Origin of the sequence: Bacillus cereus group sp. BfR-BA-01380 (assembly GCF_022663535.1) — a bacterium.
GTDB lineage: Bacteria > Bacillota > Bacilli > Bacillales > Bacillaceae_G > Bacillus_A > Bacillus_A cereus_BB.
The window spans coordinates 57,672-115,342 of sequence record NZ_JAKUFS010000003.1 but is presented as its reverse complement, the minus strand read 5'-3'; the positions used below and the strand labels follow the sequence as shown (position 1 = coordinate 115,342).

The window sequence follows — 57,671 nt, the reverse complement described above, 5'->3', positions numbered from 1 at the left end:
TCAATTATTGCATTACAATGGAAGATTTTATTGATAAAGAATTAGCTCACGTCTTTTTATATGAAATGAAAGGCACAATGGACGATTATACACTGCAAGTAGAAGAAGTGTCAGGTATTGTCAAAATTGACTTTAATCATTTTTCTGAACTTTGGTTAGGAGAAAGAAATGAAGTTACAGTAGAAGGATTCGAAGTGAATGAAGCGGGAGAAAAAGTTTCTATTCATAAAACGATAGATAAAAGTCATTTTGTGCCGCATGAACTTTCGTATTATGAGAGCATTATCATGTTAATGAGAGAGAATATGGAAGCATAAAAAAGAAAGTACCACTTATGTTGTTTGAGTCACATAAGTGGTACTGCATATATCATCCTTATTTTCATACATGTTTATCTCTTCGTAGAATCTAAAGCATCAATCCCATAATAAGAGTATTATAATACACACCATTTATATACGTATCTTGTTCTAATAATCCCTCTTCTTTAAAGCCAACCTTCTTATAAAGCTCTATTGCTCGATCATTGTCTTCTCGAGTGACAAGATGTATTTTCTTAGTTGCGCCATTTCTTCTTGCCCATTCAATAAGTTCTTCCATCAATTCTTTGCCTAAACCAAATCCGCAGTGCTCTTCTGCAATTACGATTCCGAGCGTTCCTACATGTTTCGTTCGCATTTTTTGACTAGAGGTAATAGATGCGATACTGATGATCTCATCATCCATTGTTGCTAACAATATAATTGAATTATTATCTGTTCTAGTAGACTCTATGAAGTTTTCGTAATCATGCAGCGGCATCCCGAACTCATTTTTTCCGAACGAAAGAAAATCAGTTTCTCCGCCGACTATATTATAAAAGTTGATCATAGACTGAGCGTCTTCTTGCACAGCTTCTCTTATCATCACTTCTTTTCCATTTTTTAAACATATTTTTTTCATGTTTTTCAACTTCTTTCAATGTTAATTTTTTGATATATATTGGCGGCTATGCAGAATACAGCATGACCCGTACTCGTATTCTCCTTTTGTCTTTAATCTTGCATGTGGCAGGAAAAGGTTCTGACCGCTTCTATGCGCGGCCAGATGCTCTCGTCGTCCCTAAAAAGAAAAGGGCTTTTAACTTATATATAGTTACGTTCATCATAATATTAATGGTTGCAATTTTATAGTTTTAATTTTTTAAAATGGTCAGTGAATGATAATAACAGTAATTTTAAATACTGTCCAAATTAACAAAGAAGGGAGATTAGAACGATACAAAAAAGCGAAGAATCATAAAGATTCTTCGCTTTTTTGTAATTGAATACTAGGGTATCTTGCTATATATGAGGTATTTCACCTTTTCATTATTATAACATTGTAAATTATTAGTATTTTATGCAATAATGCATATCGTAATATTTTAATTTTATTCTTTTGGAATGTATTATTTTGTTATTTACATTAAGAAACACACATAAAGTTTCTAATTTGTGAATATCGATAGCTGACTTTGCGGCGGCGACCTGCTTGCCATGTATATCCTACTACTCCGTGTGTTCTTATTTCAGTAGGATAAAACCAAAAATCTCTTCCAAATGGTCCTTGGCCTCTTAAGCCGATAAATCCCCATCTTCCTAAACAATGACACAATGATGATCGTATGCTCCCCATTTGTGCAGGAGAAGAAAATGCTGCTTGTGCTGCTGGTGCTTGTGCTGGTGGTGCTGATGTTGGAGCATCTTCAGCATCATCGGGACGATATACGTCATCGTCGATTTCTCTTATGTCCTCAAATGATTGATAACCTGGAGTTTGCATAGGGTAATACTGTGGTTGATTATAATTTGCATACGGAAAATACATTGGTTGATTATTCATGAAAACATCACCTCATCTTTTTTTATCCACATTTACAATATTAGTATGTTGTGTGCTCCTTATGTGAAGCTTATTCATAGCCTAAAAATGTCTTTATTTTCTTTATATATATTAACTTTTCGGCATGTAAGTCGCTGCTATGCAGAATCCAACATGACCGCTACTTGCTTTCTCCTTTTGTTTTAAACATTGTATGTGGTAGGAAAAGGGCCTGACCGTTTCTATGTGCGGCCAGATGCTCTCGTCCCCCCTAAAAGGAAAGGGGCTTTTGTGTCATTTCATATATAGATAATTCATAAATCGTTTAAAAACTATTAAAAAGTAATATGAAATCTTGCATATTTAATTCACTTCATTTAGATAGTATGTTATTTTGTTTCAGTTATATATTGATCTGGAGGGAAATTATGAAAAAGAAAATGAATAAAATTATGCTTGGAGTTAGTACAATGGCATTGTCGTTAGGGGCATTGCAAGCTGAAGTATCTGCGGAAGAAAAAGTACCTTACAATGTACTGCAAATGAAACCAGCAGGGATAGAAACGCCAAAAGAGGAAATTTCGCATTCCTCAAAAAATGATGAAACATTATCGTTAAAAGTTGAAGATTCTTCAAAGAAGCCAGCTCCCGCTAAAAAAAATGCGAAAGCGGAGCAGTCGCAACAAAGCTATACGTTAGATGAGCTGAATAAAATGAGCGATGAGGAGTTAATTGATACACTAGCAAATATTAAAAGTGGACAAATTAAAGGTTTATTTCAGTTTAACGAAGAAACAAAAGCTTTCTATGGAAATAAAGAGCGTTTGCAAGTAATTATGAATGGATTAGAGAAACGAGGAAGTACGTTTACAAAAAATGATGCGAAAGGAATTGATACATTTACTGAAGTGCTCCGCTCTGCTTTCTATGTCGGAGCTGATAATGAGGAATTAAGTTATTTAAAAGAGAGAAGCTTCATGGATAAATGTTTACCTGCATTAAAAGCAATTGCAAAGAATCCAAACTTTAAACTCGGTACAGCTGAGCAAGATTTAGTTGTAAATGCTTACGGAGATTTAATGAGGAATGCTTCTAGTGACGTTGAAACGGTGCAGTATGCAGCAAAAATTTTAAAACAGTATAATAATAACCTTTCTACCTATGGAAGTGACCGTGCGAAAGGAAACGCTGTACACACTTTGCTGGGAGCTGTTGATAACGATATACAGACTTATTGGCACACTTCGGGTAAAGAGCCAAATGAGACAATGTGGTATGGGAAGATTGATAGTTATATAAATGAAGTAAATAAAATGGCACTTATAGGTAATGTGACGGATAAAACTGGTTGGCTTATTAATGATGGTATTTACTATGCAGGACGTTTAGGGAAATTTCATAGTGATTCGAAGAAAGAGCTAAACGTTGTTACAAAAGCGTTACAGATGTATCCGTATTTGGGAGAACAATATTTCTGGGCGGCAGAAGAGATTACTAGAAATTACGGCGGAGTAGACGCGAACGGAAAAACAGTAAATTTAGATCAAATTAAAGAAGAGGGTAAGAAGAAATTTCTACCAAAAACGTATACATTTGATGACGGAGCAATTGTCTTTAAAACGGGAGATAAAGTGTCAGAGGAAAAAATCCAAAGAATGTACTGGGCTGCGAAAGAAGTAAAAGCACAATATCACCGTGTAATCGGAAATGATAAAGCATTAGAACAAGGGCATGCGGATGATGTATTAACAGTCGTGATTTATAATACGCCAGATGAATATAAAAATAACCAGCAATTGTACGGATATGATACAAATAATGGTGGTATTTATATTGAAAATGTTGGAACGTTCTTTACATATGAACGTACGCGGGAGCAGAGTATTTTTAGTTTGGAAGAATTGTTCCGCCATGAATTTACACACTATTTGCAAGGAAGATATGAAGTGCCTGGATTATGGGGGCAAGGAGATTTTTATAAAGATGAACGTTTGACATGGTTTGAAGAAGGAAATGCGGAATTCTTTGCAGGATCGACGCGTACGAATAATGTAGTGCCGCGTAAGAGTGTTATAAGAGGTTTATCAAACGAACCAGCAAACCGCTATACAACAGAGCAAACATTACATGCAAAATACGGAACGTGGGATTTTTATAACTATTCCTTTGCATTGCAGTCTTATCTGTATAATCACAAATTTGATACATTCGATAAAATACAAGATTTAATTCGTGCAAATGATGTACAAGGTTATGATGCATACCGAGAGGAATTAAGTAAAGATGCACAATTGAATAAAGAATATCAAACATATATGCAGCAATTAATTGATAATCAAGGGAAATTTAATGTGCCGCAAGCATCAGATGATTATTTAGTAAGTCATGCACAGAAAGCACTAGCTGAAGTGAAGCAGGAAATTGTGGATGTGGCGAATGTAAAAGATGCAAAGATTACAAAGCATAAGTCTCAATTCTTTAATACATTTACAGTTGAAGGTACGTACACAGGCAATGCAACAAAAGGTGAATCTGAAGACTGGAAAACGATGAGTAAACAAGTGAACGAAGCATTAGAGAAGCTGTCACAAAAAGGATGGAGCGGTTATAAAACAGTAACAGCGTACTTTGTAAATTATCGTGTAAATAATGAAAATCAATTCGAATATGATATTGTTTTCCACGGCATTGCAACAGATGAAGGCGCAAGTCAAGGAATGATTGTAAAGAGAAAAGATTCATATTCCGGGGAAGCAAATAACGCAATTCAGTTTAAGAGCGATAGTGCAAAAGCTGAAGATCGAAAAATCGTTTCTTACCTTTGGGACTTTGGAGATGGTAACACAAGCACAGAAGAAAATCCTACTTATGCATATGAAAAAGAAGGAACGTATACGGCAACCGTAACAATGAAAGATGATAAAGGAAAAGAAAGTAAAGAACTAATGACAGTTACTGTAGAGCGACAAAGAGAAACATATTCCGGGGAAGAAAATAGCGCAATTCAGTTTAAGAGTGAGAGTTCAAAAGCTGAAGATCGAAAAATTGTTTCTTACCTTTGGGACTTTGGAGATGGTAACACAAGCACAGAAGAAAATCCTACTCATGCATATGAAAAAGAAGGAACGTATACGGCAACCGTAACAATGAAAGATGATAAAGGAAAAGAAAGTAAAGAACTAATGACAGTTGATGTAGATCGAATAGGAGCAACTGAAACAGAACCAAATGATCGTCCTGAACAAGCAAATGTAATTCCGTTTAATACGCTTCTCAAAGGTTCATTTAAGGATGGAGATAATAAAGATACTTATACGTTTAATGTGTCATCGCCAAAAGAAATGAACATTTCTGTCATAAACGAATGTAAAATCAACATGGCATGGGTGCTTTTTCATGAATCAGATATGAAAAAATACGTTGCAGGCGGACAATCTAATGAAAATATACTTAAAGGAAAGTTTACTGCAAAACCAGGGAAGTATTATTTATATGTGTATACAACTAATGCGGAAAATGGGACATATGCTGTTAAAGTAAAATAAAGATAGAAATAGAGTTACTTCTTCATAGGAAGAAGTGTCTCTACATACTGTTGAAAAACGATTTTTTCAACAAAGTGAGAAGAAAGCAGATTATATTTGCTTTCTTCTTTTTTGCTATTTGTAAATGAGAAAAGTAGGGATTTCACAAGTAAGAAGGAGTTACAGCACATGTCTCGAAACTTAATGAAGTAAAGTATCAGATATAGCGGGGGAAATATATGAAAAGATGGGGAATTGAATTACTGCTGTTATGTGTCGTTATCATATGGGGAATTAATTATACAATCGGAAAATACGGCCTTGTAGAATTAACCGCAATCCAATTTACAGCCATTCGCATGGTTACTGCGGCGCCGCTGTTATTGTTGCTGACGTTTTACATAGAGAAATCGCTTTATATTGCATGGAAAGATATGATAAGACTTATTTTTGTTAGCATGGTTGGAATTACGCTGTATCAAACGTTATTTATGGAGACGATTCAATATACGTCTGCAACCAATGCATCGTTATTAATCTCGATTTCTCCCATTTTTACGACGATGTTTGCGGTGTTTTTGAAAGAAGAGCAGTTTTCATCACGTAAACTTGTTGGATCAGTTATTGCGTGTATCGGAGCTGCACTTGTATTACTTGTAGGACATTCTCTTGTGCAATCTTTTTATGGGAATGCAATTGGGCTCATTACTTCGATTTGCTGGGGATTGTATCCTGTTTTAGCAACGCCGCTTATGAAAAGGTATTCTGCTTTGCGTGTAACGGCCTGGGCTTCAGCAATTGGTGCGGTGCCGCTTGTATTATTAAGCGGTTGGCAAATTGTTCAGTTACCTTCTGCAATCGAGCACGGCAGTACATGGTTTTCGTTACTCTATTCCATTTTTCTTGTTACTGTATTTGGGCTTGTAATGTGGTACGTTGGGATTCAAAAAATTGGTGCATCTCATACGATGGTGTATATGTACATTACACCGTTTGTAGCGGTTTTATTTGCAGCAATATGGGCAAGAGAGCAATTATCTTTACAACAATTGATTGGCGGACTCGTTATTTTTATGGGTTTATGGTTTGTAAAGTCAGAGAAACAGTTACTTGTAAAAGAAAATATATCAAAATAAGAAGGCAGAGTAGATCTGCTTTTTTATTTTGATGCTGTTGAAAAACAAATCCGTCAAGTTAGTTGCTAATAGATTTTCACAGCTACTGTTTGCCTCTAAGATTGTATATAAATCCATTTTAATTTTTTAGCATCTTTGTCGAGCTCTACCTCCTAAGCCCTCATGTCTAAGAACCTTCCACACGAGAAGGTAAAAAAACACCTTCTGTGTAAAAGAACCTTAGCCAACGGGCCTAAACAGTCGGCTCCGTTTTTCTTTATGATCCAGCTTCAGCGGCTAGAATCTCCGGTCGTTTCGCCCCCTCGGACGAGGTAAAAAAGCACCTCTCTGTCGGGGGCGTGGGCGGCCTGCGATTCTGAACGAGCCGCTTCCGCCTTTCTTTATGATCCAGCTCCAGCGGCTAGAACAGTTGGTGGCTTCGCGTCTTCCACCGAGGCAAAAAGCGCCTCTATGTCAGAAGCTCCATCCCCCTCTTGTTCTGAGCGAGCCTTTATAAGTCGCTGTTATGAAGAACAAAACATGACCGCTACTTGCTTTCTCCCTTTGTTTTAACACGTGCATGTGGCAGGAAAAGGCCCTGACCGCTTCTATGCATGGCCAGATGCTCTCGTCCGCCTAAAAGAAAAGGGGTTTATGTCAGGTTTTTAATTTGGATTTATATATAAACAAATAGAAGATTGATTATGCTTAACAAAATCATACAACTTAAGTAAATATTATTTGTTTCTTGAATGGCCTTGGATTTGATATTTCAAAGAAAGAATCTGCAAATTGTAAGTCTTCTCTACCAAACTCCATGTCTTCACCAATAATAAATGTTAAAGGCAACATGTTATCTGCTAAAGCACGACCATAGTTTTGTAATGTTTGTCTTAACGTATGCTTGTCCGTTGTAGTCTCCCTTTCACTTATTTACTCTTACTATTTCTAGTATCGTATATAGACTTACATACGAATACTAGAAACATACTTATAATACTTAGTAATGGTCTATCTACAATAAAGAAGAACGCCCCTACTGTTAACATAATTATTAATTGTAACATCGTCTTATTGCATGTCATTGATTGCAATGAATCCGAAATAGAAAAATCCGAATATTAATAACCCTAATCCCATTTGAAGGATAATCGGTTTCCAACTGAAATCGTCTCCCTTTTCTGCTTTCTGTCTCTTAATATAAAATCCGAATATAATAGCTGAAATGATAATTAATAACATTTTTCCTGTCTCCTTTTTAATGTTTTGGGTCTGTTGCTCCAATGTAAGCTAGACATATCATCATTAAGATGAAACCGATATAAACAATGACTAAGTCTTTACCCGTCATGTTTTTACGTGTTTTGTATACTGCCATGATAATTGTTCCGATTGCTCCTAAGCAAAACATGAATATTTTCATAGACACCTACGTTCCTTTACTTGTTTTTCGTTTCTATTTCTTCTTTTTGTAGATTAATATGATTATTTATTTTCTTTTTCTTACCGTTTCTTGCCTTTAATATAAGTATGAAAATTATACCGCATAGGTTTATCCCGCTATTCGCGGGCAGTAATACTCCCGCCTCAAAATTCAGCAAAAGCATTGTCCAGTTCCAGTGGCTAGAATGTTCGGTGGCTTCGCTTCTTCCTACGAGGTAAAAAACACCTCTACGTCAGAAGCTCCATTCCCCTCACATTCTGGGCGAGCCGCTTCCGCTTTTCTTAAGAAGTTAGGTGGGAGATAAACTGCCCGTAAAAGCCCGATTGGTGAGGGCTGATGGAAGTTTCACTTTATAGCTTAATATACATTAAAATGGAAATAGTTACCAAAACTATAGGCGTATGAAAAGGATTTTGCTTGACTTTGAATTTCATGCATATCCACCTCGGTATCTTTGGTACATAAAATTATTATAATACAATAATTACCATTTAGATATGCATAATTGCATATTTTATCTTTTCGTTAATAATGTAAAATTTTTAATGTATTCTCATTTTTTTCTATAAAATAAATGGAAAGAAAGGTCTTGATCACATGTTAGGAATCAAAGTTACAAAAACAGACGAAGAATTAATGATTGAATGGCAACTAGCAAAAGTTTGTATTCCGCTAAAGGAAATTATTGAGGTCACTGAAGATGATACTTATGGTGGAGAAGAAGCGAGTGCGATTCGAATCGGAACGCCATATGGGACAACAGATCGAATTTTAATTAGGACTACAAAACAGAAGTATTTGTTGTTTACTACAAATAAAACTTCAATTTTGAATGCGATACATTCAGCTTAAGATATCTGCTGAAATTCGAAATCGAACAATATCAAAAATAGTTTATTTTAAAAGCCCTTGGAAAGCGTCCCAAGGGCTATAGTTTATTTTAGGTTCATCACCAAAAGACGGGGGTGACATATAGATAGATGTACACTCCACTCCACTCCGAGTGGACGCTTTCCGCGGGCGAGAGCGAGCCTCCTCGGCAAGCCTGCCGGGTCTCACTTCCCTCGCTATTCCCGCAGGAGTCGCCACTCTCCGTTCCGTGTATGAAAAATGATTCATTTTCAAAAAATCAACCCCATGTTACGATGATGAACCTTATTTTATATAAAAAGTGGAATGAATTGATAATAAGAAATAATGCCGGCTATTGATCCGAGACACATGCCAACGAGTACATCAGATGGATAGTGCAGGCCGAGATAAATACGTGAAATGCCCACGCTAATTGCAACTGGAAGTAGCAAGAATGTTAAGTTTGGTTCATATAATAGAAAAGGGATGATAACAGAAAAGATAGCCGTCGTGTGTCCAGATGGAAAAGAATGGTCCATTAATGGATTCGCCGGATATTTTGCATTATGAATCGTTAAATAAGGACGTTTGCGCGGATAAAACTTTTTTAAAATTTGTACAGGAATATGACTAATCGCAAGGGAAATAGCGCTTGCAATTGTTGCGCTTTGTAAAGATCCGTTTGTGAGAACAAGTAAGAATGCAATAAGAGAGATTGTAAAGGTAGCGCCGCCCATGTGTGTAATGGTGCGAAAAAAGATGTTTAATGTTTTACGCTCGAAATAGCGATTAATTCCTTTGAAGATGTAGCACTCTATTTTATATAAGGAGCTGATGGGTTTAGTTTTCATCAAATTTCTCCCCCCTACTAAGGTTTCATTTTTATTTTAATAAGATTTCATTGAGGGAATACTAAGGTTTTGTAAAGAAAATGTAGAGTTTTACGAAGAAAAAGCTGCCATTTGAGGTGGCAGCTAAAAATTTTATTTCGTTTGTAAACTTTTATAATATTGTCCTTTTTCGACGTATTGACGACGAATGCGAGCCATATCTTCACGGTCTTCGTCTGTTAGTTCACGGATTACTTTGGCCGGGCGACCGAATGCAAGTGTATTTGGCGGGATTTTCTTGCCTTGCGGTACTAAACTGCCGGCACCGATAAATGCACCTTCACCAATTTCAGCTCCGTCTAAAATAATGGATCCCATGCCAATTAATGCATCTTTTTTCACTGTACAGCTATGTAAAATGACTTGATGTCCAATTGTGACATCATCCTCTAAAATAAGCGGGTACTTTGGACTTTGATGAAGTGTACATTGATCTTGTATATTGGTTCGGTCCCCGATAATCGTTGGAGAAACATCTCCGCGGATGACAGTGTTAAACCAAATGCTTGATTCTTCACCAATTGTAACATCACCTGTAATTGTGACATAGTCAGCGATAAATGTGCTATTGGCAATTTTTGGATTTTTGTCTTTGTAAGGATAAATCATATAAGTAACCTTCCTCTCCTAGAAACTAATATTAGTGTAGCAAATTATGAAATAGAGTGAAACGGAGGAATTTTATGTGGAATTATGAAGCGGAAGAGGCAAAAGGTGTTATAGTTATGGTACATGGTGCAATGGAGCATCATGGACGTTACGAGGCACTTGCAGACATGTGGCGCTATCTTGGCTTTCATGTTGTGATGGGAGATTTACCAGCGCACGGAACAACTTCAAGAAATAGAGGACATATTACATCATTTGATGAATACATAGAAGAAGTAAAGACATGGATTAAAGAAGCGAAAAAATATTACTTGCCCCTTTTTCTATATGGACATAGTATGGGGGGATTAATAGTTATTCGCGTGCTGCAAGAAACGAAAATGGATGTGCAAGGAGTAATCTTGACTTCGCCGTGTTTAGGGGTGTTATCATCGCCGAAACTACCGCTTCGTACCATTGCGAAAGTGCTAAATGTTGTGGCGCCGAAAATGCAATTTAATTCGAATATTACAGTCGAAATGGCAACGCGTAATCATGAAATTCGCGATGCGATGGAAAATGATTCATTGTTCTTGCGCAAAGTATCAGTTCGTTGGTATAGTGAGTTAATTAAAGCGATAGAAATTGCACAGGAAAAACGAAATGAATTTCCAGACGTACCGCTCTTGCTAATGCAGGCGTGTGAAGATAAACTTGTAGATAAAACACGTGTATGCAGCTGGTTTGATAGTCTGAAAATTAGTGACAAAGCATACAAGGAATGGCCAAACTGTTATCATGAGCTGTTTAATGAGTATGAAAAAGATGACGTTTTTGCATATGCAAAATCATTTGTGGAAACTCATTTAATTTAGAAAATAGAAATAAATAATTGAACAGTATATATTTTAAAAGTATTTGACCATATTCATTTAGAGGAGATGAAGAAAGAAGTGAAAGTACCGAGTAACCCCATAACGCTCATGGCGAAAGTATACCGAGATGTGTTTCCGGTCGTACACCATGAGCTCGCAATGTGGAAAGAACGCGCCTACCATATTCCGAATGATGAACTTCATAATCAAGCGTTAGCGAGCATTGAGCATAAAACATTTCACTGTGAAGGCGGCAGCATTTTAGCGTTGCTTGCTGATGAACATCGCGAGGAATGTATTCGATTTATTGTAGCGTACCAAACGATTAGTGATTATTTGGATAATTTATGCGACCGTAGTACATCACTTGATCCAAATGATTTTGCAGCGCTCCATGAGTCAATGCTTGCAGCGCTAACACCAGGAAGCGAAGGAAGCAACTATTATCGTTACCGTGATGATCAAGATGATGGTGGTTATTTAGATGAACTTGTAATAACTTGTCAAGAAGTGCTTGCGAAGACGAAGCATTATAATAAGATTGCACCGATTCTTCATGAATTTGCTTGTTATTACTGTGATTTGCAAATTCATAAACATGTAAAGCAAGAAGAGAGAGAAGAGCGCTTGAAAACGTGGTTTGCAGCGCATCGTGAAAAAGTTCCGCCAATGAGCTGGTTTGAGTTTTCAGCTTGTGCAGGTTCTACGCTCGGTATTTTCTGTCTTGTAGCGTATGCATTCCATGATGAATTAACAGATGATGATATTATGAAAATTAAACAAGGATATTTTCCTTATGTACAAGGATTACATATTTTACTTGATTATTTCATTGACCAAGAAGAAGACCGTATTGGCGGAGATTTAAATTTTTGTAGTTACTATGAAAATAAAGAAGCAACTCTTGAGAGATTGAAACATTTTGTAATAGAAGCAGAAAGAAGCTTGGAACAACTGCCGCATATGAAATTTCATCGCCTCATAAGCCGTGGGTTGCTTGGAATTTATTTATCAGACGAGAAAGTGTCGCAGCAAAAAGAAATGCAATACATGGCACGGCGCATTGTGAAATACGGGGGCCTTACTTCACGCTTTTTCTATTGGAATGGAAAGCTATATCGGAAGAAGATGGCACAGTGATGAAAACGAGCTGTATTCTACAGAGGGTAGGATGCAGCTCGTTTTTTATCCCGCTATTCTTGGGCAGTAATACTCCCGCCTCAAAATTCAGCGGAAGCAAAGAAGTTAGGTGGGAGATAAACTGCCCGTAAAAGCCCGATTGGTGAGGGCTGATAATCAGTGGGGGATGAAGAAAACCCCCACTGATTAAAGTTTCACTTTATGTTAATGCATAAAAGAATCATTCCGATGCTGATCATCTCTTCCTAGTTCCTCATGAATGGTTTGGTTATCTGATTTATTTGGAGCTTCGGATTTATATTTTCGCTGTAAGAAAAACCCTACACTAATAAGCAAAATGCAAATGGACCAAAATATGATACCGAAGATTGTCATGTATTCACCTCCTTTTTCTATTATATGGTAAAATATAAATACGGAGGTGCTCAGATGAAAAAATTCTTTAAAAAGTTATATGATCATATCGAAGTTTCATTATTCGTGTGCCTTTCTATTTCATTTGTACTTGGCATTTATAATATGCTGATAAAAGCAGGTGGGCCAACAACTGTAGATTACATCATCCAGGCCGTATTAGCGGTTGTTATGATTGGGGATATTTGGTTCTTAAAACATCAGGAAGAAATGAATTAAGGAGCGCTCATACTTTTGTATGGGGGCTCCTTTTGTTCAATTAGATTTTTGATGAACTAAATACTTGTTTACAATAGCTTTGGCAAGACATGTAGCGGAATCTACAAAGTGAAGATGATTTTGCTTTGTCTCTGATACGACATTCAAATCTGTACATGCTATGACAGCAACATCGACAGTTTCAGCTAATTCTAAGCATAGTGTATGCCACAAGTTACTTGCTTCATTTATTTGTCCTCTTTTTATTTTATATATAATTTGATTGATAGCAGTTTGCCAGCTATCTTTTTGAATGTAATCTACACCACATTTAACAAATCCCTCTTGATATATACCTGATTGAACAGTCGAATCAGTTGCTAAAAGAGCTACTTTTTTCGTGTGAGGAGGAATTTCTTTTAGCGTTTCATCCACCATATTTAATACTGGAATTGAGATGGATGCCTGCAGTTGAGCAAAATAAAGGTGTGCCGTATTACATGGCATAGCAATAAAATCAACACCCGTACTCTCAAGCTTTTGTGCGCCGTTTATAATTGCACGTTTCATATCTTCATGGTTAATAGCTTTATCAATATAAAACGGTGTTGGACATGAGTAGATCATCATATGAGGAAAGTCCATGTCATCTTTCGCACCGTAAATGTTTTGACATTGTTTTACTACATTATCAACGAATGGCCCGGTAGACTTTGGGCCCATTCCTGCTAGTATTCCAATCATGGTTGTTCATCCCCTTTGTTTTAATTCGAATATAGAAATTCTTGTTTCGAGTTAGAGAATCCTTCTTCGGCAATAAAAAATACGCGCAATATGCACGTATTTTTGGAGGTGTATCTATGTCGAGTTTTGTCGAAGAGTCTTTATTTCGTGTCGAATCGCCGATATGTTTTAAAAAGCGTCGATATATGATGAGAAACGGTCGATATATCGAGAAAAGCGCCGATATATTGGTGCGGCGATTATCTTTTTTCAATCGCAATAATAAACGGCGGGTTATTTTGTTGGTTCATAAATTCGTACTTTAGTACGTGTGCTTCTTTTTGATCTAGCTGCCCGGCAAATTTGACAACGGCATCGCGTTCTATTTGTCCTTCAGGATGTCCGTGATAAATGACAAGAATGATAATTCCTTCTGGTGCCATGACTTCTAATAATTGCTGCAATGCAGAAAGAGTTGAGTTTGGTTTTGTGACGATACTTTTATCACCGCCGGGAAGGTAACCTAAGTTAAAGATCGCTCCGGTTACTTTTCCTTTTGCGTTTTCTGGTAATACTGCTGTTAATGCATCGTGGCTATCATGAATAAGAACGGTACGCTCAGCCAGTCCTTTTTCTTGTAGCCGTGCGCTTGAATTGGAAATTGCTTCTTCTTGAATATCGAAGCCAAATACTTTTCCATTTTCGCCGACAAGCTCTGCTAAAAAGCACGTATCATGTCCATTGCCAAGCGTTGCATCAACAACATAATCTCCTTCTTGCACCGCTCGCTCTAGCAGCGTACGAGCAAAAGGTAAGATGCGTTCTAACTTCATACTGGCTCCACCTCATTTGCATATTTACCTTGCCAGCTGCCGCGGCGTATAAATTCAGCATCAATTGCATTTAATACTTCCCACTTGTTCAAGCTCCACATCGGACCGATCATTAAGTCGGGCGGACCGTCACCTGTGATGCGATGTACGATGACATCTGATGGAATGATTTCAAGCTGGTCAACAACGAGATTTACGTAATCCTCAAGAGATAGAAATTGTAGTTGTCCTTTTTCATATTGCTTCACCATTGGCGTTCCTTTTAATAAGTGCAGCAAATGAATTTTAATTCCTTGAATATCAAGTTTTGCCACTTCGCACGCTGTTTCCATCATCATGTCATAGTCTTCAAGAGGAAGACCGTTAATGATGTGTGAGCACACGTTAATGTTATGCTTACGAAGTTTATTTATACCTTCTACATAAGAAGGGTAATCGTGAGCGCGGTTAATCAAAAGCGCTGTACGTTCATGTACGGTTTGTAAGCCAAGCTCGACCCAAAGGTACGTACGCTTATTTAGATCAGCTAAATATTCGACAACATCATCAGGTAAGCAGTCTGGCCGGGTAGCGATAGAAAGACCGACAACGCCTTCTTCTTTTAAAAGTGGTTCGAATTTTTCTTTTAACACCTCAACAGGAGCGTGTGTATTCGTATAAGCTTGGAAATAGGCGATACACTTACCATCTTTCCATTTCGTATGCATTTTTTCTTTCATTTCATGATATTGCGTAACAACATCATCACGGCGGTCACCGGCAAAGTCTCCGGAACCAGCCGCACTACAAAATGTACAGCCCCCGTACGCAACTGTGCCATCACGGTTTGGACAGTCAAATCCAGCATCTAAGGAAACTTTAAAGATTTTCTCGCCGAAATGTCCGCGCAGATGGTAGTTCCACGTATGGTAACGTTTATTGTCATTTGAATATGGGAAAGGATTTTGGACTTTCATAGTTATTCCTCCTCAAAGATATGAGCAAAAATCATTATAACATACTCATAAGGTTCATATAGAACGGACAAGCTAAAGGAGAAATATTGGTAAGGAGGAACAATCATGGCAGAGCGTGAATCACTGGAAGCGTGCATCCAAAATGCACATCAAGCAATGGAATATGCAAAAGAACAATTGGACATTGGAATGAGACAAGAGCATTACAATAAAATGAACTATTCTGATGCGCAGCTTCAATTAGAACAAGTTTACAATGAGATGCAAACGATGCAGCACTATGCAAACGATGAACAACGTGAACAATTAAATCGTGCGCGTATGGCAATAAGACAATTACAACATCAAATGATTATTACACCGCATTAATAAGGAGCGATAGAAATGGCAACGCGTTCAGATCAAAATAACCCAGAGCAAAAAACACAAAATGGACATAACGCTGAGTTTTCAAACGAATTAGATCCAGTAGTACAAGCAAAGAAAAGAAACCGTAAAAAAGGACAACCGCAAAAATCGAAGCAATCTGAGTAAACCAGGTCGGAGTATGACCTGGTTTTATTTTTTATGGGAGAGAGGTATGAAAAATGCAAATGAACGAAAAGCATCGATTGTATTTGTAATGGAAAATATGGCAGATACATATGAAACAATGAAGAAAAATGGTGTGGAATTTACACAAGAGCCAAACGAAATGCCATGGGGTACATTTGCCATTTTTAAAGATAACGAAGGTAATGAATTTGTTTTAAAAGGATAAAATGAAGAAAGCTGAGCTTACATGAGCTCAGCTTTTTTATGTTTAATATGGTAATATGTGGTATGTTTAGTGTGGGGAGAAATATTGATATGCTTGAGGTTTTATAAAACACGACAGGGAATAGAGATGAAAAATACTATGGAGACAAGAGCTAATAATGTACAGGAGAAACTCAATGTATTTGGAAGTAAATCTTTTTCACAACCAGTTATTGTTGAAAGTGTCCGTGTGAAAGGTGTTGCATCTTTTAAAAAGGATGTACAGGCTAATGAATTTAGTATAATCGGGGACTGCACAATTCGGGGAAGTTTAATTGCTAAAAGTTTTAGTAATTCTGGTGCATGCAAGATTGAAGGAGTATCTCAAATTAACGAAATAAAAAACACGGGTAGTTGTAAATTAGGAAAAATACAGGCAAAACATATACACTCATCGGGTACTTTATCAATAAAGAAAGATGTGTGTGCCAAAACATTTACAGTGCAAGGGGCTGTTCGAGTAAATGGAAATTTGCAAGCAAAAAAGATTGAAATAGGATTTATAGCACCTAGTGAATTGCAAAATGTTGAAGGGGATATAATCAAGTTAGCACCATCTCGTAAATTTATATCTCTCACAAGTTTCATCCCAGGCATAAAGAAAAGAATGGCTTGTAAAACGATAAAAGGAAACGACATCACTTTAAGTAAAACAGATGCATCAATTGTGTCTGGTCGTCATATAAAGATCGGTCCAGATTGTAAAGTGGATGAAGTTGAATATAGCGATACATTAAATGTAGATCCAAGTGCGAGCGTTGGAAAAATCACACGGTTGTAATGCAACTCTATTACATGAAATGAAAATAGATATTATTAAAATAATAAATGGCTCCATACGTTACATGTTTACACGTAACGTATGGAGCCATTTTCTTATATGACAAAAATGTAAGATAAATGTAAGTTTAATCTATGGCAGGTAATGCTTTAAAAGAGCAAAATAGGAACAGGAAAACAAAGCACAGGAGGGTTTATATGAAAGCACCAGTTGTAGACGTAAAGAATGTTCAAAAAGTATACGGTAAAAAAGGTGAGAGCCAATCACATGCATTAAAGGGCGTATCATTCTCTATTCAAGAGGGCGAATTCGTTGGGATTATGGGACCTTCTGGTTCTGGGAAAACCACATTATTAAATGTTATTTCAACATTAGATAAAGCGACGGACGGCGTTGTTGAAATTGCCGGTACAGATATTACGAAAATGAAGCAAGGGGAATTATCTGATTTCCGTTCACAAAAATTAGGCTTCATATTTCAAGATTTTAACTTACTAGAAAATCTATCAATTTATGAAAATATTGCATTGCCTCTTTCACTGCAAGGCGTTCCTTCAAGAAAGATTGGACCGAAAGTAGAGAAGGTAGCAGAAATGCTAGGAATTTCAGAGATTCTTCAAAAATATCCATCTGAAGTATCTGGGGGACAAAAGCAACGTTCAGCAGCGGCACGTGCACTTGTACATGAACCAGCCATTATTTTAGGAGACGAGCCAACAGGAGCACTAGATTCTAAAAACGCAACAAGTTTGTTAGATGCGATGACAAGCTTAAATGAAGAACAAGGTGTTTCTATTATGATGGTTACACATGATCCGTATAGTGCAAGTTATTGCCGACGTATTTTATTTATCCAAGATGGTGAGTTATATAAAGAAATTCATCGCAAGGGTACACGTGAAGAATTTTATAAAGAAATTTTAGATGTGCTGGCAAACTTAGGCACACAAAAAGCGTAAGAAAGGAGAGACAGGCATGTTATTTAAGCTTTCCATGTCAGGACTGAAAAGTAAGCTGAAAGACTACATTGTCTTACTCGTTGGTCTTGTTATGTCAATTTCGATTTTTTACATGTTCCAAACGTTAGCGCTAAATAAAGCGTTTATTGAAGCGAATTCTGTAATCAGTAGTATTCAATTCGTCTTCCATGCTGGTGCGGTACTATTAGCTATCATTACATTCTTCTACATTTTATATGCTAATTCTTTCTTACTATCACTTCGTCAAAAAGAATTTGGTATGTACATGATGCTAGGAGCGAAAAAACATAAGGTGACAATGCTTATGTTTATTGAAACCATTGTATTAGGAGCAGCATCTCTTGTCGTTGGTATTGCAGTAGGTGTAGGGCTGGCGCAAGGAATTGGTAAACTACTTATGCAGCAGCTTGAGTTTACTGCAGGTGGCTATCATGCGTTTTATGTCCCATCTATGCTTGTTACATGTATTTTCTTTTTAGTACTATTTGTTTTATCAGCAATTATGAATAGTATCAAATTATCGCGTATTACGGTTCTGCAACTGGTTCATGCAGATTCTAAAACGGATCGTGTTTCTAAAACAGGAATAAAGACTGTTATAGCCGCATTCGTTGGAATTATTCTGTTAGCAATCGGCTATGCTTCTATGATTTACATGGATAAGTTGTTGCAAATGGGGATTATTATTGCATTAATTACTGTAACGTCCGGAACTTACATGTTATTTGGAACATTCCTTCCGCTTACTATTAAAAAGCTTAAAAGTAATAAAAAGGTTACTGAAAAAGGACTTAATGCCTTTACATTTGCACAATTAAATTTCCGTATCAATAGCTTAACAAAGGTATTAGCGACAGTAGCAATGTTAATTGCGCTTGGAGCAGGTGCGATTTCTGGCGGTATGGCATTTAAAAATAATGTTATGCTTACTGTAGATGGTTTGGCAATTTATGATGTTGCAATTCATAATCCAACAGCCGAAGAAAAGAAAATTTTAGATGGTATTACATTTAAAGAGAAAAGTGAATATCGTTACAAAACAGACGATAAATATGTGTATTATGTAAAAGAAGATTTAGAGAAAAATCGTCCTTTAGTACAAGATTTAAAAGTTTTTAGAGGGATGAAAGATATCGGTAAAGTGAAACGAGTTTCTGAAGAACTGCCAGTAGGTGCAATTTCGAGTTCCAGTCAAGAAAAATCTGATAATGTGATTCCAAAAGATTGGGATCAGGCATTACACACGATTCATCTATCTTATGTATCCTCTAATCAAACAATCAAAATTGTAGACCAAAAAATGTATGATGGTTTGCAAGGCAAAGAGGGTGTTGCATTCATTGGAAAAGTAGATGAGTTCTTAACATATAAAACAGAATGGAAAAAAATTGACGAGTTGCAGCTAGCTAAGTATAAAAATGTAAAAGAAAATTCCTTGCAAAGTAAGAACCAATTTTATACTGGATTTTATGGCATTGCAAGCGGAACAGTATTTATGGGATTCTTCTTAGGAATTGCGTTCCTAGCAATGATGGCAAGTTGTTTAATGTTTAAAATTCTTTCGGGTGCATCAAGTGATATTACACGTTACCAAATGCTTCGCAAAATTGGTGTTCGCCGTGAATTATTAACGAAATCAATTTACAAAGAGTTATTCTTAGTATTCCTATTCCCGGGAATCGTAGGGATTGTCCACGTATTAGTTGGTATGAACATCTTCTCGTTCATTTTAATTAATCCTTATTTCCGTATATGGCTTCCAATCTTGATTTTCGTAGTTATTTACGCGATTTATTATTTCGTCACAGTTCAATTGTATAAAGGAATTGTTCTTCCGAAAGAGGAGTAGGATTTGGGAAATACCGAGCGATGGTGCTCGGTATTTTTTGCATCTACAAGAATGATTTAACGTATTAAATCTGGTGTAAAGTTTTTTTGTTACGATTACACGAGGGGGTTCTAGAAAATGAGCAAGAAAAAATAGGCAACTTTCTTTTAAGAGTGATTATTCTTTGATTTGTTTTCCTCTTTCTCCTTATTCGGCGGATTTAAATCGTAAAGAAGAAAAATTATATAGTGAACTACAAAAATCACAGGACATTTATACACTCAAAGGTCAAAATCCTAAAACAGTAGTAAGATTATATTTGCATTCAATACAAGAAGGTTCTGAAACTACTTATCCTTTTTAAATGCTGTTTACAAAGAATATATTTCATCTCATTAGTGATTGTTTTTTAATACTCAAATGGCAAGATAGACATTAAATCAACCTCTTTAGTTTCTTCTTTAGAATTCGTTGCGCCTTCATTATGTTCAAAAGACATACTCGTTAGTATTGCAAATACTACTAAATTTCCTAAAAGAATTTTTTGCATGTTCTTCTCTCCTCACATTTCTTTCTTTTAAATATAGCAAGGGGGGAATATTTAATAGGAACAGAAATACTTATTTTGTTATTTGATGTAAACAAATAATTGTAACAGGGAAACCCCCTCATTTTTTGAGGGGGGTTCATCACTTCACTTTGCTTGTCCACTTACTGTTGACATATATCGCAATATATTTCCTACTTAGCTATTGTTCTTGCTAATGTTTGAGAACTGTCTCTTACACTCCAAGAATCTGAAACAGCTGTACCGTCTGTTCTCTTTAACGTATATTTTGTTACCAGCTGATATACTGTAAGTCCTGTGTTTTTACCATCTATACTATTAATAGTCTTGTCCTCTGTTGTTTCCGTTGCATCCGTAGAAGTTGAACTAACTTCTGTTTGTATTGTTTTTGAAATGCTTGATTTAAGTGATAGAGATTGTTGTCCAAATTTTAATCCTAAGTCTGCTCCAAAGCTCATATTAAGCGTATCAGTCATCTTTTGTTGATCTACAGTACTTACACCTCTTTTAAGTGTATACTTACTAGAGGAACCAGCAGGAATAATTTCTGATCGTGTTTTCTCCCAATATTCTTCTTTTACTAAAACATAATATGGTGAATTGTGTATTTTTGTATAATCACTCGCCCCATTATCCTTTACCATAATACATGGTATTAAAGATGCCCCAACAACAACAGACGCTGAAGTTTGAGGTAACTGTTGATCAATATTTCCAGCTTGATTATAATCTGGAGCATTCGGTCTAGTTCCTATAGTTGGTAAGGTTGGTAATGAAAAAGAACTGCCAGAATTAGCAATGTTAAATACTCTATTTGAATCAGAAGGATTTGAATCATCCAAATCTGTATACTCCCAATGCTGAGCAAGTGTCCCCTCCCATGCCCAAGATGCAACTTTCCCATATCCCTGGTTTACAACTTCATAATTATTATTTCCCTGGTCTCGTAAATACCATTGTTGATTAGAGGCACCAGTCCAACTCTCTTGTCGCAACGCCTCTCTAGATGGAAATGCCCCAGCCTGACCATTAACAGTAAAGTAAGCAGGACCACCATCAACTACTACAGGTTTTCCACTATTTTTATTTACAATTGCATATGTTCCTCCATCAAGTGGGAAAAATGCAAATTGTCTATGGGCTTCAGCAGTACTTCCACCCCATAAAAGTATCGCTCTATCATTATCAAGAGATGCACTATCTACATCCCAAATTAGATTTGTGTTAGCTTTCAACTTAAGATTATAATATTGATTCTTCTCTGGAGTTGCTGCTTGACTTGCAGGAGCCCAGATAGATAGACCCATTGCTCCGGCAAATAATCCTGTCATTACTTTTTTTGACATTGATTTCATACTTTCTCTCCCCTTCTTTTATTATTTCTACAGGACTACAAAAAGTGATATTATACTGTACATTGCCCATACCTTTATTGCGGAATAAAATCACTTTTGCTATGTAGAAACTTAGAATACTATTTTTTACAAGTATGATACTTTTGTAATTCTAGATGCCTCGAAAAATAACTGAGTATTAAGAAAATTAAAACTAACACAGTGTTACTTGCAACTTTACTGAACTTCTATGAGCGTATCCCCTTCTTTCTTAGTGGTCATACCAATTACACCTTTATTAAAACATTAAATGTTTAGCGCGTAAATAGTAGAATTTTGTCGATTAAAATTTAATAATTTGACTATTACATATTAATTTGAGTAGAAATATTATACTTCTAAAATGATTGTTTACTATAATTCAAGTAATTAAAATAGCTATAAATTGATATATCAAGTTGAGAAAATAACCACTTTAATCTACAAAAATATATTTAATAGAATTTAAGATTTGTTTAGTATAATTTAATCACACTCTGTATACTACTTCCCTTTATTTGGATATGCAAAATTGCATATTTGTACAGATGAATAGCGATGTAAATAACGGTTATTTATGTAAAGTCATTACAAAATAACCAATATTACGCTTAGATTATCAGTAAATGATTTGACTAGTTTTATGCTTAGCATACAGAAAATATATAAATACAAATTAAAAAATCGACATAAAAACCTTCTTTCTTTTTAGGCGGACGAGAGCATCTGGCTATGCATAGAAGCGGTCAGGGCCTTTTCCTGCCACATGCAAGGTTTAAAACAAAGGGAGCAAGCGAGCTATTCTGCATAGCAGTGACTTATATGTCGGAAAATTAAAATGGATTTATACAGATTAAAAATTGTTTATGTTTATGACGTCTGAAGTTCGTTCTGCAATAGAGAATTTCGTACCTCAAGATAAATTGTCTAGTTTAACAGCATATGGTTTTCAAACAGGTATAATTATAACTGCAGATAAAAATGAGGATGCAACTGATTTATCTGTGAAAATAAGGGGAGAAAGCAAGTACAGGTCATGTTTTGTTGCTACATAGCAGCGGCTTATATGGTGAAATTTAAAATTTATATAGTATGTAATAAGATTTTTTTTATAGTGAATTTTTTAGATCTTAAAACTCAATAATTAAAAAAGAGCCTATTCGGTTCTTTTTTAGAAAGTAGGAAAATACAAGTGAAAAAAATAGCATTCGGATTATTATTTATATTTGTTCCTTTATTTATATATATCTTTGTAATAGAACATGAAGATAAAGTAGCGCTAACAACTGATATGATATCAAAGGTGCAATATTTAGAAACGCATTCGGTTGCTGAAGGTATGATTACAGATGGTGGGAAAGATGCGAGAGATGTATTTCAAAAGTTAACGAGTTCAAAAAAAGTGGTGACACAAAAAGAATTTTTCAAGAAGAGATTTTTTGAACAATCTTCGCACCGTAAAATTGATTTTGTGTTAGATGATGGGAAAAGAATTACATTTCATGTAGTATTGTTTAGCGTTGAACCATACTATGCCGAAGCTTATGTTCAATGTGTTGGCAACAAAACAATCTATCACTTAAATAAAGAAGATGCAACAGATATAGGAATGCAATTTATGAATCGGTAATTTGCTAATCTTAAAAAGCACTTGTGAAATTTTCAAAAGTGCTTTTTGCTTTTCATAAAAATGAACAAGGATTTTATACGCAAATCCCCCCTTATTAAGCCTGTTTGCTTGATAAGGGGGATGCTAAAAAAGAAAGAGTAAGAGAAACACAAGCATGGAAGTGAACAGTAAAATGGTTATGAAACTTAATTTTCGGAAAAATTTAAAACTGAAGGGTTTTTTCATTTTACTCTTTCTTTATGATATGAGTGTATCACTAAAAATAAAATGAATCAACGAAAAAAAGACAATATTCTTATAAATTCGACATTTTTCGATAATGGATATAATTTTCATTCCAATAGAATAATTAACTTCAGAATGCTGGGATTTTATGTCAAATAATTTATACATGACTAAATTATTTGTGTATAAATTATTTGACTATTCTGTCTAAAATGTGTCTTTTTCGTGAATTTTAATATTGGTACGGTTCTTGCTTATATGAGATAAGGAAGGGAGGAATTTAGCAGTAGCTGTGATGAAAATATTGACCTACAGGTATCACTGAGGGATGCCGTTGTCTAGTGAAGGTATATGAAAGAAAGTTTCGATTGAAAAGTCAGAATTTTCACTATTTTATAAAAAAGGAGAAAATAGCATGGCGAAATACTCGAAATTTTATAAACTGATGCTTGGTGTGGGACTTGTTACGATATCATGTAATGGCTTGCAAGTTCAAGCAGAGACGAAAGAGAAAAATACGAAGAATGTATTACAAATGGAGCCAGTAGGAGTACAGAAATCTGTTGATGAGTTAGCGCACTCTTCAAATGTACAAGAAAGTACATCTCTTACAAAACGGTTAAAGTTAGCAGACTTATCGCAGCGTCCACTAGCGCCAAACGAGAATGCTAAACAACTAGTTGAAGAAAAAAAATATTCGATGGCTGAGTTGAATCAATTAAGCAACAAACAATTAACCGATCTTCTTATTACAATTAAATGGTATCAAATTCCGGAATTATTTCAGTTTACTAGTGATAGTCTGAAGTTCTATCAAGATGATAGTCGGATGCAAGCGATCATTGATAAACTAACAGAACAAGGACAAAGCTATACGAAAGATGATTCAAAAGGAATTGAGACATTAGTAGAAGCTCTACGTGCGGCATTTTATTTAGGTTATTATCATGATGAATTAAGCAAACTAAATGAACGTAGCTATCATGATAAATGTTTACCAGCTTTGAAAACGATTGCAAAAAATTCAAATTTTAAACTTGGTACATCGGAACAAAACAAAGTTATTTCATCGTATGGAAAGCTGATTGGAAACGCATCAGCTGATGTTGAAGTTATTCAATATGCAGGTGAAATCTTCAAGCAATATAATAATAATCTTGCAACTTTCATTGAGGATATAACAAAAGGAAATGCTGTATATGAATTGATGAAAGGAATTGATTATGAAGTTCAGTCGTATATGTATGATACGGATAAGGAACCAAAAGATATGATGTGGTATCGAAACATTGATAGTTTTATTAATGAAATCAGTCGTTTTGCGCTAATTGGTACGGTAACAGATAAAAACGGATGGTTAATTAATAACGGAATTTACTATGCTAGCCGATTTGGCAAATTTCATAGTACACAGGCAAAAGGACAGCAAGTCGTTACAGAAGCGATGCGAATTTATCCATATTTAGGACAGCAATATTTTGTCGCAGCAGAACAAATTGTTACAAATTATGGCGGAGTAGATGCGAACGGAAAAACAATCAATTTAGATCAAATTCGCGAAGATGGTAAAAAGAAATACTTGCCAAAAACGTATACATTTGATGACGGAGCAATTGTTTTTAAAGCGGGAGATAAAGTTAGCGAAGACAAAATTAAACGTTTATACTGGGCGGCAAAAGAAGTACGCTCTCAATTTTATCGTACAGTTGGTAGCGATAAACCGCTTGAAAGCGGACATGCTGATGATGTGTTAACAATGGTCATTTACAATAGCCCGGACGAATATCAATTTAACCGTCAATTGTACGGCTATGAAACGAATAATGGTGGGATTTATATTGAAGGAATCGGAACGTTCTTTACATATGAACGTACACCGCAGCAGAGTGTTTTTAGTTTAGAAGAATTGTTCCGTCATGAATTTACACACTATTTACAGGGAAGATACGAAGTTCCAGGATTATGGGGACAAGGAGAACTGTATCAAAATGAACGTTTAACTTGGTTTGAAGAAGGAAATGCGGAGTTCTTTGCAGGCTCAACACGATTAGATAGCGTTGTACCGCGAAAAAGTATGATTGGCAGATTACCCTCTGATCTAGCTAAGCGATACACAGCAGAGCAAACATTATATGCAAAATACGGAACGTGGGATTTTTATAACTATTCGTTTGCATTGCAATCTTATATGTATAATAACCGCCCTGATATGTTTGATAAAGTGCATGATTTAATTCGTGCAAATGATGTCCCAGGTTACGATGCATATCGCTCTGCATTAAGTAAAGATAATCAATTAAATGCAGACTACCAATCTTATATGCAAATGCTGATTGATAATCGTGATAAGTATACAATTCCGCAAGTATCAGATGATTATTTAGCACAGCATGCTCGGAAAGCGCTTTCGGATATCACGGCAGATATTACAAATGAAGCGAAGTTAAAAGATGTGAAGGTAACAAAGAATAAATCACAATTCTTTAATACCTTTACACTACAAGGAACATATACAGGAAGTGCATCAAAGGGAGAAAATGAGGACCGGAAAGTGATGAATCAAGCAACGAATGAGATGCTAAAACATCTTTCCGAAAAAGAGTGGAGCGGATATAAAACATTAACTGCTTATTTCGTGAATTACCATGTTAACGCGGCTGGGCAATTTGAATATGATGTTGTGTTTAGCGGAGTGAATACAGAAGACGATCCTATTGTAGAAAAAGAACCGAATAATACATTTGAAACAGCGAATCCACTATCTCTGAATACATTATTACGAGGCAGCCTAAGCGATCAAGATCAAGTTGATCGGTTTGTTATTGATGTAAAGGATTCGAAAGATTTACAGATTACCGTTACGAATGAAAAAAATCTTGGAATGAATTGGGTATTATATTCTGAATCAGACCTAAATAACTATGCCGCTTATGCAACAAAACGCGACGGAAACAAATTGCTTGGAAACTATAATGCGAAGCCAGGGAAATATTACTTGAGTGTATATAAATATAGCGGTGGAACAGGGAATTATACAGTACTGGTAAAATAGTTGAAAGTAAGAGTTAAAAATCCCGCCACAGAGAAAAGATCGTTTCTCTGTGGCGGGATTTTACATTGTATCTTCACTCTCATCGTATTCTGGAAAAACATAATGTGGCAACCAATTCTCGTAGAAATCATTTTTGGCTTCTTTTAAAAATACAACAGCAGGAATTTTATCAAAAAAATGACATGATTTGGCAATTAATGCTATAATAAAAAAGAAACGAATAGGGTGGGGAATAGTAATGAAACAAGCTTTAGTTGTCATTGACATGCAAGAGATTTTCTTTCTTGAACCGCAAAACTTTTTATATGATAAAGAACATGTTGTTGAAAATATAAACAAATTAATTACGAAAGCTCACGAAAAAAATATCCCCGTTATTTTCATTCAACATACGGATACAGAAGAAACAGATGAAATGTTTGAAGGGAAAGACGGGTGGCAATTACATAAGGGGCTAGTGAAAACTTCTTCAGATAAAGTGATTCAAAAAACGAAATGGGATGCATTCTATAAAACAGAGCTATTAAACTACTTACAAGAGAAAGAAATTGAGCAAATTATTTTTGCAGGAGCTCAAACTGAATTTTGTTTGGATACTACAATTCGAGCTGCTTATAGCTTAGGGTACCAAAATAACCTTCTTTCTAGAAATACACAAAGTACAATAACGAGTGCAGTATTAGAAGCAGAGCAAATTATTCAACATCATGAAAATATTTGGAATAACCGATTTTTAAAAATTGTAGAATTAGATACAGTGCTATGAAAAAAAGCTAGCAAACGATTCATTTGTTTGCTAGCTTTTTTGTTAACGAGTAATATATATAGTTGCAAAAACAAAGATTAACATCGCAACAAACCATAAATTATCACCAATATCGAATTTGTTCTTTTTCTTTTCTTCTTTTAAACTACGGACTTCATCCTTTAATTCATGAATAGATTCTTTCAATTCTTTAATTTCTTGTGCTAAATTAGGTGTATCATCCATTCTAATTCTCTCTTTTCTTTTTATTTATCCTAAACTTCCGCCTGGTAAAGCAACATGAAAATCATTCCCTATGCTTAACTGCCAGCCTTCAAAAAATCCACTATCATGAAAAATATCTAAAAAGATATTTTCGTCAAATTCAATTGTTAAATCGGAAATGGGTGAAAAATGATGTACCTTTTGTACCTTACGATTCCGTAGTAGTTTTCTTGTGATTTTCCGAAATTTTTCAAGTTCATAGTCTGGTTTTCCTACTTGCACCTCACTATGGTTTCTTATACGCCACGCACATTCTACGGTTAAATGTCCATCTTCAAATATGATGATAAGAGGAAGTTGGACTTCGGGGTTTATTTCTTTTACTGATTGACCAAGTAACTTTGGGAAGTTTTGCTCACTTATATTTTGCATATGTAGCCTCCCGTTCTAAGAATAAGTTATTAAAATATCCAATCAAAGACAGTATAAATACCAAGTAGAGTAAACAACATTACTAATATAAGCACCGAGATACACCCAAAAAGAACGAGTTTGTCCTGCCACGTTTCTTTAGTTTCTTCTACCATTGTTTCTTTTACTTTTACTTGTAGAGAAGATACGATATGTTCAGAACATAACCTTTTAATCGTTTCGTTATCCCCTTTAAATTTCAAAGCTCTAGCTATATGATTAACGTTGTTCCCCATAGATTTTTCAAATTGCGAACACGCCTCAATCATTTCAGGTGTTTTATGTTCTTCTAAGTACCAATATCGACCAGCCATTGCAGGGTGTTGTAATTTGTAATAGATATCTCCTAGTTTTTTACGAAGGTCTAGTGCATTGGGATAAGTCGAAATTAAACCATGTAGTCGATCTCTTGCTTTTCCTAAATCATTATTTGTAATATCGTTTTCGATCTTTTTTAAAGTTTTTTCAGGTATGTTGTTTATGCTATAATCCTCCTTTTTTATTTCATAAATTGTTTAGGATATGCTCTCGTATAGTTTTTATCGTCACGCCAATCATATGTTTCTTGTTTCGGAATATGTAAAGTTTGATCTCCAATTTTAACTGTAGTTTCATTAAGCCATTCAACAAATGGATCTTTATCTGGATAATTCCAGTATATCGTTTTAGTAGAATTCGTTTTCAGATGGACTAATTCGCCTCTAACAGCGTCTGCACTTAATGATCCGCCATCATGGAAATAAGTTTTAATTTTATACTCGCCATTTGGGGACTCAATTGTTCGAATTAATTCTCCTGTTGGAACACCTTGCAAACTAAAAAACTTCCAATATACAAAGCCAACTCCGATAATCAACATAGAAAGTAATACAATTCCTACTTTTCTCTTTGTTTTCTTGATTTCTTTTTGTGCGTTTTTAGTATTCATTTGCTTCTCCTTGAAAAATGGTTATATGTATTTTATACCATTTTGTGGATAAATTGTAACTATTCAGCTATACATTTCATTTAGAAGTTTTCGGCATATAGATTGCTGCTACGAAGACAAAAATGGCAAAGCACCTTGCTGCCTTTCTTTGTTTTAAAACTTCGCGCGTGGCAGGAAAGGGCCCTGACCGCTCCCATACATCGCCAGTCCCTCTCGCCCATTTAAAAAAATGCTTTTTTCTTTTTTTCATAGGGTGATAAAATATTTTTTATTTTTTTGTCACAAATAGCTAACTCATGGTTTCTTTATAGTGACAGTAGCCAATAAGGAGGAAGAAACGAGTGGAGGTGAAAGCTTCATTGTTAAATATATATGAACAAGATTCAGTTTCAAATATACAGTTTCAAGATGTATTTAAACAATATTATGCTCACGTTGTGAGACAAATTATGAGGATTGTGCGAGATCAAGCAATTGCTGAAGATTTAGCGCAAGAAGTATTTTTGCAATTATATCATACAGAATGGAAACAAATTGAAAGTGTATCGGCATGGCTTGCAAAAGCATCTATTTATGCAGCATATAACTATTTGCGATCTGAAAAAAGGCATCAAGCAAGAATCGAAAAAGAAGCAAATAATAAACAGTCAATTAGCAGTCCGTCATCGGAAGAACAATGTATTCAAAAAGAAGAAATTACTCGTGTACAAAGTACATTAAAAGAAATGGATGAGCGTGAACGTACCCTCTTATTAATGAAGTTTTCGGGATTTCAATATAAAGAAATTGCGGAGGCTACTCATATGGAAGTGTCCTCGGTTGGAACAATGCTAGCACGAGCAAAGGCAAAATTTCGGAAGATGTATAGAGGGATAAAGGAGGGGTAACAAATGAAATGCCAAGATATTGGATTTATTCAGGCGTACTTAGATGGAGAGTTAAACCGTGATGAAAGAAAGCAATATATTCAGCATCTTGATCAATGTAAAGCATGTCAAAAGGCGTTAGAAGAAGTAAGCAAGCTTAATCAATGGGTAGAAGTTGTAGTGGATGATGAGTTCACAAACGTTAGTGAAGAAATTGATATCGATGTTGATCGAGCTTGGAACACCTTTGAACAAAATATACAAAATCATAAGACAAAAGAAACAAACAGTGAGGAAATTAAAAAGAAGGGAAGATGGAAGAATATGAAGAAATCATCTAAACGTTGGATTACCGGGGCGGCAGCAGCGGCAATTGTGTGTGTGTCTTTAACAGTTCCAGAAGTACGAGCAGGAGCAAGTAACTTGTTATCGATTTTTCGAGTAAAGGATGTGCAGCTCGTTCAACTTACCGATTCGGACTTACGTGAAATGGAAGGATGGATCTCTAAAACGGAAGAAGGAGAGAAGTCTATTAAAGGAATTGGTAAAATAGGAATCAAAGATAATGGAAGCAAAAAAGATGCTCATTTTCAGTCGGAACAGCAAGCAAGAGAAGCTGGATATGCTGTTCCAAAAGTGCCAAATGGATACCGTGTAACGAATGTGGATGCGAACCCGTCATTTATTATGCAATTTGAACTCGATACAGAAAAAGCAAATAAATTGTTGAAACAATTACAAAGCAATACGCAGTTTGAAAGTACTTTGAATGGTAAGCAATTTTCGATCACAGTTCCGGAATCAGTACGTACACAAATAGAAGCTGACGGGAATCAAAAATCTGGCCATTTTTCTTATAATGTAATTGATGCACCAAAAATTTCTGTTCCAGAAGGTGTAGATGTTGCGAAATTACAAAAAACAGTTTTAGAGCTTCCGATTATTCCTGGGAATGTGAAAACACAACTAGCGGGTATTCAAGATTGGACACATACATTGCCGATTCCTTATATGGCAAAAGATGCAAAAGCATCAGAGACAAAGGTTCAAGGAGCAAAGGCCGTGTTATATAGTGCTGAATATGAAAATGTGTTGATTTGGGAGAAAGATGGGAAAATGCATATGATTGAGCAACATAAAGAGCAGGAGAAAGATATGAATACAAGTGATCTTATGAAACTGGCAAATGAATTAAAATAATGATTGAACAAGAGCGGCTCCGGGAAAAGGAGCGGCTCTATTCCTGTATAGAGCGGAGGTAAAACATGAACGAAGACTGGATTATTCAAACAAAGAACTTAACAAAACAATATAACGGGAAAGGCGGTATCCGCAACATTTCATTAGACGTTCCGCGCGGTACTGTATTCGGATTTATAGGTCCTAACGGTGCAGGGAAAAGTACGTTTGTGCGAACGATGCTTGGATTGATTCATGCGGATTCTGGAACAGCACAAATGTTAGGACAACCGATTGGGACAATTGAATCAAAACGGCGCATTGGCTATTTACCTGAACTATTTCGCTATCCTGATTGGCTGACTGGTTGGCAGTTACTTGAAACGCATGCGAAATTATGCGATCTTCCTTTTCGAGAGAGGAAAGCAAAAATGAATGAGGTTATTGAAAAAGTAGGTCTAAAGGGAAGGGAAAAAGAAAAAATTCGCGGTTATTCAAAAGGAATGCAGCAACGTATCGGACTGGCTTGTGCCCTGCTTTCTGATCCGGAATTGATTTTTTTAGATGAACCAACATCCGCGCTTGATCCAATCGGGCGAAAAGAAGTGCGTCATTTAATGGAAGAGCTTCGGGACCAAGGGAAGACCGTATTTTTAAACAGTCATCTATTAAATGAAATTGAACATGTATGTGATCACGTCGCGATTATTAATAAGGGAGAGTTAATCGTACAAGGAGATTGGCGCTCATTGATGATGATTCAAACAGAAGTTGAAGTAACACTTGGTGAAAAGAGCGAATTATTCTTCAAACAACTGCCTCCGTTTATTAAAAACGTAAGGAAGATAGAAGAACAGCAAAACCGTAAACGTTGGATTATAACGCTGCAACAAGAAGATGACATTCCTAGATTGTTAGAAGTATTTGTATCACTACACATTCCTGTGTATCAGTTAAATCCGGTTCACCCGCATTTGGAAGATGTGTTTATGTACTGGGTAAATAAGAAAGAGGGGACGCAGCATGTGGACAATCGCCAAATTATCATTTAAAGAAATTTTGTTAAAGCGTATTTTTACCATTACGTTATGTATGACTTTTGCCTTTTTAATATTTTATGGAGTGGCCATTCATTATGCTGTCGGTGAAATCATTCCAAACGAATCTAACGGTCTTTCGGCAGCTCAAGACTTTATGAGTAAGAGTTTCTTTTCTACACAACTTCTTGGAATTGGGTTATACTTTTCTTCGTTTATTACTGCGTTGTTAGCTATTTTAAGTAGTGTTGGCAGTATTGCAAATGAAATTGAAAGTCACCAAATTGATACGTGGTTAACGAGGCCAATTTCACGCTTTTCATTTTTAATGGGGAAATGGATTGGCTTATGTTGCTTACTGATTGCGTATGCGGCTTTCCTATTTATAAGTATCGTTCTCATCCATCAAACAATGGGAGGCAGCACGTTTCATTTAGATTTCACGGCCACGCAGATTATAAAAGCATTGGCTTTGTTCTTGCTACAGCCCGTTATTTTAATTAGCATCGCGATATTACTAAGCACGCGTATGGCAACATTAAATGCTGGCATTGTGTTAATTATTTTATACGGCACTGGATTTATTGGCGGATTTGTTGAGCAAATCGGTATATTGGCGCAAAAGACAGCACTTGTAAACATGGGTATAATCGCAAGTCTTTTATTCCCAATTGATACGATGTATCGCAAAATGACAATCTATTTATTTGATTCATCAGACAATCCTTTATCAATAGCCTCACAAGGATTGTTCGGGAGTGTTTCAACACCGAGTAACATGATGATTGTTTATGCTGTTTTATATGTGTTAGCAGCTATTTTTATAGCGATTCGTACATTTAAATCACGTGATTTATAAGGGGGAAGAAACTTCAGTGTATTCTCCAAATACTGTAAATTGTGAAAGGAAATCCACCTCTTTATGTAGAGGTGGGTTTTATATATATTCATTTTAATTTTTCGACATATAAGTCACTGCCGTGCAGAATACACCATGACCGCTACTTGCATTTTCCCTTTATTTTAAACCATCGCATGTGGCAGGAAAAGGTCCTGACCGCTTCTACGCATGGCCAGACGCTCTCGCCCATCTAAAAAGAAAAGGGTTTTATGTCAGTTTTTTAATTTGTATTTATATAGTTTACATCTCATTATCTGAATTTCACTAACTATTAATCAGTTGCCTTCTTATTTAAAAACGACTACAATTTTACTGTTATATAGGAACGAAAAAATAGAATAGGAGGGGGAATTATGCCAAGAAAAGTATGGCTATTAGTAGCCGGGATGATTATTAATGTCACGGGTGCTTCTTTTTTATGGCCTTTTAATACGATTTATTTACATGATCATTTAGGAAAATCATTATCTGTGGCTGGAATGGTATTAATGATTAACTCGTTAACAGGAGTAATTGGTAATTTACTCGGCGGTGTTTTATTTGATAAATGGGGCGGATATAAGTCCATTTTAGTTGGAATTGTAATTACATTATTATCAATTTTAGGTCTTGTATTTTTCCATGGCTGGCCATTTTATATTGTATGGCTTGCGTTAATTGGATTTGGTTCTGGAATGGTCTTTCCGGCGATGTATGCGATGGTCGGATCGGTTTGGCCAGAAGGCGGCCGAAGAGCATTTAATGCGATGTATGTTGGACAAAATGTTGGGATCGCTGTTGGGACGGCGTGCGGTGGTTTAGTTGCTTCTTATCGCTTCGATTATATTTTCTTAGCGAACTTTATTTTATACTTTATTTTCTTCTTAATCGCTTTTATTGGATTCCGTGGTATGGAAGATAAGAAAGAGAAACGTGTAGCAGTAAAAGAAAAAACGAAAAATGGTTGGTCACTTACACTGGAATTCAAGGCGCTTCTTATTGTATGTGTAGCATATGCTTTATGCTGGGTTACGTATGTACAGTGGCAAGGAGCGATTGCGACGCACATGCAGGAGCTGAATATTAGTCTTCGTCATTATAGTTTATTATGGACGATCAACGGAGCTATGATTGTTTGTGCACAGCCATTAATAAGTATGATTATTCGCGCGATGAAACGTTCTTTAAAACAACAAATTATGATTGGAATTGGTATTTTCGCAGTGTCGTTTATCGTGTTAAGTCAAGCGCAGCAATTTACAATGTTCCTTGTCGCAATGGTGACATTAACAATTGGTGAATTATTTGTCTGGCCAGCTGTGCCAACGATTGCGAATATTCTTTCACCAAAGGATAAGATCGGTTTCTATCAAGGTGTTGTAAATAGTGCAGCAACTGTTGGGAAAATGTTTGGACCGGTTGTTGGCGGCGCAATTGTAGATTTATATAATATGGAAGTATTGTTTATAGCGATTATGGTCATGCTTGTAGTAGCTATTATCGCAACGAGTGTGTATGATAAGAAAGTACATGTTGAAGAAACAGTAGACGAAAAAATTGCAGTTTAGTTTGACGGAACATGTAACTTGTTTTAGAATATACTTTAAATAACTCATATGTAATAACAGTGAGAAGGAGTAGTAGTAATAGAAGCTGGTTTAGAGAGTTGACGGTCGGTGCAAGTCAATCCACGTTTCGTTATGAACTCGCCTTTGAGTTGCAGTTGTGAAACAAAGTAGCAATTGCCGTTTATCCACGTTACGGATCTAAGCGAATGTATATTAATGCTTGTTCAAAAAGGAGGATAAAGAGAGCAGAGCAGTTCGAGGCGCGGAAGCCAGGAGGACACGGAGTGTAGAGCGACTACATGAGTACCGGACTGGCAACGTAACGAAGAAATGCGATAGCTATCTTTACCGGACGTTTTGAACATCCTTTATTACATTAATTTAGGGTGGTACCGCGGGAATCTATAACCTCTCGTCCCTTTTCTGGGATGAGGGGTTTTTTGTATTTTTGACGGTGAAAAAATATAGAAAATTTGAATGGAGGGTATTTCATGAGCTTCAATCATCAAGAAGTTGAAAAGAAGTGGCAAGCGTATTGGGAAGAAAACAAAACATTCCGTACGCCAGATGAAACAGACAAACCAAAATTTTACGCACTAGATATGTTCCCATATCCATCAGGTGCAGGGCTACACGTAGGACATCCAGAAGGATATACAGCAACGGACATTTTATCTCGTATGAAACGTGCGCAAGGATACAACGTTCTTCATCCAATGGGATGGGATGCGTTCGGTCTTCCGGCTGAGCAATATGCACTTGATACTGGAAATAGCCCAGCAGAATTTACAGAGAAAAACATTAACACGTTCCGTAATCAAATTAAAGCATTAGGCTTCTCTTACGATTGGGACCGTGAAGTAAATACAACAGATCCAAACTACTACAAATGGACACAATGGATCTTCTTACAGCTATTTGAAAAAGGATTAGCTTACGTAGATGAAATCCCTGTAAACTGGTGCCCAGCACTTGGTACTGTACTTGCGAACGAAGAAGTAATCGATGGCGTGAGTGAGCGCGGCGGACATCCTGTTGAGCGTCGTCCAATGAGACAATGGATGCTGAAAATTACAGCTTATGCAGATCGCCTGCTAGAAGACTTAGATGAACTTGATTGGCCAGAGAGCTTAAAAGATATGCAGCGCAACTGGATTGGTCGTTCTGAAGGGGCTGAAGTTCACTTCGCTATCAACGGTACAGATGAGAAATTTACTGTATTTACAACACGTCCGGATACATTATTCGGTGCAACGTACTGTGTACTTGCTCCAGAACATGCACTTGTAGCCGAAATTACAACAGCAGAGCAAAAAGAAGCAGTAGAAGCTTACATTGACTCTGTAAAAGCGAAAAGTGATTTAGAGCGTACAGAACTTGCGAAAGAAAAAACAGGTGTGTTCACAGGTGCTTATGCGATTAACCCAGTAAACGGTGAGAAATTACCAATCTGGATCGCTGACTATGTACTTGCAAGCTATGGAACAGGTGCAGTAATGGCAGTTCCAGCTCACGATGAGCGTGATTATGAGTTTGCGAAAACATTTGAGCTTCCTATGAAAGAAGTTGTAGAAGGCGGAGACATTACGAAAGAAGCACATACAGGTGATGGTGCACACATTAACTCTGCATTCCTAGATGGATTAAATAAAGAAGCAGCAATTGTGAAAATGATTGAATGGCTTGAAGTAACAAGTGCAGGAAATCAAAAAGTAACATATCGTCTTCGTGACTGGTTATTCAGCCGTCAACGTTACTGGGGTGAGCCAATTCCAGTTATCCATTGGGAAGATGGCACAATGACAGCTGTGAAAGATGAAGAATTACCATTAGTTCTTCCGAAAACAGAGAACATTCGTCCATCTGGTACAGGTGAATCACCACTTGCGAACATTGAAGAGTGGGTAAATGTTGTCGATCCTGAGACTGGTAAGAAAGGTCGCCGCGAGACAAATACAATGCCGCAATGGGCAGGTAGCTGCTGGTATTACCTACGCTACATCGATCCAAATAATAGCGAAGCACTTGTAGATCCTGAAAAAGTAAAACAATGGCTTCCAGTTGATATTTATATCGGCGGTGCAGAGCATGCGGTACTTCATTTACTATATGCACGCTTCTGGCATAAAGTATTATATGATATCGGTGTGGTTCCAACGAAAGAGCCGTTCCAACAACTATTTAACCAAGGTATGATTTTAGGAGAAAACAACGAGAAAATGAGTAAATCAAAAGGTAACGTTGTAAATCCGGATGATATCGTAGCAAGCCACGGTGCAGATACACTTCGTCTATACGAAATGTTTATGGGACCATTAGATGCTTCAATTGCTTGGTCTGAAAATGGCCTTGATGGAGCTCGTCGTTTCTTAGATCGTGTATGGCGTCTATTTGTTCAAGATAACGGTGAACTAAGCGAGAAAATTACAGATGCACCAAACAAAAATCTTGAAAAAGTATATCACCAAACAGTGAAGAAAGTAACAGAAGACTATGAAGAGCTTCGCTTTAACACTGCAATTTCTCAAATGATGGTATTCATTAACGATGCATATAAAGCAGAAACACTTCCGAAAGAATATGTAGAAGGTTTCGTGAAAATGTTAGCGCCAGTTGCACCGCACGTTGCGGAAGAACTTTGGAACAAGCTTGGATATAACGAAACAGTTTCATATGTAAGTTGGCCAACATTTGATGAGTCTAAACTTGTAGAAGATGAAGTTGAAATCGTTGTTCAGATCATGGGTAAAGTACGTGCGAAGCTAACAATGAAAAAAGACGCATCAAAAGAAGAAATGGAACAACTTGCTACCCAAGCAATTAAAGAACAAATTGAAGGGAAAACAGTTCGTAAAGTAATTGTTGTTCCTGGAAAACTTGTCAATATCGTAGCGAATTAATGAAAAAAAGCACCTTTTTAGGTGCTTTTTTTATGTTTTATATGGGATAGAAGAGCTCAATTTTAGAAGAGACAAACACCTATTTTTCTTTTTGCAATATGATAACATCGACGACACATTAAATTGTGAGGAAGAGGTGAACGAAATGAATTTTAATGATCAACGACAAATGATTAGTCCGTATGGTATGGGTGGATTCCCTACAACGCAAGTAGGATATCATCCACATGGAGGCTATCCTTATGGTTATCATCATGTAGGATACCATCCACATCCACATCATCATTATCCTTATCATCACCATGGCTATCAACATGTTATCTATCATCCTCATCACCATGGTTATCATCATGTTCAGCATTATGGCGGCATGCCGCATCAAGGCTAACAAAATGTAAGATTAACCAACTATATATATGTAAAGAAATCTCCTTCAATGCAAGGAGATTTTTTATTTGGGAATGATAAAGAAGAAGGGGGTGTTACATATGGGTAAAGGAAGAAGCAATAATGCTGGAAAAAGACAGCCAAACTTTGATGATTCATCTAATTTCTCTAAAGGAAAACAAAGTCAAACGACAGCACCGAAGAAGAAATAACGTAGAAGGAGCCATCTGTAGATGGCTCCTTTCCAAAGTATCAATATATCGGCGCTTTTTAGAATATATCGACCGTTTCTCATCATATATCGGCGGTTCGACACAACATAAAGACTCTTCGACAACATATGACATGATTTCGTTGTTATTTTCCTACTTTTTCAAGTGCCTCTTGTCGCTGACGTTCAATTTCTGCGCGAAGTTGTGGTTCTGGTGCTTCCCATCCTTCAGGTTTTAAAATTTTGCCGTCACCTTCGCGGAAGCGTGGTTTACCGTCTGGGAATAATTTTGCCATGTTTGCATTGTTTACAATCTCAAATCCTTTATCAGGACGTACACCCATTTCTGCAAACGTTCCAAATGCAAAGTAAATTAAGTCAATTAATGCATCATATTGATCTTCTACTGTGTTTGCTTCTAAGAACTCTTCTAGTTCTTCTTGCATGAAGCTTGCACGAATTTTTGCACGCTCTTCTGTTAATTTTGCCGGTGCATCCGCAACAGGGTGACCGAATACTTCATGCATTTTCGCAACAAGTTCGTAACCTTTATCTAAACCTTTTTCGTTTGTCATGTTGTTTCATCCTTTCTCGTTCTTTTCCGATTGTTATTGTAACATGATTTAGGTTAGGGCAGTGTACATTCTACTTTTACAAATGCTATTCTTTTTTTTCTGTTAAGGATAGCGCGATATCTATTCCAAACATTCCAATGATAAGTATCGGTACTGTCACAAGGAGATAACGTGTAAAGGGAGCATTTTTTACATATGTATGAGCAAATAAAAAGACAGTACAAAAGAGAATGATATGTAACATAGGCTTTATTAATTTTTTAGACACGGTGCCACCTCGTTTATAATTCTTAACTTTGAGTATATGGAATAAAATGAAATATGAAAAGCCATTTTGCGTTTGATCCTCTTTCCTGCTTTGATTTAGGGAAGAGGATCAAACATTTTACTCAATAACTCCTGAATTTGTAATATCAACCGTATATTGTACTTTTACCGGAACGTCTTTGTACATTTTTCGCCATTCTTTTAATTTAAACGGTTTGTAGTGCTGCCTAAATGTAGCACCTAAAGCAAGTGGGTCTGCACCTAGAGATTGAAGTTTTTTTACTAATTTTGCTCCGTCTGCATTCAAGTTCTTTTCAATGTCTTTTCGTATTTTTTCTACATTTTTTTTATTTTCTAAGTTCGTATGTTTCGAAATCTCTTGAATACGCGCTGCCATTTTTACGTGAATAACAAAGGAAGGCTTTCCGTCCTTTATATATACACGATAAGAAGGAGAAGAACGAATATTGTTAATGATCGTATAGCCTAATTTTGTTTTAAACTCATGTGTGTCCATTTGACTTTTATCAAGTAGCGTTTTAAAAAGAAACATATCTTTTTCTTCTACTTTTCCGACATATGTATCTTGTTTGAAAAGAGCCATACTTGTAATTTTAATGCTTTTCTTTTTCTTTTTTAATATAGGCATATACGTATCTTGTCCGTCACGATAATAGCGAAAACTTTGCAAGTGTAAATTATCGTTTGGTACGACACCTGATTTCATATTATGTTCTAACATCTTTTTGAGGTAGATTGCTACGTTCGAAGCAGTATTATATTTGCCTGATAAAAGTTTTTCACCTTCGTCATTTCCGCCTCCCTCAAGGATACCAACATATACTAAGTTTCCGATATTTACATCGCGAAGAAGCGTATCCAATACACTAGAGAGCCCTTTTTTAGCTAATTTTTCTGTGAAAAGAGTAACGCGTATTTGCCCGCTTGAAAGAGGTTGTCCAGATTCTAAAGATGTTGTTGTTTTAACTTGCTTAATTGTATTTCCATAGCCTTTTAGTACTTGTACTTTATTCCCTTTTCTTTGAATCGGACAAACGTAAGTCACTTGTAATCTTTCACGGTTTGAACCTGTATTTGGAGCGACATCGAAAACAGCACCTTGAATGAGGCTAATGTCGTCAACGATATTTTTAGGGACGCATGCTGTTGTAAAAAGTAAACATAAGCTAAACAGGAGTATTACTTGCTTTTTCGTGTTTTCCATTTCTTTTTCACCCACATTATAAGAAATAAGATTGGGATGTACACAAAAACAAGCCAAAAGCTTGCTTTGGAGATATAAGTAATAAAATTATTGATGTCATGCCGTTCGGTTAGGAGTTGTGAAATGATGACAGTTATAAATAATAAAGAAATTAATATGTACTTTTGTTTTACATGAAAGACTTCGTATAAGCCTCTTGTTGCAGCCCATAATGGTAAGATAATACTTGTAATGACAATGAGTGCATAGCCCGAGATCGCAATATATTCTAGACGCTCAATGAAAGGAAGATGAATGACTTGCGTGATAGATAGCTGCGACCAAATTGTTTTTGACAATTGTTTTTCGCTAAAAAATGAAAAAGCAAGGATTGTACTTAATAAATATAAAAAGTTAGAAAATAAAACAGCATATTGTGCAAACTTATGAGATTTCTCAGGCGTTTTGATAAATGGATACATCATCAAAATAACTTCAAAACTAATCATTGTATAAGTCGATGCTTGAGTTGCTTTTAAAATATCCCCAAAAGAATGAGAGAACATAGGAAGCAGGTTTCCGAAATTTGCATATTTAAAGACTACAAGTAGCAGCATGATATATCCGCATGTAGCAACGACAGAAAGAACACAAATACCAGTCATAACACGAAAGCCAGATGAAATAATGTAATAACTAAGTATTGCTAAAAAGATTGTTAGCTTCCATGTAGCTGCTGTTGGGAACATCCAAACTTGAATAATTTCTACATATGTGCGCATAACGGAGACGCTGACAAGAAAGAAATAGGCCATAAAGATTAGATTGAAGGCATTTCCTATCCACTTGCCAAATATATGTTGATGTAATGTAATTAGGTTACCGTTTACACTTTCTAATAAACGGTATATCATCCACATAAGAATATGAATGATGATACCTGCAATAACAACACCCATCCATGCATCGTATCCGGCAGCTTTTGCAATTATACGTGCAAACCCAAGAATACCAACACCGAATTGCGCGCTATGGACTAAGAAAAAAACAAAAATGGGAGATACTTGATAGTTGATTTTAACTGTACTCATATGCGCTCCTCGCTTTTTACTCATCGAAATCTGTCATACGTTTTTGAGACACTTCTTTTACATAACGTCCCGCATGTTGCGGCCTTGATTGGATATTGCGTGTATCTATTTTAGGTAAGGGCATTTGTATGAGCGAATCTTTTATTGACTGTTTCCGAAATGGATAAAAAAAACCATACGGCTTTCGAAGGGATGATAATCGAAAAAGTCGCGTTAACAGAAAGATAAATCCTAGCGAAATTCCTAATAGTCCCCATAACTCTGCAAGTATTAGAAAGGGAAAGCGAAGTACACGAACAGCATGGCCCATTTTATAAATGGGTGTAATAAATGATGCAAGTGCAGATAAGGCGACGATGATTAACAAAATATTACTTGTTAATCCCGCTTGTACAGATGCTTGCCCAATCACGATACCGCCTACAATACCGAGCGTTTGTCCGACCTTCATTGGTAAACGAGCCCCTGCCTCGCGAAGAAGATCAATGGCTAACTCTAGAAAAATAGCCTCTATTATAGGCGGAAATGGTACTTGTGCCCGCGATAAAATTAATGTCTCCAGCAAATCACTTGGAATTAATTCATAATGATAACTAAGAATAGCCACATATAAGGGTGTTGCGCAAATAGAAAAAATAATTGCTATAAAACGTAATAAGCGAGAAAAGGTTGCATAAAACGATGACACACTGTAATCCTCAGGAGAGATGAAGAAATCCAGTAGAGATACAGGTGCTAATAAAACATTTGGTGCACCATCGACAAATATAGCAATTTTTCCGTCAACGAGCCCACTGCTCACACGATCAGCACGTTCTGTACTAATAAAAGTTGGAAAAATAGATTTATCGCCCATTAGATGGGCAATATAATAGCTATCATTAATTTGATCATATTGTATTGTGTTTAAGGTATCTTCTAAATATGTAACATTTTCTTCTTCTGCTACATTACTTAAATACATCATAACGATTTTCGTTTTGGAGAATTCCCCAACCAGCAACTCTTTTGTTTTTAACTCAAGAACTGGCAACCGTTTCCGAACGAGGTTAATGTTTGTATCGATATCCTCTACAAACCCTTCTTGCGACCCAGTAACGGTGGATTCGTTTAATGGGATACTAGGTAATCTGTATTTCTCAATTGCGATGTTTGCAAGTAGACATTCCGTATCATGCTCTTGTAGTTGAATGATAGCATGCCCTTTTAAGACCATTTCTTCAATTTTTTTTACGTCACTTGTAATGATGAGTCCGCTTATTGGGACCATTGCCTTTATTTCTTCTAGTGTTGGCGCAGTATGATGCAATAAAGCAGGCATTAAGTAATTTTGTAATCTCATACCATCCATTGACGTACGAAAATATGAAATCCAATACGGTTTAGCTGGATCTTCGGAAGTATGATAGTGAACAAAATCGCTTGATTCTCGTAATTTTTGCAGAAGTTCTTGCAGTGAATGAACAGTTTCGTCCTCTGGCTTACTAAAATCGAAAATGTCGTTTTGGCTTTGCTTAGACTGTTGATTCGTTGTAGCTTGCTGTTGATTTGTCTGCTGCTTGTTCGTTTGATCTTGCTGTTGATTTGTCTGCTGCTTGTTCGTTTGATCTTGCTGTTGATTTGCCTGTTGTTTGTTCGCTTGAGCTTGTTGTTGATTTGTCTGCTGCTTGTTCGTTTGATCTTGCTGTTGGTTTGTCTGTTGTTTGTTCGCTTGAGCTTGTTGTTGGTTTGTCTGTTGTTTGTTCGCTTGAGCTTGTTGTTGGTTTGTTTGTTGTTTCTTTTGCGCTACTTGCTTGCTGTTGGTTTGTTCATTTTGTTTCTTTTTCGTACCCGTATTGTTCTTTTCTGCTTGCTCATTATTGTGCTTTTTTTTGCGAAACCATTTGAAAAACATGTGTATTCCCTCTTTACCCAAATAAGATAACTTTAGTCTGTGGGAATTTTTATATATTATGCATATATTTGTGTGTAAAAAAGTGAAACGTGAATAGTGAGGGAAGCAATTTTGGATACATAGTGGTATGAGTTTTAGAGAAAGTAATAATTGAACAAATAAAGGAAATGTGGTTTCCCTTTTTGAATAGTCTTCAGTAGCGCACTTCATTATTTATGAGTAGAAATGAAGTGTTACATAAGGGGGGCGAAAAGATGGTATTTGTACAAAAACAAGTATTTCGGCTAGAGAAATATACATTTGAAAACGGTACATCAATTCCAATCCAAATTGGCTATGAAACATACGGTACGTTAAACCGTGAGAAATCAAATGCTATTTTAGTTTGTCACTATTTTAGTGCAACGAGTCATGCGGCAGGAAAGTATACAGAGCAAGACTTAGTTTCAGGTTGGTGGGATGAGTTAATTGGACCTGGAAAAGCAATTGATACAAATAAATATTTTGTTATTTGTACAGATAATCTTTGTAATGTACAAGTGAAAAATCCTTATGTTGTGACAACAGGACCAAAAACGATAAATCCGGAAACAGATGCCGAGTATGGAATGAACTTTCCGGTCTTCACGTTTCTCGATATGGCTCGTATTCAGTATGAATTAATAAAGGATATGGGGATTGCTAGGCTGCATACGATCATTGGTCCATCTGCTGGAGGCATGATTGCTCAGCAATGGGCCGTTCATTATCCACATATGATGGAACGAATGATTGGTGTGATTACAAATCCGCAAAATCCAGTTGTAACGTCTATTAATGTTTTGCAGCATGCAATCGATGCAATTCAATTAGACCCATCTTGGGAAGAGGGAAATTATGGGGAGCAGCAGCCCGTAAAAGGATTGCACTTAGCGGCGAAAATGATGTTCATAAATGCATATGATGCCCACTATTATGAAACGAAATTTCCGCGGGATAGTACAGAATCTGCACCGTATCAAGATTTTTGTACATTAACTTCATTTGAAAAAGCAATTAACGAGGCTACATTACAGAATATCGCCTTTGTTGATGCAAATTCATGGATGTACACCGCAAAAGCAACTTTACTACATGATATTGCTTATGGTTTTCCTTCATTAGAGGAAGCGCTTCGGCAAGTAGAAGCGAACGTCCTCATGATTCCTTGTAAGCAAGATTTACTGCAGCCTCCCCGTTATAATTATAAGATGGTTGAATTGTTGCGAAAGAATGGGAAATTTGCAGAAGTATATGAAATTGAAAGTATATACGGACATATGGCAGGGGTGTTTGAGACACATTTATTTGCAGGGAAAGTGAATCAATTTCTTAATCAGCAGATCTCAAGTATGATGTAGCTTTTACACATAACTTGTTTTCTCAGTGGTGCATGCTAAAATTGAGGAGAAAGAAGGAGGAGAGAGTTCATGACTGAAGTAAAAACAATTATGCCAGAAGAAGTACAAGAGCGTTTAGAAAAAGGAGAAACGCTCTTTTTAGTAGATGTGCGTGAAGATGAAGAAGTAGCATACGGAAAAATTCCAGAAGCAGTTCATATTAAAATGGGGGATATTCCGCATAAAGTAGACTTCTTTGATAAAGAAAATGAATATATTTTTATTTGCCGATCTGGTATGCGCAGCGAAAATGTTTGTCATTACTTAAATGAACTAGGTTATAAGACCTTGAACATGGTTGGCGGCATGATGCAGTATGAAGGAGAAGTAAAGTAAAACTCTACTATTTGTTAAAATGTAATAATTCTTTTGAAAACTTGAAACGCGTCCGTTTCAAGTTTTTTTCTTTTGCATACAGTGTAGAAAGCAGGAGATATTGTTCAGAAAGGTGGTTCAAGGGTGAATTCACTTATTCGAAAAATCAAAATCATAAATAATAAAGGCGCAATCAATATGGGGAATTGTTACAATCTTTCTCCATTTTTTGCGAGGAAGGCATTTAGTGGTGCTGGTGGATCAAGCGTTGCGACATTCTTAAATGGGAAGTTAGCGCCGCCGATAACACCGCAAACCACTGAATTTACTCCGCCTTTACCAACTGGCACATTAACAGCAGGAGTATAACGGAAAGGTTGTATAAAAATGGGGGTTTGTATTAAGGAATTTGTTATTGTCAATAATTCTGGGAATATTTTCACAGGAGATAATTTGCGAGATACTTCGTTTGTTGCTTCGAAAACATTTACAGGATCAACAGGACCAACGTGTATGGATGTTGTCGTCGTGATCGGAAATACAAATGAAGTTTGCTTACGCCCTGGGGATACAGTGACAACTACGATTACACGGGGGACTGGACTAACAGGTAGTAGCCCAAGCAGTGGCGGTGGGATGACTGGTGCTTTACAGGGAACTCCGAGTAGCAGTGGGATGACTGGTGCTTTACAGGGAACTCCGAGTAGCAGTGGGATGACCGGTACTTTACAGGGAACTCCGAGTAGTAGTCAAAGCAATGGCCTAAGTAGTAGCCCAAGCAGTAAAACGGGTAGTAACTCAAGTAGTAGCTGCGAGAGCGTTTTACCAGCAGCTACTAAAACAGATAATACAGATTCTGAAGTAGGATTTTCGTAAAAGAATGATTATTTATTTCCATAAAATACTTTATAAGTAAGCCCTCCGTTTCTTTAGAAGTGGGGGGCTTATTACTGATTCCAAAAGCTTCCATCAGTGGAGAATGAAAAAACCCCACTGATGGAAGCTTTACTTTAATTGATCCATTCAACAACCATATCCATTGTTTGACGGGTTTTTTCATGTTGTGGTTCTTCTAATCGATAGCCGAAAGCCACTAAACAAGAGACACCGAATGTATCTCCAGAAATAATTCCTTCTTCTCGTAAAAGTGATTCTACTTTTTCTTGATGAAAGCCTTCCATAGGACAAGAATCGATACCGATTTGAGCAGCTGCAGTCATCATATTACCTAGAGCAATATATGTTTGTTTAGAAGCCCAGTCAAACATAGCACGATTATTTTCTAATAAATTGAAATCGGATTCTTGGAACGTTTTATAAAAATCACCTTTCACATTCACTGCTTCTTGTGGAAGTCTTTGGATGTTTGTCATGAAGTTAGAAATATAAGAAGAGTTATACATCATATCTTCTTTTTTTCGAGCTAATATCACAACAAAATGGCTGGCTGTTGGTAATTGTTTTTGTGCTCCCCATGCTATCGGTAGAAGCTTCTTGCGAATATCTTGATTTTGAATCACGACAAATTTCCAAGGTTCAAAGCCAAATGAACTTGGAGAAAGACGACCTGTTTCTAGAATAAAATGAAAATCTTCATCAGAGATTTTTTTATTTACATCAAATACTTTGCATGCATGTCTAAACTGATATGCTTTTAAAATTTCTTCTTTTGTATTTTTCATTGAAATAACCACCTTTTGATAATTTACTTTCTCTTAGTAAGTTGATTACAAAATGAATTTTACTATAGTATAATTATAGATATAAGTACGCACATTTTTGACATATAGTATCAAAATGTATACTAATGGAGAGTGATGAGATGGAGAAGGAGAATATACGTCGTTGTTCGGTAGAAGTCACATTAGATGTAATCGGTGGGAAATGGAAAGGCGTTATTCTATTTCATTTGATAAATGGAGAAATTCGCTTTAATCAATTTTTACGATTGATGCCCGGTATTACACAACGGATGTTAACGAGACAATTACGAGAGCTAGAGGCTGATGGTGTGATTCATCGTGAAGTATATAAGGAAGTGCCTCCGAAGGTTGAATACTCGTTAACCGAATTCGGAAAGTCGTTAACTCCAATTATCATAATGATGCGTGATTGGGGAAATCAGTATCGAATGCAAATAGAGCAGGAATAAAAAAGTGTGCAATCAAGGTGTTGCACACTTTTTATTTTTATTAAAATTTTACCGGTTTTCTTTTCCGATAAATAATATAACTGCGTCGTAAGTATTTCACTGGTACGCTAAAGACATGAACAAGTCTTGTAAATGGCCATGTTGCAAAGAGTCCCATAGCTGCAGTGACATGAATTTTGAACCAAATTGGCACCTCCGCCATATATTCCGCTTTAGGTTGGAAAATAAAGAGGCTGCGGAACCATGGGCCAATCGTTGTTCGATAATCGAAACCGTTTGAATCGATATTTAAAAATGTAGAAGAAAGTCCTGCAAGCATTACGATGAGCAACAAGATGAGAGCAACGTAGTCTCCTGTTGTACTTGTTGCGATAATACGTTTTACGGTAAAGCGGCGATACGTTAAAATGAATAATCCGATTACAGAAGCAATACCTGCCGGAAGACCGAAACCGATTGCCATTATATGATACGTATGTTCAGAAATGCCAAGAGAACTGTAGACAGATTCGGGGATTAAAATTCCCATGACATGCCCGCCAATTACGAACATAATACCAAAATGAAATAGTAAACTTCCGATTCGGAGCATTTTCTTCTCTAATAGTTCACTAGATTTTGATGTCCAACCAAATTGATCGTAGTTGTATCTAAAAATATGTCCACCAATGAAAATGACTAAAATGATATATGGAAAGAGTACCCATAAAAATTGATCCATCATCTTTGTCGTACTCCTTTCTAGTTTATTTCATACTGCCATGCACGAATAGCAGTAAGGATGCAGCGGACAATTGGTTCGTGCATACTGTTTATGTCTTTTAATTGTTGATGCAATGCTTCGATATTGCTTTCATATTTTTTCATAGTCAGCTCACTATCTTCTTCACCAGCATTTGCGAGAAATTCTAACATAAGTGGTAAATAATCAGGCAGTTCTTTATCTGTTACAGCGAAGCCTGCTTTTTGATAGTGTTGTTTTAGTTCTAGCAGTTCAATTCCTCGTTCTCTTTGTTCACCAGTATTCATATAAGTGAGATACATATTTGTTTTTTTGCCAAAATCAAATGTATATACAAATGATTGAATTAATTCATCACCTGTTTTTTGCTTTGCTTGTTCGATAAACGTTGTAAGGATAGTGCGAATTTCCTCATGTTTGATCGTTTGAATCTCACTCTGTAAATGAGGAAGTTCTTCTCTCCATCCTTGTTCAGGATAGGAGAGAAGAAAGGAAGAACAAGAAAAAGCTGTTTGTAAACTTTGGTTCATAATGGTTACCTCCTTTATTTTAAGAGATTGTCATACAAGAGCCAGGACCACCGGCAAAGGAAAGACCGCAGCTTCCTTGCTCGTTATAAAGGTCTGCGACTTGCTCGCGGTGAGAAGTTGGAATAACAAAACGATCTTTATATTTCGCAATCGCAAGAAGACGATACATATCTTCAATGTCTTCTTTTGTTAAGTTCAGTTCTTTTAATACAGCTTCATTTGGTTCTTTATTTATTTGCAATGCTCTCATATGAGTACGCATGACAGCCATTTTTTTCAATGTAAGACGAATATGAGATTCATCGCCTGCAGTTAATAAATTTGCTAAATATTGAATTGGAATACGCATATTATCAATAGCAGGGAAAATTTCTTCTGCTTGCCAGTTGCTTCCTTTTCCTTCGACCATGTTCATAATTGGACTTAATGGTGGAATGTACCAAACCATTGGCAATGTACGATACTCTGGATGAAGAGGAAGAGCAATTTTCCAATCGATAATCATTTTATAAATTGGTGATTGCTGAGCAGCTTTGATCCATTCTTCTGGAATACCTTGTTTCTTTGCTTCAGCAGCTACTTCTGGATCATTTGGGTCTAGGAATACGTTAAGCTGCGAATGGTATAAGTCTTTTTCATCGGGTACAGATGCAGCTTCTTTTACTTTGTCAGCGTCATATAACATAACGCCGATATAACGGATTCGTCCAACGCATGTTTCCGAACAAATTGTTGGCAGACCAGCCTCAATGCGCGGGAAGCACATCGTACATTTTTCAGCTTTATTCGTTTGCCAGTTGAAATATACTTTCTTATACGGACAAGAAGATACACAGAATCTCCAAGCACGGCATGCATTTTGGTCAACAAGGACAATGCCGTCTTCATCACGCTTATACATAGCACCAGATGGGCAAGAAGATACGCATGACGGATTGATGCAATGTTCGCAAATACGAGGTAAGTACATCATGAACACATTTTCAAAATCCGTTTTAATTTCTTCTTCCATTTTTTTGACGTTTGGATCTTGTAAGCCTGTTATATGCCCGCCAGCTAAATCATCTTCCCAGTTTGGTCCCCATTCAATTTTATCGATAAATTCACCTGTAATAGCTGACTTTGGGCGAGCAACTGGTTGGTGCTTTCGCTGCGGACTGTTTGTTAATGTTTCATAATCGTAGTTCCAAGGCTCAAAGTAATCATCAATTGTTGGTTGATCTGGGTTATGGAAAATGTTCATGAGACGTTTCATTTTTGAACCGGATTTCAACTGAAGGTCTCCGTTTTTCAGCTCCCAGCCGCCTTTATATTTTTCTTGATCTTCCCATTGTTTTGGATAGCCGATGCCCGGTTTTGTTTCCACATTGTTAAAGTACATGTATTCAGCACCTGGACGATTCGTCCAGGTGTTTTTGCATGTTACGCTACAAGTGTGGCAGCCGATGCATTTATCAAGATTCATTACCATTCCGACTTGTGCTTTAATCTTCAAGCCAATCTACCTCCTTCAGTTTGCGGATGACAACGTTTAGGTCGCGTTGGTTTCCAGTTGGGCCATAGTAGTTAAAGCCGTAACTTAATTGACCGTATCCACCAATCATATGAGTTGGTTTTACGTGAATACGCGTCGGGCTATTATGTGTTCCTCCGCGGTTGCTTGTTAAATTCGTACCAGGCACGTTAATGTGGCGATCTTGTGCATGATGCATAAACGCCATTCCACGAGGCATGCGGTGTGTGACGACAGCGCGTGCAACAACGACACCGTTTCGGTTAAAGCATTCAATCCAGTCATTATCAGCAACACCAGCTTCAGCGGCATCATCTTTATTCATCCAAACGGTTGGTCCGCCGCGGAACAGTGTTAACATCGGCAGTGAATCAAAGTACATACTATGAATGGACCACTTATTATGCGGTGTTAAATAGTTTAGCGTAATTTCTTTTCCTTCTACTTCAGGGCGAGATTTTCGGAACGGTTTATGCTGTAAAATTGGTTTGAACGTTGCCATTGTTTCGCCAAATTCTTTCATCATGTCGTGATCTAAGTAGAAAGATTGACGTCCTGTTATTGTTCGCCAAGGAATAAGACGTTCTACGTTTGTTGTAAACGGTGAGTAACGGCGTCCTCCTTTTTCTGAACCACTAAAAGCAGGGGAGGTAATAACAGTTTTTGGCTGCGCTGTAATTTGTTCAAATGTGAAGCATTCTTCTTCACGCTCTTCTGCTAAATCGCGCAGTTGTAAATCTGTTTGTTTTTCAAGCGCTTCCCATGCTTTTACTGCCATATGACCATTTGTTGTTGAAGAAAGAGTTAAGACTGCTTCAGCAGCATTGATTGCCTCTGTTATGTCAGGGCACCCTTTCGCGATAGAATCAGTGCGAATTACACCTAATTTACTCTTTAGTTGTTCGTATTCTTTTTCGGCAGACCAAGAGATACCTTTCGTGCCAATTGGTTGTTTTCCAACGTTTGGTCCAAGTGCAGTCATTTTGTCGTAAATCGTTTTATAGTCGCGTTCTACAACGTGAATTTGCGGCATTGTTTTGCCTGGGATTGGCTCACATTCCCCTTTGCTCCAATCTTTAATTTGGCCAAGCGGCTGTGCTAATTCTTGCGGTGTATCGTGAAGAAGCGGCGTTGCAACAACTTCTTTCATTGGCTCAAGGTCTAATTTTTGTGCTAAATCAGAGACTGCTTTTGAAAGGGAGCAGAAAATATCCCAGTCAGAACGCGCTTCCCATGGTGAACCGATTGCCGGATTAAATGGGTGCACGAACGGATGCATATCTGTACTGCTTAAATCATGCTTTTCATACCACGTTGAAGCAGGAAGAACGATGTCAGAGTATAGTGCTGTTCCAGCCATACGGAAATCTAAGTTGATTAGTAGATCAAGTTTTCCTTCCGGTGCCTCTTCATGCCACTTGATTTCCTCTGGTCGTAATGAATCACTATCATCATTCATTAATCCATTTGTTGTACCTAATAAATGTTTTAAGAAATACTCGTGTCCTTTACCAGAACTTGAGATTAAATTCGCGCGCCAGACGAATAAATTGCGCGGGAAGTTATTTTTGTTATCAGGGTCTTCAATCGCAAATTTGAGCTCTTTTTCTTTTAGCTTCTCTGCAACATATTCCCCGATTTCTTCTTGCGATGTTGCTCCAGCAGCCACTGCTTCTTTATATAATTCAATGCCATTCTTTTCGAACGTTGGATACGATGGTAACCAGCCTAGACGAGCGGCCAACACATTGTAATCACCGTGATGCTGATAGCGTGAATTGCCGACAACTGGTGATGCTAAATGTCCAACTGGTGTATCTTCATAGCGCCACTGATCTGTAACGAAATAGAAGAAGGATGTACCGTTTTGCAGTTTCGGCGGACCTTGCCAATCCTTTGCGGTTGCGATGGTTTGCCAACCTTCTGCTGGGCGTAATTTTTCTTGGCCGACATAGTGAGCCCAGCCGCCGCCGTTAACCCCTTGTGCTCCAACAAGCAGAACAAGATTTAAAACAGCGCGGTAAATCGTATCTGAGTTAAACCAATGGTTAATACCAGCGCCGACAATAATCATCGAGCGTCCATTTGTATCAACGGCATTTTGCGCAAATTCACGAGCGATTTGAATAATAAGTTCTCGTTTTACACCTGTCATTTTTTCTTGCCATGCTGGTGTAAATGGAGCATCTTCATCAAAGCTCTTCGGTTCTTGTCCCCCAAGACCGCGGTCTACGCCGTAGTTCGCTAATGTTAAATCATAGACAGTTGTTACGAAAAGATCTCCGTTTGGCGTTGTAATCTTTTTCACTGGAATGGTACGTTCTAATACTTCATTTCCGTCATCAGAAAAGTATGGAATTTGTACGGTTCCAATTGTATCTTCCATACCAAGTAAAGAAAGACGCGGATCAATTTTTTCGCCTGTTTGCTCATCTTCTAAACGTAAGTTCCATTTTTTCTCGTTATCCCAGCGTGATCCCATTGTGCCGTGCGGCGTAGCGAAATCATGACTGTTATCGTTCCAAAGAACAGGTTTCCATTCGCCAAGCTTTGTTTCCCGGCCGATATCAGCGGCATTTAAGAAACGATCTGCAACAAATTGACCTTCTTGCTGTTTTAACGTGACAAGGAATGGGAAATCTGTGTATTGTTTTGCATAATTTATGAAGTAGTCTACTTGTTTGTCCACGTAGAATTCTTGTAAAATAACGTGCCCCATTGCCATTGCAAGGGCACCGTCTGTTCCTTGTTTTACACTGATCCAGTCATCAGCGAATTTTGTTGATTCGGCAAAATCAGGGCTAACAGAAACAACTTTCGTTCCTTTATAGCGCACTTCCGCTAAGAAGTGGGCATCTGGCGTCCGGGTTAGTGGTACGTTGGATCCCCATGTCATAATGTAGCCAGCGTTGTACCAATCACTACTTTCTGGCACATCGGTTTGATCACCCCAAATTTGCGGTGAAGCTGGCGGTAAGTCAGCATACCAATCGTAGAAGCTCAGCATCGGTCCGCCCATAAGCTGCATAAAGCGGCTGCCAGCTGCGTGACTTAACATTGACATCGCAGGAATTGGTGAGAAGCCAACATTTCGATCAGGGCCATACTTGATTACTGTATATAGTAAGGAAGCAGCAACGAGTTGTAATACTTCATCCCAACTTGCACGAATGAAGCCGCCTTTTCCGCGGGCACTTTTATATGTGCGTGCTTTTTCTGGATTTTCAACAATGCTTTTCCAAGCATCTAACGGTGATTCATGTTTTTGCAATTCTTCTTGCCACATATTCCAAAGAACGCCGCGTACATATGGGTATTTCACACGAAGCGGGCTGTAGATGTACCAGGAAAAGCTTGCTCCGCGTGGACATCCGCGTGGCTCAAAGTCTGGCATATCAGGACCAGTAGACGGATAATTTAGCTCTTGGCCTTCCCAAGTGACAATTCCATCTTTTACGTAAATGTTCCAACTGCAAGAACCGGTGCAGTTTACGCCGTGTGTGGAGCGGATTACTTTATCATGTTGCCATCGCTTTCGATAGGCATTTTCCCATTCTCGGTCTTCATATGTTTCTTGCGTATGATTATCGTTATAACGATCTATTGGCGAAAAATATTTTAAACGTTGCATAAATGGTGATAATTTCTTTTTCATATTGTTCACTCCTTTATTGCATCTCTCTTGCTTAATTTCACTATAAGAGGGCATGCAAAATAGGGATGTGATATCTATCACAGTTCAACAGATTGTCAAAAAATCATGAGTGTGTAAGGAGAAAATCGAGAAGGTGTGACATTTTGCACATTGCAAAATATGTTTTGTATGTAAAGTAGGGGGAGAAAGAAAAAAGAGCAGCATCCTCAATAATATATACATTTTAATTTTCCGACACATAAGCTGCTATGCAGAATAAAACAGCTCCCTTTGTTTGAAACCTCGCATGTGGCAGGAGAAGGCCCTGACCGCTTCTATGCACGGCCAGATGATCTTGTCCCTCCCTAAAAGAAAAGGTTTTTTATGTCGGTTTTTTAACTTGTATATATAGGATGCTACTCAATACTACAAATAGAAGTAGGGCAATCTTCACAAGAGATTGCACATTTTAAAAAGTGTAAATTATGAATGGTGATTTTGCCTTTATGGATAGAAATAATGTCTTGTTTTTTTAAATCATTCAACATACGATTGACACTTTCACGGGAGGTTGCACAGAAGTTTGCAAGCTCTTGATTCGTTAATGGAAGATCGATAAGAATACCATCTTCTTTTAAAATGCCATAACTATTCGTCATGCGAATAAGAGTCGAGTAGAGTGCTCCCTTTTTGCCGTGCAATACTAAATCACGAAACTTCGTTTGCATTCTTCGTAAATGTTCACTGACCCATTTCATAAATTCGAAGGCAAGAGCTGGTTTTTCCAGCAATGCTTTTTCTAATGCATCCCGCTTAATGACGCCGATTTCTGCATGTTCAAGCACTTTTGCATTTAATAGATATTTGGCGTTTTCTGTAAATAATGTAAGTTCCCCAATAATATCATTCTCCGAACAAATGCGCAGTGTCAATTCTTGACCGTCGGCGCTAATTTTACTAATTTGCACTTTTCCAGAGTGAATAATATATAGTTCTTTTGCCTCCATACCTTCTTGGAAAATATAATTAGATTTGTTCACTTGCATTTTATATTCGACAGATGCGAGTAATTCTTTTAAATCATTTGATAATGCAGTACTGTTTGCCACAGCAATCACCTCTTTTCCCAGAATAGCCTATTTCTTATTTTGAATATAAATATAGTGAAAATGCAAGAGATTTTTTCCCTTGAATAATTGTGAACAGTTTTTGAACAGATTTGTGAAGAATTTTTGAATGAGGAAATTGATGTGAGAAATATCACAACATAGAGTGTGGTTCTTTTTTTATGATGAAGACAAATGAAAGACAGCCAAAAATAGATAAAGTGCAAGAGCAAAAACACCCTAGTTTAAAAATATATTATAATAAAAAGCAGATATATATATGCAGCAAGAAGGAGGGGTGAAGATGACTGAGAAGATTGTAGATGTATGGCAGCGTCCACTTCAAGATTTACGCATTTCTGTCATTGATCGTTGTAATTTTCGGTGTACGTATTGTATGCCGGCTGAAGTGTTTGGGCCAGATTATGCATTTTTAAAGGAAGAGTTTCTACTTACCTTTGATGAGATTGAGCGATTGGCTAAACTTTTTGTTCGCATGGGCGTCAAGAAAATTCGCTTAACTGGCGGCGAACCATTACTTCGTAAAAATTTACCGCAGCTCATTGAACGTCTTGTGAAATTAGAAGGTTTAACAGATATTGGACTAACGACAAACGGCATTCATTTAACGAAGCAGGCAAAGGCATTAAAGGAAGCAGGTTTACAGCGAGTAAATGTCAGCTTAGATGCGTTAGATGATGATGTATTTCGAAGTATTAATGGCCGCAATGTAAGTACAAAACCTGTATTACGAGGAATTGAAGAAGCAAGATTCGCCGGCTTAGACGTAAAAATCAATATGGTCGTGAGAAAAGGAATGAACGATAACCAAATTTTGAAGATGGCCGCTTATTGTAAAGAGCAGTGCATCCCTCTTCGCTTTATCGAATTTATGGATGTTGGAAGTACGAACGGTTGGAACTTTGAACAAGTTATTACAAAGAAAGAGTTAATTGATATGATTGGACATATGTATCCAATTGAGCCAGTAGATCCACATTATTTCGGTGAAGTAGCCAAGCGATATCGATATGTTGGAACTGAGACCGAAGTTGGCTTTATTACTTCTGTTTCTGAATCGTTTTGTTCTTCTTGTACGAGAGCGCGCATTTCAGCAGAAGGTCAGTTGTATACATGCTTATTTGCAACGACAGGAACAGATTTACGAACGCTGATCCGGGGTGGAATAGATGATGAGGAATTGTTTCAAATCGTGCAAGATGTGTGGAATAAGCGGGATGATCGTTATTCAGATGAACGAACGGAAGAAAGTGCAAATAATCGCCCGAAAATTGAAATGTCATATATTGGCGGATAGAGAGAAGGGATTAAGATGCAAGAGCGGTACTCACGACAAATACTATTTTCTGAGATTGGGGAAGCTGGTCAGCGAAATTTAAGTGAAAAACACGTATTAATCATCGGCGCTGGAGCGCTTGGTGCAGCAAATGCTGAGGCGCTTGTTCGAGCAGGAATTGGCAAGTTGACGATTGCAGATCGTGATTATGTCGAATGGAGCAATTTGCAAAGGCAGCAATTATATACAGAAGAAGATGCGAAGCGCTATGTGCCGAAAGCAGTTGCAGCTACGCAGCATTTAAGGCGAATTAATTCTGACGTAACTATTAAGTCAGTTGTAACGGATGTAACGGTGCAAGAAATAGAGCGGCTTGTTCAAAATGTGGATATCATAATCGATGCGACGGATAATTTCGATACGCGTCTCCTTATTAATGATATTTCACAAAAGTATAACGTTCCGTGGATATACGGTGGTTGCGTTGGGAGTTACGGTGTAACGTATACGATTATTCCAGGAAAAACACCGTGCTTTCGCTGTTTAATGGAGCATCCAACGAGCGGAGCAACGTGTGATACAGCGGGAATTATTCAACCGGCAGTGCAAATGGTTGTTGCTTATCAAGTTGCTGAAGCTTTAAAAATATTAGTTGGAGACTTTGCAGCATTAAGAGAAACGATGGTATCATTTGATCTTTGGAACAACCAGTATATGGCATTTAAAGTAAATAGGCAGAAAAAAGAAAACTGTCTATCATGCGGCAAGCTGCGAACATATCCAAGCTTAACATTTGAAGCGCAAACGAAAACAGAAGTATTATGCGGCCGTAATACGGTTCAGATTCGTCCAGGCATAAATCAGCCTCTTAACTTAGAAGAACTTGAAAAGCGCTTACAAAGAAGCGTGACGGTACAGAGGACGCCGTACTTATTATCATTTCATGTTGATGAATATCGCTTTGTTTTATTCCAAGATGGGCGGGCGTTTGTTCATGGTACAAATGATATACAAGTGGCAAAGCGATTATACGCTCGTTATATAGGGTGAATCCAAAGGGGATGTCCCCCTTGGATTAAGACTGATTTCTTATATAATCACCGCTTTTGCCGCCTGTTTTTTCAAACAGGTATGTTTCACCGATGATCATGCCTTTATCGACAGCTTTACACATGTCATATACGGTAAGAGCGGTAGCGGAAGCGGCAGTTAAGGCTTCCATTTCAACGCCGGTGCTGCCCTCTGTTTTGACTTTTACTTCAATAAGTAAGCGATATTGTTCATCTGTAATATGCCAGTCAAAGGAAATATCGACACCTTTTAGAAGCAGCGGATGGCACATCGGAATAATATCAGAAGTACGTTTTGCTGCCATAATACCAGCGATTTGTGCAACGGCTAAAACATCGCCTTTTCCGATTTCGTTATGAGTGATTTTATCATAAATTTCTTTCGTCAAGGTGATGCTTGAACGAGCAATAGCTGTTCGCACAGTAATTTTCTTATCGCTAATATCGACCATTTTGGCGCGACCTTGTTCGTTAAAATGAGTAAATGAAGACATGAAATTCCTCCTTGAAGTAATTGCTATTATGATTAGCATTGTACAATAAAAATTGTAATGAAGATGTGATATTTTGCAAATGTGGGGTGAAAATGATGCTAGAAAAACGAATACCAATTGCAGTTAGCGATGCAGTCGGACGCGTGATGAAGTATATAAAACATGGAGAAATTGAGCGAGTACCGCTTACAGAAAGTTATGGACGAATTCTTGGTGAAGATGTAGTTGCAGATCATGATGTGCCTCATTTCGACCGATCTCCATACGATGGTTTTGCGATTCGGGCAGAAGATACGAAGAAAGCAAGTCATGAATATCCAGCCCAATTTGAAGTTGTTGGAGA

57 protein-coding genes, 4 pseudogenes and 1 other annotated feature (2 of these 62 cut by a window edge) are annotated in these 57,671 nt (G+C 37.0%); of the genes and pseudogenes, 33 read left to right on the top strand and 28 right to left on the bottom strand.

Annotation, left to right across the window (positions count from 1 at the left end):
• On the top strand, positions 1-317 hold the 3' portion of the coding sequence (locus MR076_RS03920; RefSeq protein WP_242217874.1) for an NUDIX hydrolase. 310 nt of this gene lie to the left of the window's left edge; the window shows 317 of its 627 coding nt (coding positions 311-627); its start codon lies off the left edge, out of view; the stop codon is at positions 315-317.
• Positions 318-408: 91 nt separating this feature from the next.
• On the opposite strand, the gene MR076_RS03915 is transcribed toward MR076_RS03920, so the two are convergent.
• A complete protein-coding gene (locus MR076_RS03915) occupies positions 409-942 on the bottom strand; it encodes a GNAT family N-acetyltransferase (protein WP_242217872.1) in 534 nt (177 codons plus the stop codon).
• 504 nt (positions 943-1,446) lie between these two features.
• Positions 1,447-1,863, bottom strand: coding sequence for a hypothetical protein (locus MR076_RS03910; RefSeq protein WP_242217868.1), 417 nt, complete (start codon positions 1,861-1,863; stop codon positions 1,447-1,449).
• 407 nt (positions 1,864-2,270) lie between these two features.
• Between MR076_RS03910 and MR076_RS03905 the strand changes: the two are divergent.
• From MR076_RS03905 to MR076_RS03900, 4 genes and pseudogenes are all read left to right on the top strand, one after another.
• Positions 2,271-4,838, top strand: a pseudogene (locus MR076_RS03905) (collagenase); the annotation flags it as partial.
• Between the two features lie 3 nt (positions 4,839-4,841).
• Positions 4,842-5,009: pseudogene (locus MR076_RS26970) on the top strand (PKD domain-containing protein); the annotation flags it as partial.
• Entirely contained in the window at positions 4,989-5,387 is a 399-nt protein-coding gene (locus tag MR076_RS26500) for a PPC domain-containing protein (protein WP_472927080.1), read from the top strand. The pseudogene MR076_RS26970 and the gene MR076_RS26500, both read left to right, overlap by 21 nt.
• A 218-nt stretch (positions 5,388-5,605) precedes the next feature.
• Positions 5,606-6,502 carry a DMT family transporter gene (locus MR076_RS03900; protein WP_242217848.1) on the top strand — a complete coding sequence of 299 codons (897 nt, stop codon included), beginning with the start codon at positions 5,606-5,608 and terminating at the stop codon, positions 6,500-6,502.
• A 1,050-nt stretch (positions 6,503-7,552) separates the two neighbouring features.
• On the opposite strand, the gene MR076_RS03895 is transcribed toward MR076_RS03900, so the two are convergent.
• Both MR076_RS03895 and MR076_RS03890 read right to left on the bottom strand, forming a co-directional pair.
• Entirely contained in the window at positions 7,553-7,723 is a 171-nt protein-coding gene (locus MR076_RS03895; protein WP_242217843.1) for a hypothetical protein, read from the bottom strand.
• 16 nt (positions 7,724-7,739) lie between these two features.
• Entirely contained in the window at positions 7,740-7,904 is a 165-nt protein-coding gene (locus tag MR076_RS03890) for a hypothetical protein (protein WP_242217838.1), read from the bottom strand.
• 618 nt (positions 7,905-8,522) lie between these two features.
• On the opposite strand from MR076_RS03890, the gene MR076_RS03885 reads away from it, so the two are divergent.
• Complete coding sequence (locus MR076_RS03885; protein WP_242217833.1) at positions 8,523-8,777, top strand: SunI/YnzG family protein; 255 nt, start codon at positions 8,523-8,525, stop codon at positions 8,775-8,777.
• 308 nt (positions 8,778-9,085) lie between these two features.
• Here the strand turns inward: MR076_RS03885 and MR076_RS03880 are convergent, their stop codons facing one another.
• Together MR076_RS03880 and MR076_RS03875 are read right to left on the bottom strand one after the other, a co-directional pair.
• Entirely contained in the window at positions 9,086-9,628 is a 543-nt protein-coding gene (locus tag MR076_RS03880; protein ID WP_242218126.1) for a phosphatase PAP2 family protein, read from the bottom strand.
• Between the two features lie 132 nt (positions 9,629-9,760).
• A complete protein-coding gene (locus MR076_RS03875; RefSeq protein WP_242217827.1) occupies positions 9,761-10,276 on the bottom strand; it encodes a gamma carbonic anhydrase in 516 nt (171 codons plus the stop codon).
• Between the two features lie 74 nt (positions 10,277-10,350).
• Between MR076_RS03875 and MR076_RS03870 the strand changes: the two genes are divergently transcribed.
• On the top strand, positions 10,351-11,130 hold the full coding sequence (locus MR076_RS03870; RefSeq protein WP_242217825.1) for an alpha/beta hydrolase: 780 nt from the start codon (positions 10,351-10,353) through the stop codon (positions 11,128-11,130).
• Positions 11,131-11,208: 78 nt separating this feature from the next.
• Positions 11,209-12,270: a tetraprenyl-beta-curcumene synthase family protein gene (locus MR076_RS03865; RefSeq protein WP_242217823.1), complete on the top strand. Its 1,062-nt coding sequence runs from the start codon at positions 11,209-11,211 to the stop codon at positions 12,268-12,270.
• 204 nt (positions 12,271-12,474) lie between these two features.
• Here MR076_RS03865 and MR076_RS03860 read toward each other — a convergent pair whose 3' ends face one another.
• A complete protein-coding gene (locus MR076_RS03860; RefSeq protein ID WP_242217821.1) occupies positions 12,475-12,645 on the bottom strand; it encodes a hypothetical protein in 171 nt (56 codons plus the stop codon).
• A 54-nt stretch (positions 12,646-12,699) separates the two neighbouring features.
• Here MR076_RS03860 and MR076_RS03855 point away from each other — a divergent pair, with 54 nt between their 5' ends.
• On the top strand, positions 12,700-12,903 hold the full coding sequence (locus tag MR076_RS03855) for a hypothetical protein (protein WP_242217819.1): 204 nt from the start codon (positions 12,700-12,702) through the stop codon (positions 12,901-12,903).
• A 36-nt stretch (positions 12,904-12,939) separates the two neighbouring features.
• Here the strand turns inward: MR076_RS03855 and MR076_RS03850 are convergent, their stop codons facing one another.
• The 3 genes from MR076_RS03850 to mnmL all read right to left on the bottom strand — a co-directional run bounded on the left by MR076_RS03850 (position 12,940) and on the right by mnmL (position 15,394).
• Positions 12,940-13,626 carry an aspartate/glutamate racemase family protein gene (locus MR076_RS03850; protein ID WP_242217817.1) on the bottom strand — a complete coding sequence of 229 codons (687 nt, stop codon included), beginning with the start codon at positions 13,624-13,626 and terminating at the stop codon, positions 12,940-12,942.
• A gap of 239 nt (positions 13,627-13,865) precedes the next feature.
• Positions 13,866-14,438, bottom strand: coding sequence for a tRNA 5-(aminomethyl)-2-thiouridylate-methyltransferase MnmM (gene mnmM, locus MR076_RS03845; RefSeq protein WP_242217815.1), 573 nt, complete (start codon positions 14,436-14,438; stop codon positions 13,866-13,868).
• Entirely contained in the window at positions 14,435-15,394 is a 960-nt protein-coding gene (gene mnmL / locus MR076_RS03840) for a tRNA modification radical SAM protein MnmL/YtqA (RefSeq protein WP_242217813.1), read from the bottom strand. The genes mnmM and mnmL overlap by 4 nt, the downstream gene beginning before the upstream one ends.
• A gap of 105 nt (positions 15,395-15,499) precedes the next feature.
• Between mnmL and MR076_RS03835 the strand changes: the two genes are divergently transcribed.
• The 6 genes and pseudogenes from MR076_RS03835 to MR076_RS03810 all read left to right on the top strand — a co-directional run bounded on the left by MR076_RS03835 (position 15,500) and on the right by MR076_RS03810 (position 19,802).
• Positions 15,500-15,763, top strand: a complete 264-nt coding sequence (locus tag MR076_RS03835; protein ID WP_242217811.1) for a YtzC family protein — start codon at positions 15,500-15,502, stop codon at positions 15,761-15,763.
• Positions 15,764-15,778: 15 nt separating this feature from the next.
• A complete protein-coding gene (locus MR076_RS03830; RefSeq protein WP_242217809.1) occupies positions 15,779-15,928 on the top strand; it encodes a glycogen biosynthesis protein GlgD in 150 nt (49 codons plus the stop codon).
• Positions 15,929-15,992: 64 nt separating this feature from the next.
• Positions 15,993-16,154 (top strand): annotated as a pseudogene (locus MR076_RS03825) (VOC family protein); the annotation flags it as partial.
• Between the two features lie 126 nt (positions 16,155-16,280).
• Positions 16,281-16,973, top strand: coding sequence for a hypothetical protein (locus MR076_RS03820; RefSeq protein WP_242217807.1), 693 nt, complete (start codon positions 16,281-16,283; stop codon positions 16,971-16,973).
• 197 nt (positions 16,974-17,170) lie between these two features.
• On the top strand, positions 17,171-17,932 hold the full coding sequence (locus MR076_RS03815) for an ABC transporter ATP-binding protein (protein ID WP_242217805.1): 762 nt from the start codon (positions 17,171-17,173) through the stop codon (positions 17,930-17,932).
• Between the two features lie 16 nt (positions 17,933-17,948).
• Complete coding sequence (locus MR076_RS03810; protein ID WP_242217799.1) at positions 17,949-19,802, top strand: FtsX-like permease family protein; 1,854 nt, start codon at positions 17,949-17,951, stop codon at positions 19,800-19,802.
• Positions 19,803-20,190: 388 nt separating this feature from the next.
• Here the strand turns inward: MR076_RS03810 and MR076_RS03805 are convergent, their stop codons facing one another.
• Both MR076_RS03805 and MR076_RS03800 read right to left on the bottom strand, forming a co-directional pair.
• Positions 20,191-20,331, bottom strand: coding sequence for a hypothetical protein (locus MR076_RS03805; protein ID WP_242217797.1), 141 nt, complete (start codon positions 20,329-20,331; stop codon positions 20,191-20,193).
• A 191-nt stretch (positions 20,332-20,522) separates the two neighbouring features.
• The gene (locus MR076_RS03800) at positions 20,523-21,704 is read right to left on the bottom strand and encodes an RICIN domain-containing protein (protein ID WP_242217789.1); all 1,182 of its coding nucleotides are present in this window, start codon (positions 21,702-21,704) and stop codon (positions 20,523-20,525) included.
• Positions 21,705-22,914: 1,210 nt separating this feature from the next.
• Between MR076_RS03800 and MR076_RS03795 the strand changes: the two genes are divergently transcribed.
• The 3 genes from MR076_RS03795 to MR076_RS03785 all read left to right on the top strand — a co-directional run bounded on the left by MR076_RS03795 (position 22,915) and on the right by MR076_RS03785 (position 27,395).
• Positions 22,915-23,352 (top strand): hypothetical protein, encoded by a 438-nt coding sequence (locus MR076_RS03795; protein WP_277928351.1) that lies wholly within the window; start codon positions 22,915-22,917, stop codon positions 23,350-23,352.
• 640 nt (positions 23,353-23,992) lie between these two features.
• Complete coding sequence (gene colA / locus MR076_RS03790) at positions 23,993-26,629, top strand: collagenase ColA (RefSeq protein WP_242217788.1); 2,637 nt, start codon at positions 23,993-23,995, stop codon at positions 26,627-26,629.
• 238 nt (positions 26,630-26,867) lie between these two features.
• The gene (locus tag MR076_RS03785; RefSeq protein WP_242217785.1) at positions 26,868-27,395 is read left to right on the top strand and encodes an isochorismatase family protein; all 528 of its coding nucleotides are present in this window, start codon (positions 26,868-26,870) and stop codon (positions 27,393-27,395) included.
• A gap of 42 nt (positions 27,396-27,437) precedes the next feature.
• Here the strand turns inward: MR076_RS03785 and MR076_RS03780 are convergent, their stop codons facing one another.
• The 4 genes from MR076_RS03780 to MR076_RS03765 are packed head-to-tail and all read right to left on the bottom strand — an operon-like array spanning position 27,438 to position 28,998.
• The gene (locus tag MR076_RS03780; protein ID WP_242217783.1) at positions 27,438-27,620 is read right to left on the bottom strand and encodes a hypothetical protein; all 183 of its coding nucleotides are present in this window, start codon (positions 27,618-27,620) and stop codon (positions 27,438-27,440) included.
• Between the two features lie 24 nt (positions 27,621-27,644).
• A complete protein-coding gene (locus MR076_RS03775; RefSeq protein WP_242217781.1) occupies positions 27,645-28,031 on the bottom strand; it encodes a hypothetical protein in 387 nt (128 codons plus the stop codon).
• A 29-nt stretch (positions 28,032-28,060) separates the two neighbouring features.
• Complete coding sequence (locus tag MR076_RS03770; RefSeq protein ID WP_242218122.1) at positions 28,061-28,552, bottom strand: DUF6584 family protein; 492 nt, start codon at positions 28,550-28,552, stop codon at positions 28,061-28,063.
• 17 nt (positions 28,553-28,569) lie between these two features.
• On the bottom strand, positions 28,570-28,998 hold the full coding sequence (locus MR076_RS03765) for a DUF5412 domain-containing protein (RefSeq protein ID WP_242217775.1): 429 nt from the start codon (positions 28,996-28,998) through the stop codon (positions 28,570-28,572).
• Between the two features lie 359 nt (positions 28,999-29,357).
• Between MR076_RS03765 and MR076_RS03760 the strand changes: the two genes are divergently transcribed.
• From MR076_RS03760 to MR076_RS03730, 7 genes are all read left to right on the top strand, one after another.
• Positions 29,358-29,885 carry an RNA polymerase sigma factor SigX gene (locus MR076_RS03760; protein WP_242218120.1) on the top strand — a complete coding sequence of 176 codons (528 nt, stop codon included), beginning with the start codon at positions 29,358-29,360 and terminating at the stop codon, positions 29,883-29,885.
• A gap of 3 nt (positions 29,886-29,888) precedes the next feature.
• Entirely contained in the window at positions 29,889-31,064 is a 1,176-nt protein-coding gene (locus tag MR076_RS03755; protein WP_242217771.1) for an anti-sigma factor family protein, read from the top strand.
• A gap of 65 nt (positions 31,065-31,129) precedes the next feature.
• Entirely contained in the window at positions 31,130-32,095 is a 966-nt protein-coding gene (locus MR076_RS03750) for an ABC transporter ATP-binding protein (RefSeq protein WP_242217768.1), read from the top strand.
• Positions 32,067-32,939 (top strand): ABC transporter permease subunit, encoded by an 873-nt coding sequence (locus MR076_RS03745; protein WP_242217767.1) that lies wholly within the window; start codon positions 32,067-32,069, stop codon positions 32,937-32,939. Before MR076_RS03750 ends, MR076_RS03745 begins: the two co-directional genes overlap by 29 nt.
• Positions 32,940-33,334: 395 nt before the next feature.
• The gene (locus MR076_RS03740; RefSeq protein WP_242217765.1) at positions 33,335-34,528 is read left to right on the top strand and encodes an MDR family MFS transporter; all 1,194 of its coding nucleotides are present in this window, start codon (positions 33,335-33,337) and stop codon (positions 34,526-34,528) included.
• 50 nt (positions 34,529-34,578) lie between these two features.
• Positions 34,579-34,951: a binding site (T-box leader), on the top strand.
• 68 nt (positions 34,952-35,019) lie between these two features.
• Entirely contained in the window at positions 35,020-37,428 is a 2,409-nt protein-coding gene (gene leuS / locus MR076_RS03735; RefSeq protein WP_242217764.1) for a leucine--tRNA ligase, read from the top strand.
• Positions 37,429-37,573: 145 nt separating this feature from the next.
• Positions 37,574-37,816, top strand: a complete 243-nt coding sequence (locus tag MR076_RS03730) for a hypothetical protein (protein WP_242217761.1) — start codon at positions 37,574-37,576, stop codon at positions 37,814-37,816.
• 356 nt (positions 37,817-38,172) lie between these two features.
• Here the strand turns inward: MR076_RS03730 and MR076_RS03725 are convergent, their stop codons facing one another.
• The 5 genes from MR076_RS03725 to MR076_RS03705 all read right to left on the bottom strand — a co-directional run bounded on the left by MR076_RS03725 (position 38,173) and on the right by MR076_RS03705 (position 43,057).
• Positions 38,173-38,601: a pyrophosphohydrolase domain-containing protein gene (locus MR076_RS03725; RefSeq protein WP_242217759.1), complete on the bottom strand. Its 429-nt coding sequence runs from the start codon at positions 38,599-38,601 to the stop codon at positions 38,173-38,175.
• Positions 38,602-38,686: 85 nt separating this feature from the next.
• Positions 38,687-38,869 carry a hypothetical protein gene (locus tag MR076_RS03720; protein ID WP_242217757.1) on the bottom strand — a complete coding sequence of 61 codons (183 nt, stop codon included), beginning with the start codon at positions 38,867-38,869 and terminating at the stop codon, positions 38,687-38,689.
• 117 nt (positions 38,870-38,986) lie between these two features.
• Positions 38,987-40,093 (bottom strand): Ger(x)C family spore germination protein, encoded by a 1,107-nt coding sequence (locus MR076_RS03715; RefSeq protein ID WP_242217755.1) that lies wholly within the window; start codon positions 40,091-40,093, stop codon positions 38,987-38,989.
• Positions 40,069-41,163, bottom strand: a complete 1,095-nt coding sequence (locus MR076_RS03710) for a GerAB/ArcD/ProY family transporter (RefSeq protein ID WP_242217753.1) — start codon at positions 41,161-41,163, stop codon at positions 40,069-40,071. Before MR076_RS03710 ends, MR076_RS03715 begins: the two co-directional genes overlap by 25 nt.
• A 16-nt stretch (positions 41,164-41,179) precedes the next feature.
• Complete coding sequence (locus tag MR076_RS03705) at positions 41,180-43,057, bottom strand: spore germination protein (RefSeq protein ID WP_242217752.1); 1,878 nt, start codon at positions 43,055-43,057, stop codon at positions 41,180-41,182.
• Positions 43,058-43,311: 254 nt separating this feature from the next.
• Here MR076_RS03705 and MR076_RS03700 point away from each other — a divergent pair, with 254 nt between their 5' ends.
• The 4 genes and pseudogenes from MR076_RS03700 to MR076_RS03685 all read left to right on the top strand — a co-directional run.
• Positions 43,312-44,436 carry a homoserine O-acetyltransferase family protein gene (locus MR076_RS03700; RefSeq protein WP_242217750.1) on the top strand — a complete coding sequence of 375 codons (1,125 nt, stop codon included), beginning with the start codon at positions 43,312-43,314 and terminating at the stop codon, positions 44,434-44,436.
• Positions 44,437-44,505: 69 nt separating this feature from the next.
• Positions 44,506-44,811 carry a rhodanese-like domain-containing protein gene (locus MR076_RS03695; RefSeq protein ID WP_020060269.1) on the top strand — a complete coding sequence of 102 codons (306 nt, stop codon included), beginning with the start codon at positions 44,506-44,508 and terminating at the stop codon, positions 44,809-44,811.
• Positions 44,812-44,934: 123 nt separating this feature from the next.
• Positions 44,935-45,159, top strand: a complete 225-nt coding sequence (locus MR076_RS03690; RefSeq protein ID WP_242217747.1) for a spore germination protein — start codon at positions 44,935-44,937, stop codon at positions 45,157-45,159.
• 18 nt (positions 45,160-45,177) lie between these two features.
• Positions 45,178-45,492: pseudogene (locus MR076_RS03685) on the top strand (hypothetical protein); the annotation flags it as partial.
• 308 nt (positions 45,493-45,800) lie between these two features.
• Here the strand turns inward: MR076_RS03685 and MR076_RS03680 are convergent.
• Positions 45,801-46,472, bottom strand: coding sequence for an NAD(P)H-dependent oxidoreductase (locus MR076_RS03680; protein WP_242217739.1), 672 nt, complete (start codon positions 46,470-46,472; stop codon positions 45,801-45,803).
• Positions 46,473-46,612: 140 nt separating this feature from the next.
• Between MR076_RS03680 and MR076_RS03675 the strand changes: the two genes are divergently transcribed.
• Positions 46,613-46,942 (top strand): winged helix-turn-helix transcriptional regulator, encoded by a 330-nt coding sequence (locus tag MR076_RS03675; RefSeq protein WP_242217732.1) that lies wholly within the window; start codon positions 46,613-46,615, stop codon positions 46,940-46,942.
• Positions 46,943-46,982: 40 nt separating this feature from the next.
• On the opposite strand, the gene narI is transcribed toward MR076_RS03675, so the two are convergent.
• The 5 genes from narI to MR076_RS03650 form a co-directional block, all read right to left on the bottom strand.
• Positions 46,983-47,666, bottom strand: a complete 684-nt coding sequence (gene narI / locus MR076_RS03670) for a respiratory nitrate reductase subunit gamma (RefSeq protein WP_242217729.1) — start codon at positions 47,664-47,666, stop codon at positions 46,983-46,985.
• Between the two features lie 17 nt (positions 47,667-47,683).
• Positions 47,684-48,214 (bottom strand): nitrate reductase molybdenum cofactor assembly chaperone, encoded by a 531-nt coding sequence (narJ, locus tag MR076_RS03665; protein ID WP_242217725.1) that lies wholly within the window; start codon positions 48,212-48,214, stop codon positions 47,684-47,686.
• Positions 48,215-48,233: 19 nt separating this feature from the next.
• Entirely contained in the window at positions 48,234-49,709 is a 1,476-nt protein-coding gene (narH, locus tag MR076_RS03660) for a nitrate reductase subunit beta (protein WP_242217723.1), read from the bottom strand.
• Positions 49,699-53,382, bottom strand: coding sequence for a nitrate reductase subunit alpha (locus MR076_RS03655; RefSeq protein WP_242217721.1), 3,684 nt, complete (start codon positions 53,380-53,382; stop codon positions 49,699-49,701). Before MR076_RS03655 ends, narH begins: the two co-directional genes overlap by 11 nt.
• Before the next feature lie 395 nt (positions 53,383-53,777).
• Positions 53,778-54,470, bottom strand: a complete 693-nt coding sequence (locus MR076_RS03650; RefSeq protein WP_242217719.1) for a Crp/Fnr family transcriptional regulator — start codon at positions 54,468-54,470, stop codon at positions 53,778-53,780.
• Positions 54,471-54,771: 301 nt separating this feature from the next.
• Between MR076_RS03650 and moaA the strand changes: the two genes are divergently transcribed.
• Positions 54,772-55,785, top strand: a complete 1,014-nt coding sequence (moaA, locus tag MR076_RS03645) for a GTP 3',8-cyclase MoaA (RefSeq protein ID WP_242217717.1) — start codon at positions 54,772-54,774, stop codon at positions 55,783-55,785.
• Between the two features lie 15 nt (positions 55,786-55,800).
• Positions 55,801-56,814 carry a molybdopterin-synthase adenylyltransferase MoeB gene (locus tag MR076_RS03640; protein WP_242217714.1) on the top strand — a complete coding sequence of 338 codons (1,014 nt, stop codon included), beginning with the start codon at positions 55,801-55,803 and terminating at the stop codon, positions 56,812-56,814.
• A 25-nt stretch (positions 56,815-56,839) separates the two neighbouring features.
• Here the strand turns inward: MR076_RS03640 and moaC are convergent, their stop codons facing one another.
• The gene (moaC, locus tag MR076_RS03635) at positions 56,840-57,328 is read right to left on the bottom strand and encodes a cyclic pyranopterin monophosphate synthase MoaC (RefSeq protein WP_242217712.1); all 489 of its coding nucleotides are present in this window, start codon (positions 57,326-57,328) and stop codon (positions 56,840-56,842) included.
• A gap of 95 nt (positions 57,329-57,423) precedes the next feature.
• Between moaC and MR076_RS03630 the strand changes: the two genes are divergently transcribed.
• Positions 57,424-57,671 carry the start of a molybdopterin molybdotransferase MoeA gene (locus MR076_RS03630; protein WP_242217710.1) on the top strand. It continues 1,045 nt past the right edge of the window, so only the first 248 of its 1,293 coding nucleotides appear in the window; its start codon is at positions 57,424-57,426; the stop codon falls past the right edge of the window.

Coding starts and splice junctions, on each gene's coding strand:
- MR076_RS03915 (WP_242217872.1), bottom strand. CDS start 942: ATGAAAAAAATATGTTTAAAAAATGGAAAAGAAGTGATGATAAGAGAA.
- MR076_RS03910 (WP_242217868.1), bottom strand. CDS start 1,863: ATGAATAATCAACCAATGTATTTTCCGTATGCAAATTATAATCAACCA.
- MR076_RS26500 (WP_472927080.1), top strand. CDS start 4,989: ATGAAAGATGATAAAGGAAAAGAAAGTAAAGAACTAATGACAGTTGAT.
- MR076_RS03900 (WP_242217848.1), top strand. CDS start 5,606: ATGAAAAGATGGGGAATTGAATTACTGCTGTTATGTGTCGTTATCATA.
- MR076_RS03895 (WP_242217843.1), bottom strand. CDS start 7,723: ATGTTATTAATTATCATTTCAGCTATTATATTCGGATTTTATATTAAG.
- MR076_RS03890 (WP_242217838.1), bottom strand. CDS start 7,904: ATGAAAATATTCATGTTTTGCTTAGGAGCAATCGGAACAATTATCATG.
- MR076_RS03885 (WP_242217833.1), top strand. CDS start 8,523: ATGTTAGGAATCAAAGTTACAAAAACAGACGAAGAATTAATGATTGAA.
- MR076_RS03880 (WP_242218126.1), bottom strand. CDS start 9,628: ATGAAAACTAAACCCATCAGCTCCTTATATAAAATAGAGTGCTACATC.
- MR076_RS03875 (WP_242217827.1), bottom strand. CDS start 10,276: ATGATTTATCCTTACAAAGACAAAAATCCAAAAATTGCCAATAGCACA.
- MR076_RS03870 (WP_242217825.1), top strand. CDS start 10,351: ATGTGGAATTATGAAGCGGAAGAGGCAAAAGGTGTTATAGTTATGGTA.
- MR076_RS03860 (WP_242217821.1), bottom strand. CDS start 12,645: ATGACAATCTTCGGTATCATATTTTGGTCCATTTGCATTTTGCTTATT.
- MR076_RS03855 (WP_242217819.1), top strand. CDS start 12,700: ATGAAAAAATTCTTTAAAAAGTTATATGATCATATCGAAGTTTCATTA.
- MR076_RS03850 (WP_242217817.1), bottom strand. CDS start 13,626: ATGATTGGAATACTAGCAGGAATGGGCCCAAAGTCTACCGGGCCATTC.
- mnmM (WP_242217815.1), bottom strand. CDS start 14,438: ATGAAGTTAGAACGCATCTTACCTTTTGCTCGTACGCTGCTAGAGCGA.
- mnmL (WP_242217813.1), bottom strand. CDS start 15,394: ATGAAAGTCCAAAATCCTTTCCCATATTCAAATGACAATAAACGTTAC.
- MR076_RS03835 (WP_242217811.1), top strand. CDS start 15,500: ATGGCAGAGCGTGAATCACTGGAAGCGTGCATCCAAAATGCACATCAA.
- MR076_RS03830 (WP_242217809.1), top strand. CDS start 15,779: ATGGCAACGCGTTCAGATCAAAATAACCCAGAGCAAAAAACACAAAAT.
- MR076_RS03820 (WP_242217807.1), top strand. CDS start 16,281: ATGAAAAATACTATGGAGACAAGAGCTAATAATGTACAGGAGAAACTC.
- MR076_RS03815 (WP_242217805.1), top strand. CDS start 17,171: ATGAAAGCACCAGTTGTAGACGTAAAGAATGTTCAAAAAGTATACGGT.
- MR076_RS03810 (WP_242217799.1), top strand. CDS start 17,949: ATGTTATTTAAGCTTTCCATGTCAGGACTGAAAAGTAAGCTGAAAGAC.
- MR076_RS03805 (WP_242217797.1), bottom strand. CDS start 20,331: ATGCAAAAAATTCTTTTAGGAAATTTAGTAGTATTTGCAATACTAACG.
- MR076_RS03800 (WP_242217789.1), bottom strand. CDS start 21,704: ATGAAATCAATGTCAAAAAAAGTAATGACAGGATTATTTGCCGGAGCA.
- colA (WP_242217788.1), top strand. CDS start 23,993: ATGGCGAAATACTCGAAATTTTATAAACTGATGCTTGGTGTGGGACTT.
- MR076_RS03785 (WP_242217785.1), top strand. CDS start 26,868: ATGAAACAAGCTTTAGTTGTCATTGACATGCAAGAGATTTTCTTTCTT.
- MR076_RS03780 (WP_242217783.1), bottom strand. CDS start 27,620: ATGGATGATACACCTAATTTAGCACAAGAAATTAAAGAATTGAAAGAA.
- MR076_RS03775 (WP_242217781.1), bottom strand. CDS start 28,031: ATGCAAAATATAAGTGAGCAAAACTTCCCAAAGTTACTTGGTCAATCA.
- MR076_RS03765 (WP_242217775.1), bottom strand. CDS start 28,998: ATGAATACTAAAAACGCACAAAAAGAAATCAAGAAAACAAAGAGAAAA.
- MR076_RS03755 (WP_242217771.1), top strand. CDS start 29,889: ATGAAATGCCAAGATATTGGATTTATTCAGGCGTACTTAGATGGAGAG.
- MR076_RS03750 (WP_242217768.1), top strand. CDS start 31,130: ATGAACGAAGACTGGATTATTCAAACAAAGAACTTAACAAAACAATAT.
- MR076_RS03745 (WP_242217767.1), top strand. CDS start 32,067: ATGTGGACAATCGCCAAATTATCATTTAAAGAAATTTTGTTAAAGCGT.
- MR076_RS03740 (WP_242217765.1), top strand. CDS start 33,335: ATGCCAAGAAAAGTATGGCTATTAGTAGCCGGGATGATTATTAATGTC.
- leuS (WP_242217764.1), top strand. CDS start 35,020: ATGAGCTTCAATCATCAAGAAGTTGAAAAGAAGTGGCAAGCGTATTGG.
- MR076_RS03730 (WP_242217761.1), top strand. CDS start 37,574: ATGAATTTTAATGATCAACGACAAATGATTAGTCCGTATGGTATGGGT.
- MR076_RS03725 (WP_242217759.1), bottom strand. CDS start 38,601: ATGACAAACGAAAAAGGTTTAGATAAAGGTTACGAACTTGTTGCGAAA.
- MR076_RS03715 (WP_242217755.1), bottom strand. CDS start 40,093: ATGGAAAACACGAAAAAGCAAGTAATACTCCTGTTTAGCTTATGTTTA.
- MR076_RS03710 (WP_242217753.1), bottom strand. CDS start 41,163: ATGAGTACAGTTAAAATCAACTATCAAGTATCTCCCATTTTTGTTTTT.
- MR076_RS03705 (WP_242217752.1), bottom strand. CDS start 43,057: ATGTTTTTCAAATGGTTTCGCAAAAAAAAGCACAATAATGAGCAAGCA.
- MR076_RS03700 (WP_242217750.1), top strand. CDS start 43,312: ATGGTATTTGTACAAAAACAAGTATTTCGGCTAGAGAAATATACATTT.
- MR076_RS03695 (WP_020060269.1), top strand. CDS start 44,506: ATGACTGAAGTAAAAACAATTATGCCAGAAGAAGTACAAGAGCGTTTA.
- MR076_RS03680 (WP_242217739.1), bottom strand. CDS start 46,472: ATGAAAAATACAAAAGAAGAAATTTTAAAAGCATATCAGTTTAGACAT.
- MR076_RS03675 (WP_242217732.1), top strand. CDS start 46,613: ATGGAGAAGGAGAATATACGTCGTTGTTCGGTAGAAGTCACATTAGAT.
- narI (WP_242217729.1), bottom strand. CDS start 47,666: ATGATGGATCAATTTTTATGGGTACTCTTTCCATATATCATTTTAGTC.
- narJ (WP_242217725.1), bottom strand. CDS start 48,214: ATGAACCAAAGTTTACAAACAGCTTTTTCTTGTTCTTCCTTTCTTCTC.
- MR076_RS03655 (WP_242217721.1), bottom strand. CDS start 53,382: ATGAAAAAGAAATTATCACCATTTATGCAACGTTTAAAATATTTTTCG.
- moaA (WP_242217717.1), top strand. CDS start 54,772: ATGACTGAGAAGATTGTAGATGTATGGCAGCGTCCACTTCAAGATTTA.
- MR076_RS03640 (WP_242217714.1), top strand. CDS start 55,801: ATGCAAGAGCGGTACTCACGACAAATACTATTTTCTGAGATTGGGGAA.
- moaC (WP_242217712.1), bottom strand. CDS start 57,328: ATGTCTTCATTTACTCATTTTAACGAACAAGGTCGCGCCAAAATGGTC.